This window comes from Desulfocurvus vexinensis DSM 17965 (assembly GCF_000519125.1).
Lineage (GTDB): Bacteria > Desulfobacterota > Desulfovibrionia > Desulfovibrionales > Desulfovibrionaceae > Desulfocurvus > Desulfocurvus vexinensis.
In genome coordinates this window covers 1-56,843 of sequence record NZ_JAEX01000015.1, presented here as the reverse complement: position 1 = coordinate 56,843, position 56,843 = coordinate 1, and the positions used below count along the sequence as shown (strand labels likewise).

General features: G+C 69.6%; 47 protein-coding genes, 2 tRNA genes and 2 pseudogenes (1 of these 51 running past the window's edge). 30 read left to right on the top strand and 21 right to left on the bottom strand.

Translation table 11 applies throughout. The annotated features are described in order from the left end of the window. The 3 genes in view from G495_RS0110940 to G495_RS18720 are tightly spaced (each overlapping or abutting the next) and all read right to left on the bottom strand, a layout consistent with a single transcriptional unit that may run on beyond the window. Positions 1-411, bottom strand: partial view of an ATP-binding cassette domain-containing protein gene (locus tag G495_RS0110940; protein WP_028587844.1) — the 5' end (the start) only. The gene continues 1,323 nt to the left of window position 1, outside the view; the window shows 411 of its 1,734 coding nt (coding positions 1-411); it begins with the start codon at positions 409-411; its stop codon lies off the left edge, out of view. After that, positions 408-1,406, bottom strand: coding sequence for a secretion protein HlyD (gene hlyD / locus G495_RS0110935; protein WP_028587843.1), 999 nt, complete (start codon positions 1,404-1,406; stop codon positions 408-410). Before hlyD ends, G495_RS0110940 begins: the two co-directional genes overlap by 4 nt. Then, positions 1,403-2,185, bottom strand: a complete 783-nt coding sequence (locus G495_RS18720) for a CerR family C-terminal domain-containing protein (protein WP_169734379.1) — start codon at positions 2,183-2,185, stop codon at positions 1,403-1,405. Before G495_RS18720 ends, hlyD begins: the two co-directional genes overlap by 4 nt. Positions 2,186-2,675: 490 nt before the next feature. Between G495_RS18720 and G495_RS0110925 the strand changes: the two genes are divergently transcribed. Further along, positions 2,676-3,263, top strand: a complete 588-nt coding sequence (locus G495_RS0110925; protein WP_028587842.1) for a hypothetical protein — start codon at positions 2,676-2,678, stop codon at positions 3,261-3,263. A gap of 695 nt (positions 3,264-3,958) precedes the next feature. Here G495_RS0110925 and G495_RS0110920 read toward each other — a convergent pair. Continuing rightward, positions 3,959-4,399 (bottom strand): flavodoxin, encoded by a 441-nt coding sequence (locus G495_RS0110920; protein WP_028587841.1) that lies wholly within the window; start codon positions 4,397-4,399, stop codon positions 3,959-3,961. 778 nt (positions 4,400-5,177) lie between these two features. On the opposite strand from G495_RS0110920, the gene rfbF reads away from it, so the two are divergent. The 10 genes from rfbF to G495_RS20420 all read left to right on the top strand — a co-directional run bounded on the left by rfbF (position 5,178) and on the right by G495_RS20420 (position 14,040). Further along, on the top strand, positions 5,178-5,993 hold the full coding sequence (gene rfbF / locus G495_RS0110915) for a glucose-1-phosphate cytidylyltransferase (RefSeq protein ID WP_028587840.1): 816 nt from the start codon (positions 5,178-5,180) through the stop codon (positions 5,991-5,993). Positions 5,994-6,000: 7 nt separating this feature from the next. Then, the gene (gene rfbG / locus G495_RS0110910; RefSeq protein ID WP_028587839.1) at positions 6,001-7,062 is read left to right on the top strand and encodes a CDP-glucose 4,6-dehydratase; all 1,062 of its coding nucleotides are present in this window, start codon (positions 6,001-6,003) and stop codon (positions 7,060-7,062) included. Beyond that, positions 7,059-7,610, top strand: a complete 552-nt coding sequence (locus G495_RS0110905; RefSeq protein ID WP_028587838.1) for a dTDP-4-dehydrorhamnose 3,5-epimerase family protein — start codon at positions 7,059-7,061, stop codon at positions 7,608-7,610. Before rfbG ends, G495_RS0110905 begins: the two co-directional genes overlap by 4 nt. Further along, entirely contained in the window at positions 7,607-8,836 is a 1,230-nt protein-coding gene (locus tag G495_RS0110900; RefSeq protein ID WP_028587837.1) for a class I SAM-dependent methyltransferase, read from the top strand. The genes G495_RS0110905 and G495_RS0110900 overlap by 4 nt, the downstream gene beginning before the upstream one ends. 55 nt (positions 8,837-8,891) lie before the next feature. After that, positions 8,892-9,131, top strand: a complete 240-nt coding sequence (locus G495_RS21765; RefSeq protein WP_156939680.1) for a hypothetical protein — start codon at positions 8,892-8,894, stop codon at positions 9,129-9,131. Positions 9,132-9,226: 95 nt separating this feature from the next. Next, complete coding sequence (locus G495_RS21135; RefSeq protein ID WP_084458149.1) at positions 9,227-10,075, top strand: NAD-dependent epimerase/dehydratase family protein; 849 nt, start codon at positions 9,227-9,229, stop codon at positions 10,073-10,075. A 185-nt stretch (positions 10,076-10,260) separates the two neighbouring features. Beyond that, the gene (locus G495_RS21130) at positions 10,261-11,166 is read left to right on the top strand and encodes a class I SAM-dependent methyltransferase (RefSeq protein ID WP_169734378.1); all 906 of its coding nucleotides are present in this window, start codon (positions 10,261-10,263) and stop codon (positions 11,164-11,166) included. Then, complete coding sequence (locus G495_RS21125) at positions 11,163-11,906, top strand: cephalosporin hydroxylase family protein (protein ID WP_084458145.1); 744 nt, start codon at positions 11,163-11,165, stop codon at positions 11,904-11,906. The genes G495_RS21130 and G495_RS21125 overlap by 4 nt, the downstream gene beginning before the upstream one ends. Positions 11,907-12,290: 384 nt before the next feature. Further along, entirely contained in the window at positions 12,291-13,073 is a 783-nt protein-coding gene (locus G495_RS22035) for a TylF/MycF/NovP-related O-methyltransferase (RefSeq protein WP_084458143.1), read from the top strand. Between the two features lie 61 nt (positions 13,074-13,134). After that, on the top strand, positions 13,135-14,040 hold the full coding sequence (locus G495_RS20420) for a glycosyltransferase family 2 protein (protein ID WP_169734376.1): 906 nt from the start codon (positions 13,135-13,137) through the stop codon (positions 14,038-14,040). Between the two features lie 169 nt (positions 14,041-14,209). Here G495_RS20420 and G495_RS0110885 read toward each other — a convergent pair. After that, a tRNA-Ala gene (locus tag G495_RS0110885) sits at positions 14,210-14,285 on the bottom strand. Positions 14,286-14,612: 327 nt separating this feature from the next. On the opposite strand from G495_RS0110885, the gene G495_RS0110880 reads away from it, so the two are divergent. Then, complete coding sequence (locus G495_RS0110880) at positions 14,613-15,116, top strand: hypothetical protein (protein ID WP_028587835.1); 504 nt, start codon at positions 14,613-14,615, stop codon at positions 15,114-15,116. Between the two features lie 184 nt (positions 15,117-15,300). Here G495_RS0110880 and G495_RS0110875 read toward each other — a convergent pair whose 3' ends face one another. From G495_RS0110875 to G495_RS0110860, 4 genes are all read right to left on the bottom strand, one after another. Then, positions 15,301-15,726: a hypothetical protein gene (locus G495_RS0110875; RefSeq protein WP_028587834.1), complete on the bottom strand. Its 426-nt coding sequence runs from the start codon at positions 15,724-15,726 to the stop codon at positions 15,301-15,303. A gap of 36 nt (positions 15,727-15,762) precedes the next feature. Continuing rightward, complete coding sequence (gene hemC, locus G495_RS0110870) at positions 15,763-16,692, bottom strand: hydroxymethylbilane synthase (protein WP_028587833.1); 930 nt, start codon at positions 16,690-16,692, stop codon at positions 15,763-15,765. Positions 16,693-16,762: 70 nt separating this feature from the next. Beyond that, positions 16,763-16,996, bottom strand: a complete 234-nt coding sequence (locus tag G495_RS0110865) for an FmdB family zinc ribbon protein (protein WP_028587832.1) — start codon at positions 16,994-16,996, stop codon at positions 16,763-16,765. Between the two features lie 16 nt (positions 16,997-17,012). After that, positions 17,013-17,630, bottom strand: a complete 618-nt coding sequence (locus G495_RS0110860) for a D-sedoheptulose 7-phosphate isomerase (protein ID WP_028587831.1) — start codon at positions 17,628-17,630, stop codon at positions 17,013-17,015. 365 nt (positions 17,631-17,995) lie between these two features. On the opposite strand from G495_RS0110860, the gene G495_RS0110855 reads away from it, so the two are divergent. The 5 genes from G495_RS0110855 (at position 17,996) to G495_RS0110835 (ending at position 22,824) form a co-directional block, all read left to right on the top strand. Next, positions 17,996-19,156 carry an ABC transporter substrate-binding protein gene (locus G495_RS0110855; RefSeq protein ID WP_028587830.1) on the top strand — a complete coding sequence of 387 codons (1,161 nt, stop codon included), beginning with the start codon at positions 17,996-17,998 and terminating at the stop codon, positions 19,154-19,156. Between the two features lie 129 nt (positions 19,157-19,285). Next, positions 19,286-20,212, top strand: coding sequence for a branched-chain amino acid ABC transporter permease (locus G495_RS0110850; protein WP_028587829.1), 927 nt, complete (start codon positions 19,286-19,288; stop codon positions 20,210-20,212). An 18-nt stretch (positions 20,213-20,230) separates the two neighbouring features. Then, positions 20,231-21,307 carry a branched-chain amino acid ABC transporter permease gene (locus G495_RS0110845; protein WP_028587828.1) on the top strand — a complete coding sequence of 359 codons (1,077 nt, stop codon included), beginning with the start codon at positions 20,231-20,233 and terminating at the stop codon, positions 21,305-21,307. A 24-nt stretch (positions 21,308-21,331) separates the two neighbouring features. Beyond that, entirely contained in the window at positions 21,332-22,099 is a 768-nt protein-coding gene (locus G495_RS0110840; RefSeq protein WP_028587827.1) for an ABC transporter ATP-binding protein, read from the top strand. Then, positions 22,099-22,824: an ABC transporter ATP-binding protein gene (locus G495_RS0110835; RefSeq protein WP_028587826.1), complete on the top strand. Its 726-nt coding sequence runs from the start codon at positions 22,099-22,101 to the stop codon at positions 22,822-22,824. The genes G495_RS0110840 and G495_RS0110835 overlap by 1 nt, the downstream gene beginning before the upstream one ends. 384 nt (positions 22,825-23,208) lie before the next feature. Here the strand turns inward: G495_RS0110835 and G495_RS0110830 are convergent, their stop codons facing one another. The 4 genes from G495_RS0110830 to G495_RS0110815 form a co-directional block, all read right to left on the bottom strand. Then, positions 23,209-24,432 (bottom strand): preATP grasp domain-containing protein, encoded by a 1,224-nt coding sequence (locus G495_RS0110830; RefSeq protein ID WP_028587825.1) that lies wholly within the window; start codon positions 24,430-24,432, stop codon positions 23,209-23,211. Positions 24,433-24,464: 32 nt separating this feature from the next. Then, complete coding sequence (locus G495_RS0110825) at positions 24,465-25,625, bottom strand: ABC transporter substrate-binding protein (RefSeq protein ID WP_035251799.1); 1,161 nt, start codon at positions 25,623-25,625, stop codon at positions 24,465-24,467. A gap of 62 nt (positions 25,626-25,687) precedes the next feature. Next, positions 25,688-26,308 (bottom strand): class I SAM-dependent methyltransferase, encoded by a 621-nt coding sequence (locus G495_RS0110820; protein ID WP_028587823.1) that lies wholly within the window; start codon positions 26,306-26,308, stop codon positions 25,688-25,690. An 8-nt stretch (positions 26,309-26,316) separates the two neighbouring features. Continuing rightward, entirely contained in the window at positions 26,317-28,338 is a 2,022-nt protein-coding gene (locus G495_RS0110815; RefSeq protein ID WP_028587822.1) for a SpoIIE family protein phosphatase, read from the bottom strand. A 234-nt stretch (positions 28,339-28,572) separates the two neighbouring features. Here G495_RS0110815 and G495_RS0110810 point away from each other — a divergent pair, with 234 nt between their 5' ends. The 7 genes from G495_RS0110810 to G495_RS0110780 all read left to right on the top strand — a co-directional run bounded on the left by G495_RS0110810 (position 28,573) and on the right by G495_RS0110780 (position 37,310). Further along, positions 28,573-28,986 carry an Hsp20/alpha crystallin family protein gene (locus tag G495_RS0110810; protein ID WP_169734375.1) on the top strand — a complete coding sequence of 138 codons (414 nt, stop codon included), beginning with the start codon at positions 28,573-28,575 and terminating at the stop codon, positions 28,984-28,986. A 17-nt stretch (positions 28,987-29,003) separates the two neighbouring features. Continuing rightward, positions 29,004-31,526 (top strand): Lon protease family protein, encoded by a 2,523-nt coding sequence (locus G495_RS18710; protein ID WP_051445283.1) that lies wholly within the window; start codon positions 29,004-29,006, stop codon positions 31,524-31,526. Between the two features lie 263 nt (positions 31,527-31,789). Further along, a complete protein-coding gene (locus G495_RS0110800; protein ID WP_035251796.1) occupies positions 31,790-32,104 on the top strand; it encodes a YbjQ family protein in 315 nt (104 codons plus the stop codon). Between the two features lie 7 nt (positions 32,105-32,111). Further along, positions 32,112-32,564, top strand: a complete 453-nt coding sequence (locus G495_RS0110795) for a YbjQ family protein (RefSeq protein WP_028587820.1) — start codon at positions 32,112-32,114, stop codon at positions 32,562-32,564. Between the two features lies 1 nt (position 32,565). Further along, entirely contained in the window at positions 32,566-33,378 is an 813-nt protein-coding gene (locus G495_RS20415; protein WP_051445282.1) for a M48 family metallopeptidase, read from the top strand. Positions 33,379-33,456: 78 nt separating this feature from the next. Further along, positions 33,457-36,396 carry a CHASE domain-containing protein gene (locus tag G495_RS20410; protein WP_156939679.1) on the top strand — a complete coding sequence of 980 codons (2,940 nt, stop codon included), beginning with the start codon at positions 33,457-33,459 and terminating at the stop codon, positions 36,394-36,396. Next, positions 36,393-37,310, top strand: coding sequence for a diguanylate cyclase domain-containing protein (locus tag G495_RS0110780; protein ID WP_028587819.1), 918 nt, complete (start codon positions 36,393-36,395; stop codon positions 37,308-37,310). Before G495_RS20410 ends, G495_RS0110780 begins: the two co-directional genes overlap by 4 nt. Positions 37,311-37,415: 105 nt before the next feature. Here the strand turns inward: G495_RS0110780 and G495_RS18695 are convergent, their stop codons facing one another. The 3 genes from G495_RS18695 to G495_RS0110765 all read right to left on the bottom strand — a co-directional run bounded on the left by G495_RS18695 (position 37,416) and on the right by G495_RS0110765 (position 40,936). Next, positions 37,416-38,075 (bottom strand): GntR family transcriptional regulator, encoded by a 660-nt coding sequence (locus G495_RS18695; protein ID WP_051445280.1) that lies wholly within the window; start codon positions 38,073-38,075, stop codon positions 37,416-37,418. Positions 38,076-38,343: 268 nt separating this feature from the next. After that, positions 38,344-39,207: a radical SAM protein gene (locus tag G495_RS0110770; protein ID WP_028587818.1), complete on the bottom strand. Its 864-nt coding sequence runs from the start codon at positions 39,205-39,207 to the stop codon at positions 38,344-38,346. A gap of 1 nt (position 39,208) precedes the next feature. Further along, complete coding sequence (locus G495_RS0110765; RefSeq protein ID WP_028587817.1) at positions 39,209-40,936, bottom strand: FAD-dependent oxidoreductase; 1,728 nt, start codon at positions 40,934-40,936, stop codon at positions 39,209-39,211. Between the two features lie 112 nt (positions 40,937-41,048). On the opposite strand from G495_RS0110765, the gene G495_RS22845 reads away from it, so the two are divergent. Beyond that, entirely contained in the window at positions 41,049-42,755 is a 1,707-nt protein-coding gene (locus G495_RS22845) for a tetratricopeptide repeat protein (RefSeq protein ID WP_035251794.1), read from the top strand. A gap of 224 nt (positions 42,756-42,979) precedes the next feature. Here the strand turns inward: G495_RS22845 and G495_RS0110755 are convergent, their stop codons facing one another. Beyond that, positions 42,980-44,044 carry a hypothetical protein gene (locus G495_RS0110755; RefSeq protein WP_156939677.1) on the bottom strand — a complete coding sequence of 355 codons (1,065 nt, stop codon included), beginning with the start codon at positions 44,042-44,044 and terminating at the stop codon, positions 42,980-42,982. 179 nt (positions 44,045-44,223) lie between these two features. Here G495_RS0110755 and G495_RS0110750 point away from each other — a divergent pair, with 179 nt between their 5' ends. From G495_RS0110750 to G495_RS18680, 3 genes are all read left to right on the top strand, one after another. Next, a complete protein-coding gene (locus G495_RS0110750; RefSeq protein WP_028587815.1) occupies positions 44,224-45,462 on the top strand; it encodes an ABC transporter substrate-binding protein in 1,239 nt (412 codons plus the stop codon). Continuing rightward, positions 45,459-48,410, top strand: a complete 2,952-nt coding sequence (locus G495_RS18685; protein ID WP_035251792.1) for an EAL domain-containing protein — start codon at positions 45,459-45,461, stop codon at positions 48,408-48,410. Before G495_RS0110750 ends, G495_RS18685 begins: the two co-directional genes overlap by 4 nt. Positions 48,411-48,999: 589 nt before the next feature. Next, a complete protein-coding gene (locus G495_RS18680; RefSeq protein WP_051445279.1) occupies positions 49,000-50,010 on the top strand; it encodes a glycosyltransferase in 1,011 nt (336 codons plus the stop codon). 198 nt (positions 50,011-50,208) lie between these two features. Here the strand turns inward: G495_RS18680 and G495_RS0110735 are convergent, their stop codons facing one another. The 4 genes from G495_RS0110735 to G495_RS18670 form a co-directional block, all read right to left on the bottom strand. After that, positions 50,209-50,664 carry a NanQ anomerase/TabA/YiaL family protein gene (locus tag G495_RS0110735; RefSeq protein WP_028587814.1) on the bottom strand — a complete coding sequence of 152 codons (456 nt, stop codon included), beginning with the start codon at positions 50,662-50,664 and terminating at the stop codon, positions 50,209-50,211. A gap of 155 nt (positions 50,665-50,819) precedes the next feature. Beyond that, positions 50,820-53,153 carry a GGDEF domain-containing protein gene (locus G495_RS18675; RefSeq protein WP_051445278.1) on the bottom strand — a complete coding sequence of 778 codons (2,334 nt, stop codon included), beginning with the start codon at positions 53,151-53,153 and terminating at the stop codon, positions 50,820-50,822. Positions 53,154-53,343: 190 nt separating this feature from the next. Continuing rightward, positions 53,344-53,419, bottom strand: a tRNA-Thr gene (locus G495_RS0110725). A 54-nt stretch (positions 53,420-53,473) separates the two neighbouring features. Beyond that, entirely contained in the window at positions 53,474-55,255 is a 1,782-nt protein-coding gene (locus tag G495_RS18670) for a histone deacetylase family protein (RefSeq protein ID WP_051445277.1), read from the bottom strand. A 23-nt stretch (positions 55,256-55,278) separates the two neighbouring features. Here G495_RS18670 and G495_RS23045 point away from each other — a divergent pair. Together G495_RS23045 and G495_RS23040 are read left to right on the top strand one after the other, a co-directional pair. Then, positions 55,279-56,181 (top strand): annotated as a pseudogene (locus tag G495_RS23045) (MCP four helix bundle domain-containing protein); the annotation flags it as partial. A gap of 375 nt (positions 56,182-56,556) precedes the next feature. Then, positions 56,557-56,843, top strand: a pseudogene (locus G495_RS23040) (methyl-accepting chemotaxis protein); the annotation flags it as partial.

The window sequence follows — 56,843 nt, the reverse complement described above, 5'->3', positions numbered from 1 at the left end:
CCCGGCCAGGCGCGCGGTGAACGGCGCAAGGCCCGTGAAGGCCAGCAGCCGGGCGAACACGGCGGGGCGCTCGGCCCCGGGCAGGCCGCGCACCTCGGCGTACAGCCGCAGATTCTCGGCCACGGTGAGGTCCTCGTAGAGCCCGAACTTCTGGGGCATGTAGCCCAGGTGTGCGTGGATGGCCTCGGCCTCGCGCCCGGGGTCGCGGCCCAGCACGGCCACCTGCCCGCCGCTGCGCCCCAGCAGCCCGGCCAGGATGCGCAGCAGCGTGGTCTTGCCCGCGCCGTCGGGGCCCACCAGCCCGGTGATCATGCCCGGCTCCACCCGGGCGCTCACGCCGTCCAGGGCCAGGGCCGCGCCCGGGCCGAAGGCCTTGGTCAGCCCGGCGACCTCCACCAGCGCGGCGCTCATGGCCGGGCGGCGTCCGGGTCGCGCGGGGTGACGGTGACGGGCATGCCCTGGCGCAGGCCCTGGTCGGCCTCGTCCACGACGATGCGCAGGCGGTAGACCAGGTCCGTACGCAGGGCCTCGGTCTCCACGCTCTTGGGCGTGAACTCGGCCACCGGGGAGATGAAGCCCACCCGGCCCGTGTAGGGCTGGTCCGGGCGGCTGTCGGTGGTCACGTTCATGGCCATGCCGGGCTGGATGAGCCCCAGTTGCGGCTCGGGCACATAGGCCCGCACCCAGACGGGGCGGTCCAGGGAGAGCACCAGCACCACGGCCCCGGCCCCGACCATGGCCCCGGGCTCGCGCACCCGCGAAAGCACCGTGCCCCGGGCCGGGGCCACCAGCGCCGTGTCGGCCAGGTCGGTCCGCGCGGCGGCCACGGCGGCCTCGGCGGCGCGCAGGGTGGCCTCGGCGGCCTGCACGTCCTCGGTGCGGAAGCCCGCCACCTGGAGGCGCAGGGCCTTGCGCGCCGCGTCCAGCTCGGCGGCCAGGGCGTCGCGCGCGGCCAGGGCGTCCTCGCGGTCCTGGGCGGAAATGACCCCGCCCTGGAACAGCTCCTGGCGGCGGCGGGCCACGCGCTCGGCGTTGTCGGCCTGGGCCTGCACCTGGGCCACCCGGGCCCGGGCCTGGGCCACCTCCTCGCTGCGGTATCCGGCGTGCAGCTTGTCCAGGGCCGCCCGGGCGGCGTCGCGCTCGGCCTCGGCCCGGGCCAGGGCGTTGCGGTAGGGCTCGGCGTCCAGCACGGCCAGCACGGCCCCGGCGTCCACGGCGTCGCCCTCCTCCACGCGGACCTCGGCCAGCAGCCCCGGCACGCGCGGGGCGAGCTGCACCTCGCGGATGTCCACGTTGCCATACAGACGCAGGCCTGCGCCCGGGCCCGCACCGCGCCCGGCCAGGAACCACCACAGGCTCGCGCTGGCCGCCAGCACCAGCAGCGCCACAACAACCCGCTTTTTCATGACTTGTCCTCCGTGCAGACAGGGGCACAGGTGTCGGCCAGGGCTTCCACCTGGTCGCAGACGATGCGCGCGATGCACTCCAGGTGCCCGGCGCCGAGCTTGTCGCAGTCCAGGCGGCGCAGGGCCGAGGCCATGGCCATGCGGAAGATAACCAGCTGGCCCATGGTGGCAAAGGCGCGCAGGGCCAGCTCCGTGGAATCCGGCGCGAGCCCGGTGAGCCGGGCCAGCAGCACGCACCACACGGAGTGGACGCGCATCAGGAAGCCTTCGTAGAAGATGGGAAAGGCCGAGGTGGGCGCAATCTGCTCCTGGAGCACGATCTGGCTGAAGCAGCGCGCCTCGCTGGTGCCCAGCATGACGCGCGCCATGTCGCGGACCATGGCCCGCAGGGCCGCCAGCACCACCTCGCGCCCGGCGCCGGGGTCGTGACACACGGCCAGCACCCGGGCCGCGCCCGGGCCGACCTGCCCGAGCATCACGTCCACAATGTGCCGGGCCACGGCGTGGTACAGGCCTTCCTTGCCGCCGAAATGGTAGGGGATGGCCCCCAGATTGACCCCGGCCTCGGCAGCCAGGGCCCGGGTGCTGGTGGCCTCGAAGCCGTGCAGGCCGAACAGCCGCACCCCGGCCTCGATGAGCCGCTGGCGCGTGCCTGCCTCGGGGGCGGCCTGGGCGGCGGCCTTCGGGGAAGCCTTGGGCGCAGCCTGGGAGGCAGCCCTTCGAGGGGCCTGGACGGCGGCCCCGGGGCTGGCCGGGACGGTGGTTTCGGGCTTTGTCATTTTCTTGTCCATATTCTTATGATCCATGCAGGAGCCTTGCCAGCCGGAATCCCAGGGCCGCCCGGGAGGGCACAAGCCACGAAACCCGGCCCACCGCCCGGGCGCCGGGCCCGAGGGACCGGAAGCCGGGGCGCCGCTACGTCCGCTGGCGCCGCAGCGCCATGCGCCACATCCACCACCCCACCCGAGCGTCACGACAGCACACCCGCCGCGCCCGCCAGAGGCGCATTCCGCTCCGGGGCCGGGGACCGGGGACCGGGGACCGGGGGCCTGGACTCGGTCGGGCCACGGTCTCGGCATGTCTTATATTCATACGAATGAATGAATCCTGGCAGGATGTCAAGCCCGCCCTCCCCCGGCTCACGATCCGGCGAGGTGGGCTGCGCAACAACCTGGAATTGCGGGACTTGCGCCCGGAGCCTGCCTCTGCTACCCCCCGCACACCAGCCGCGTCCGTCCCGGGCGGGGCGCAAAGCCGCAGGAGGAACCCATGGACGACATCCTCGCCTGGGCCGAGGCCGACCAGGCCCAGGCCCGCGCGGTGCTGCACAAGACAGGCGTGGTCGCCGCCTGGGAGGGCGTGGGCGCCACGGTGAACCTGGTGGGCTCGCTGCGCACCGGGCTGCTGCTGGGCCACCTGGACATCGACCTGCACATCTACTCCCACCCGCTGCGCATCGGGGACAGCTTCGCGGCCATGGCGCGCATCGCCGCCGCGCCCGGGGTGCTGCGCATGCAGTTCGCCAACCTGCTGCACGCCGAGGACCACTGCCTGGAATGGCACGCCTGGGTCCGCGACGAGGCAGGCCGCGAGTGGCAGCTCGACATGATCCACATGGCCAAGGGCTCGCCGTGGGACGGGTATTTCGAGCGCGTGGCCGAGCGCATCGCCGCGCTGCTGACCCCCGAAACGCGCCGGGCGATCCTGGACATCAAGGCCGCCGTGCCCCCGGGCGAAAAGGTCATGGGCATCGAGATCTACCAGGCCGTGCTGCGCGACGGGGTGCGCGGGTGGGCGCATTTCGCGCGCTGGCGCGAGGCCAACCCGGCCCGGGGCATCGTGGACTGGATGCCCTGAGCACCCGCGCGAGGCCCCAGCCGCGCACTCCGGGGCCCGCACCCGTCGCGCAGGCGGCGGCACCCTCCGGGAAGCCGGGGTCGATTACCCGCACGGACGGCGGCAGCACAGGCAAGAGGAGCGCCTCTGAAGGAAGCCGCCCCGGCGCCGGGGCCCGCGCACACGGAAAAGGGGCCCGGCGCGAGGCCGGGCCCCCAGGGCGGCGGTGGACAGGAGCTGCGGCACGGCCGCAAGCCTGGAAAAGAGCCGGTACAGCGGCCACCGTGGAGGTCGGACGGTGGCGCTGCGGGTGGCTCCCGCCCCTGCCCCGCGCATCGGGCGGGCCAGCGGCGCGTCCGTCGCCGCAGACGCGCCAGGCCCGTGCCCCGGCGGTTCTGGCGGAGCGTGGTCGCCCCGGCCAGGACCGCCTGCTGGAATGCGGGCCGACCCATGCGGTCGGCCAGTGTTCCCGGCCCCGGGCGGCGGGCAAGCCCGGCGGAACCCGCCCGGGGCCGGGTCGCCGCCCCCCGTGGGGGAGGGGCGGCGCCTGGGGCGCGCGGGCCGCATTGCACGGCCCGTGCGCCGACCGGTGCGCCTGCCGCCGCGCGGCTCCCGGGGGAGGGACCTGCGGCGGCCCGGCCCGCCCACCCCCCGGGCACGGCGGGAGGTCCGAACGGGTGGGCGGGGCCGGAGCGGCGGACCGGAACAGTTGGCGGCTAGACCTGCCCGGCGACCCGCTCGGCCCAGGCCGTGATGTCGTCGCGGTCGGGGTCGCCGTCGATCTTCAGGGAATCCACCACGACCTTGGCGCCCATGGCCCGCAGCTTCTCCTCGATGGCGTCCACGGCGCCGCAGAAATGGGTGTAGGACGAATCGCCGCATCCGAAGACGGCGGTCTTTTTCCCGCCCAGACCGGATTTCTCCAGGGCATCATAGAGCGGGATGAAATCGTCCTGAAGCTCGATATCGTCGTCGCCCCAGGTGGACGAGCCCAGCAGGACGATATCGTAGGCGCCGCCCAGAGCCTCGGCGCTGGTGTTGGCGGCGTTGACCACTTCGGCGTCGAAGCCCTTGGCGGCCAGGGTTTTGGCGATATACTCCGCCGTGATCTCGGTGTTTCCGGTGGTGGACCCATAGACAACAAGCGCGCTTGGCATGATGACTTTCCTCGTGTTTCCGGTTGCGGGCGCCGCTGGTGCCCCCGTGCGTCATGTGCTGGCAATCTTGATATTGAATTTCATTTTCAAATGCAAGCCCTCTTTTTCATTTCCGCCACCCCCGCCCCCGGAAAGCCCCGCAGGCCCCGGCGAACATGCCCAGTTTGCGCGGGTTCCGGCCGCACCCGGCGCCCCCTCCCCGGGTCCCCGGCGGACACCCCGGCGGCAGGGGCGACGCATGCTCCACCCTGATTCGGCCTCTACAGCGTGCGATGCCGCCCCAAAGCGACCGGCCAGGCCTGCGTGAAGGCGCCGCGCCCGATCCGCAGGGCGTGAGGCCCCGCCCCGCCACGGGGCCCCGCGCGTCGCCTCGGATCCGGCCCGGGTCAAACAGGGCACCCGAATTTTCCGCTTGCCTAAAACCCCACGCCGGGGCCGCCCCGGGGACCCTCTCTTCCGCCATAAAAACCTTGATGCATCTTTGAGTTTCCTTTCATTCCTTATTAGAATCGTCTAGACGGGCGGCACGGGACACAGTATACGGGCCCCAGCCTCGTCGCGGCCCGCAATCGTGCTGCCTGGGCGGCCAGCCCGGCGGAACGGTACGGGCGTGGCGTGGCGCAGCACCGCGCGCGCCGCAACAATCTCCCGGCCAAACCGGCAGCGGCCCCTTTTCCCGGACACGGCAGCGCAACGCAGCCGCATGACGGCATACGGACCAGGACATCACCCGGTCGGAAGACCGGGCGCCAATACGCGCAACGGCAGGAGTCAGTGCATGGAAGTCGTCATCTGGTGCGGCGGGCTGGGCACCCGTCTGCGCGAGGAAACGGAATTCAGGCCCAAGCCCATGGTCTGCATCGGCGACCGGCCCATCCTGTGGCACATCATGAAGACCTACGCCGCCCACGGGCATACGGACTTCGTGCTGGCCCTGGGCTACAAGGGCGAGTTCATCAAGGACTATTTCCTCAACTACGAGGTCATGAGCTGCGACGTGACCCTGAGCCTGGGCGCCAGGGACAAGCTGTGCCTGCACAACGCCCACAACGAGGCCGGCTGGCGGATCACCCTGGCGGACACGGGGCTGCAAAGCCTCAAGGGCAGCCGCCTCAAGCGCCTGGAGCGCTACATCTCCGGGGACACCTTCATGGCCACCTACGGCGACGGCCTGGCGAACGTGGACATCGACGCCCTGCTCAAGTTCCACCACAGCCACGGCAAGATCGCCACCCTCACCGGGGTCAACCCGGCGGCCCGCTTCGGGGAGCTCAAGCTCGAAGGCAACGAGGTCCGCTCCTTCACCGAAAAGCCGCTCAAAAGCACCGTGGGGCTCATCAACGGCGGCTACTTCGTCTTCAACCGCAAGATCTTCGACTACCTGAGCGAGGACGAGTCCTGCGACTTCGAGTACGGCCCGCTGGAAGACATCGCCCGGGCCGGAGAGCTCATGGTCTACAAGCATCCGGGCTTCTGGGCCTGCATGGACACCATCCGCGACGTGGAATACCTGAACCGCCTGTGGGCCGAGGACAACGCGCTGTGGAAGATCTGGGACGACACCCCGGTCAAGAAAACCTGCCCCAAGGGCTGACGCGGCCATGACCCTGGACACGACCTACGCCGGGCGCCGGGTGCTGGTGACCGGACACACGGGATTCAAGGGCTCGTGGCTGTGCCTGTGGCTCGCGCGCATGGGCGCGCAGGTCACCGGCTATTCCCTGGAGCCGCCCACCGAGCCCAGCCATTTCGCCCTGGTCCGGCCCGAGATGCGCAGCGTCATCGCCGACGTGCGCGACCGCGAGCGCCTGGCCGCCGTCGTGGTCGAGGCCCGGCCCGAGATCGCCTTCCACCTGGCGGCCCAGCCCCTGGTCCGGCGCTCCTACCGCGAGGCGGTGCAGACCCTGGAGACCAACGTCCTGGGCACGGCCAACTTCCTGGACGCCTGCCGCGCCGCCGAAGGCGTGCGGGCCGCCGTGGTCGTCACCAGCGACAAGTGCTACGAGAACCGCGAGTGGGTCCACGGCTACCGCGAGACCGACCGCCTGGGCGGCTTCGACCCCTACAGCTGCTCCAAGGCCTGCGCCGAGCTGGTCACCGCCAGCTTCCGCAACTCCTTTTTCGCCGACGGGAGCACCCTGGTGGCCAGCGTGCGCGCGGGCAACGTGCTGGGCGGGGGCGACTGGTCCGAAGACCGGCTGGTGCCCGACATGATGCGCGCGGCGGCTGCGGGCGGCACGACCCTCATCCGCAACCCGGGCGCGGTGCGCCCCTGGCAGCATGTGCTCGACGTGCTGGCGGGCTATCTGCTGCTGGGCCGCCGCCTGCTGGAGGGCCAGCGCGACTTCGCCGGGCCCTGGAACTTCGGCCCCGGGCCGGAAAGCTTCCTCACCGCCGGGGAGGTGGCCCGGGCCGTGGCCGCGCGCTGGGGCGCCGTGTCTGTCGATCTGGCCGCGGCCCCGACCGCCGGGCCCCACGAGGCCGGGCTGCTGGCCCTGGACTCGGGCAAGGCCAGGCGCGTCCTGGGCTGGCGCCCCCTGCTGGGCATCGAACAGGCCCTGGACCTCACCGTGCAGTGGTACCGCGAGCACCACGAGCTGGGCCATATCGCCACCCTTGAACAGCTCGACGACTACGCGCGCCGCGCGCAGGCCGGGGCATGAGGCAGCTGCCCACGCCCCTGCCCGGGGTCTTCCTGCTTGCGCCCGAGCCCCGCGAGGACAGCCGGGGCCTGTTCGCCCGGGTCTTCTGCACGGGCGAGCTGGCCGGGCTGCTGGCCGGGCGCCATGTGGTGCAGATCAACCACTCGCGCACCCGCCTGCGCGGCGCCCTGCGCGGGATGCACTTCCAGCACCCGCCCGCCGCCGAGATGAAATTCGTGCGCTGTGTGCGCGGGGCGGCCTACGATGTGGTGGTGGACCTGCGCGCCGGGTCGCCCACCTTCCTGGGCTGGTTCGGCGCGACCCTGAGCCCCGAAACCATGCAGACCATGGTGGTGCCCGAGGGCTGCGCCCACGGCTTCCAGACCCTGGAGCCCGACACCGAGCTGGTCTACCTGCACACCGCGCCCTACACCCCGGCCCTTGACGGCGGCGTGCGCCATGACGACCCCCGCCTGGGCATCGCCTGGCCGCTGCCGGTGGCCGAGACCTCGCCGCGCGACGCGGCCTTCCCCCTGCTCGACGCGAACTACCCCGGAATCACGCCATGAAGTGCAGACACTGCAACACGCCCCTCGAACACGTCTTCGTGGACCTGGGCACCGCGCCGCCGTCCAACGCGTTCCTGACCGCAGAGCAGCTCGGCGACCCCGAGGTGTACTACCCGCTCAAGCTCCTGGCCTGCCACCAGTGCCACCTGGTGCAGGTGGACGAGCACGCCAGCTGCAAGGACATCTTCTGCGCGGACTACGTCTACTTCTCGTCCTTCTCCAGCACCTGGCTGGACCATGCCCGGCGCTATGTGGACATGGCCCAGGCCCGCTTCGGGCTGAACGCGCGCTCCCTGGTGGTGGAGATCGCCTCCAACGACGGCTACCTGCTGCAATATGTGCAGGCCAAGGGCATCCCCTGCCTGGGGGTGGAGCCCACGCTGCGCACCGCCGAGGCCGCCCGGGCCAAGGGCATCGAGGTGGAGACGGAGTTCTTCGGGCGCGACTACGCCTGCGGCCTGGTCCGCCGCCGGGGGCGCGCCGCGCTGGTGGTGGGCAATAACGTCCTGGCCCATGTGCCCGATCTCAACGACTTCGTGGCCGGGCTGGCCGAGCTGGCCGCCCCGGGGGGCACTGTGACCATGGAGTTCCCCCACCTACTGCGCCTGGTGGAGGGCAACCAGTTCGACACTATCTACCACGAGCATTTCTCCTATTTCTCCCTGCACACCGTGCGCCGGGTGTTCGCCGCCCAGGGCCTGGAGATCTACGACGTGCAGGATCTGCCCACCCACGGCGGGTCGCTGCGCATCTTCGCCGGGCACGCGGCGAGCCTGCCAGAACCCGTGGGCCCGGCGGTCGGCGCGCTGCTGGCGCGCGAACAGGCGGCGGGGATGCTGGAGATGGCCTTCTACCAGGGCTTCCAGGCCAAGGCCGAGCGGGTCAAGAACGAGCTCTTGGAATTCCTGCTGGACGCCCGGCGCCGGGGCAGGCAGGTCGCGGCATACGGCGCGGCAGCCAAGGGCAACACCCTGCTCAACTACTGCGGCGTGCGGCCCGACCTGGTCCGCTTCGTGGTGGATCGCTCGCCCCACAAGCAGGGCCGCTTCCTGCCCGGCAGCCGCATCCCCGTGGTCCATCCCGACGAAATCGCCCGGGCCAGGCCGGACTACGTGCTGATCCTGCCCTGGAACATCCGCGAGGAGATCATGGCCGACCTGCACTGCATCAAGGAATGGGGCGGCGCGTTCGTCTGCGCCATACCCGGGATCACTGTTTTGGAGTAGACAGAGCACGCCGCCCCGGAGAGAGAAAAGGCGACCAGGCGGTGGACAGACCCGGATGGACGGCAGCGCAACCGGGCCGGAGCATAACGACAAAAACGGCACCAGCGGCTCTTCCTGCTGTGCCGGCAAGCATCATACACATCGCTTCCCCGAAACACACGCGGGCGAAGTGCAAACTTCAATGGGAAGTACTGCGATGGACACCATTCCGGTCTACAAACCGCTTATCGACCAAAACGCCTTCCAGGCCGCGCACGACGCCTTGGGGAAAGTACTTGAGAAACCAGGGCGATAAACCTCACCAAACAACATAAAACGCAAGACTATCGACCCCACTGCGATCATAAAGGCAGCCAACAATCAACGGATATAACCTGCAAGATCAACCACATGAAAGTGCTTGTAACCGGTGCAACAGGGTTTTTAGGCAAACATGTTGTTGCGACGCTTGTCCAGCAGGGCATATCAACTGTTGCTACCGGACGTGATGCAAAGAAACTGCTCGCCTCTTCATGGTCCAGCAAAGTGGAGTGCATTCCCATGGACTTGGCGACACCGCCTGGAAATCTTTTTGAAGCACTCGGCAGCCCTACGCACTGCATCCATCTTGCATGGCCGGGCCTGCCCAACTATAAATCGGACTGCCATTTGCTGGAAGGCCTACCCCAAAGCCGAAAAGTCCTTTCAAAACTAATTGACGGCGGCCTGGAGCATCTCCTAGTAACCGGTACATGCTTGGAATATGGCATGCAGGAAGGAGAACTGTCAGAAGAGACAAATCCAGAGCCAAGTACACCATACGCCGTGGCGAAGGACAGGCTGCGGTATATATTGGAACAAAGCACACTCAATACAAATGTCCATATGCAATGGGCAAGACTTTTCTATATGTACGGCCCCGGGCAGCCTTCTCACTCACTTTTTGCCCAACTACAGCAGGCGATTGCCACTAGGCAGAAAGAATTTCCCATGTCCGGTGGAGAACAAATTCGCGACTACCTTCCTGTAAAGACAGTGGCGGAAATCCTGGTAGCTCTGGCGCACCACCCATCATTTACAGGCATCATCAACGTTTGCTCCGGGAAAAGCATCCGCTTGCGAGATTTGGTTCAAGGATACGTGGACAAAACACACGCTTCTATCAAACTGAAACTTGGTGTATATCCCTATCCCGAATGGGAACCCTTCCGCTTCTGGGGCAGCACAGCCAAACTCGCCCAGCTTGGAGTAACCCGGTGACCATATGCCCTCTTTGCACACACCGGTCTGCGGTCCTTATCTACAGAAACAAAAATGTTCCTGCATTCCAAAATAAAACATTTCAAAATATCATTGAAGCGAAGTCAACCCCCTGCTATCCAGTTGAACTAGTCCAGTGCCGCCAATGCGGCTTTGTCTGGAACCACCTCTTTCATTCAGAAGCAATGGGGTATGACGACACATATCAAAACGAACAAGGGCATTCTCCTGTATTTCAACACCATCTTGAAGAGGCTTTAGATATCATTCGATCCATTGCGGACCCTGGCGGGAGAATCGTGGAAATCGGGTGCGGCAAAGGGGTCTTTCTTTCCATGCTCAGAGCGGCAGGATTCGACGTGACGGGGTACGATCCCGCCCATGAAGCAGGCGATCCCGATGTGATCAAAGAATATTTCGACGACAACTTGGCCGTTGTCCCCGGAGATATAATCGTACTAAGACATACCTTGGAACACGTTCCCAACCCACTGTCATTTCTAAATTTAATAAAAAAAGCCAACGCTGGGCAGGGAAAGATCCTTATTGAGGTCCCGGGGCTGGAATGGATCGTGGATAAAAAGGCATTCTGGGACATTTTCCATGAACATTGCAACTACTTCAGCGCGCAGACACTGAAGGCTATTTTCTCCAGAGCAACGGTCCATCGGTGTTTTGGCGGCCAGTATATCTGGCTAGTGGCTGAGCTAGCCGATCTGCAAGACATAGCTCGCCCGTCAACGGAGCCAGTTGACATGATCGATGAAACTCTTTTCCAAAAAGAAATCGACCGCCTCAGAGAACTTGTCACCTGCCGCCCTGATTGTCTCATTTGGGGCGCTGGGGCCAAAGGTGTGGCCTTTGCAAACTTAGTGGATCCGGACGCACGAATCATTCGCGGGATAATTGACATAAACCCCAAGAAGCAATGGAGATATATCGCTAAGAGTGGTCATTCCATTTATCCGCCAAATGAGCTACACAACCTTGGCGCAGGCGATATTATCGTCATGAACGAAAACTACCGAGACGAGATCGCCACACTCTGCGAGGGATACCCCAACACCATACTAACCATAGGAAAAATATGAGCAACCCCGTAGTTGACTTTAGAAATGCCCGTAAAGATCGCATCCATGCACAGGGGAATAACAGCGATTTAAAGCGATCTGCGGATGCCTTCATGCACCAGTCGATCCTAGCTGGCTATTCCTACAATTTCGAATGGCTCGGTCGCCCCATAATTCAGTACCCGCAGGATATTCTGGCCATGCAGGAACTCATATGGACCGTTCAGCCAGACATTATCATCGAAACCGGTATCGCGCATGGCGGCACAGTACTTTTCCACGCTTCCATGTTGCAACTCTTAGGCGGTGACAGGGAAACCGTAAGCATCGATATCGACATCCGCAAGCACAACCGAAAGGAGATCGAGGCTCATCCAGCCTTCAAAAACGTGACCCTCTTAGAAGGCTCTTCCGTATCCCAGGAGATCGCAGATACGGTTTTTTCAATCGCCAAAGGGCGTAACAACCCGATGGTCATTTTAGATTCGAATCACACCCATGACCATGTATTACAGGAAATGACACTATATGCACCACTAGTAAAAAAAGGCTCATATCTGGTAGTTTTCGACACAATCATTGAACGCCTTCCCAAAGAAGCCTCAGCGGATAGGCCTTGGGGGCCGGGCAACAGCCCCATGACCGCTGTTGATGCGTTCCTCGGAATCAACAATCGATTCGTTCCGGATGTGGATATCGACAACAAGCTACTGTTCTCAGTCGCCCCACGAGGTTACCTGAAGTGCGTTAGGGATGCATAAAGCACACAACGTAAGCAGCATTATTTTTAAAGAACTAGACATTCTTCAGTTCTGAGAGGGGCAGCGGGCCAAACAGAGCAACAAACCATTCACCAAGCGACCCAACACACTTTAATCATGCTTAGCATGGCATACAATATTCACCCTGCTACCAGGGTGCAAGAGGTGGTGCTTAAAAAACCTTCGTAATCCACAAAAAAGCAGCGGCGCCACGTATGCATTGCATGATAGGAACGGGATGATGGCACCATTTCCGCGAATTAGAAAATTAAAGACTCTTTTTCAGAAACAGTTTTTGATACCCCAAGCGCAAATCCTATCAGCCACACCGCGCTGGTAGCATATCCAGCTTCCTGCTCGAGGAACAAAAATCGCGAGGTTTTCATGAGCGCCATACGAATTGTCAAGGACAATCTAAAAAGGATCCCTGGGCTGCTGCATGTATACAAAAGGATACAGAAGCTGCAGCATTGCAAGGTACTGTGCCAGCCATTCACCTATACGCACAACGGCCTGTACACTGTACATAATTCCAGTTTTATGGATGACCATACTTTTCAGCAGGCGTTCAGGGAAGCCAAAGCCGCTACTAACTGGTCGCATCCCGCGCCCTGGCGCTGCTATGTAAATGTATGGGCGGCGACCCACTCAAAAAATTTGAAAGGCGACCTTGTGGAATGCGGTGTTTACAAGGGCTTCACTTCTCACCTGCTATGCCGCATGCTTGACATCGACAACACAGACAAGCAGTTTCACCTGGTGGACTCCTATGAAGGCCTGGATTACGACAACCTGACGGATTCCGAGCGGCAAAGCGGCTTGAACACCAAGAACGTGAACTACCACGACCTCCTGCCGGGCGTGCAGAAGGCCTTCGCAAAATTCAAGCAGGCCAGGGTCGTCAAGGGCTACGTGCCGCAGATTCTGCCCGAGGTGAAGGCCGAAACCGTGTCCTATCTGCACATCGACATGAACTACATGCACCCCGAGATCGCCGCCGCCGAATACTTCTGGGAGCGGATGGTCCCGGGTGCGGTGATGGTCCTGGACGACTACGGCTTCCGCAAGCACATTGAGCAAAAGCTGGCGTTCGACGAATTCGCCACGCGCCGCGACACGCTGGTGCTCCCCCTGCCTACCGGCCAAGGGCTCATCTTCAAGTACTAGGCGTCCGGCAGCCCGTCACGACCACGGAGGCACCATGCACGCAGGCCAGGACACACCGCTCGTGAGCGTCGGTATGCCCGTCTACAACGGGGGCCAGCAGTTTGTCCGGGCCCTGGACGCCGTCCTGGCCCAGACCTGGACCAACCTGGAGATACTCATCTCGGACAACGCCTCCACCGACGACACGGAAGCCGTCTGCCGGGCTTACGCAGCCAGGGACCCGCGCATCGTCTACACCAGGAACGCAACCGACCAGGGCGCCCTGGAAAACTTCCGCAAGGTCTGCCTGACTTCCCGGGGCCGGTACTTCTTCTGGGCGGCTCACGACGACTGGTGGGACCCGCGTTTCGTGAAACGAATGGTGGCGGCCTTCAGCGCCGAGCCAGAGGGGGGCGTGGCCCTTTCCGCCGTCCGCAGACAGTACGAGGACGGGGAACACCGCGATATCCTGCGTTTTGCCGACGCCCCGGGCATCCGCTCCCGGGCGTGGCGCATCCTGCTGCTGATGTTTCCCGCAAAGCGCGTCCGCGACCGCAAGTACAACGTCTACATGTGCGGCCTGTTCCTGGGCGAGCCCATCCGCCGCGTGATGCGCGAGTACTCCTTCATCCCCGGCGAGCGCCCGGTGGTGGCCGCCGTAGTGGCCGACCGCAGGTTTCTCTACGTCGATGACGTCCTGATGGCCAAGACCGTACATCGCAAAACCTTTTCCTTGCGCTACACCAGCGACAACTACCGCAAGGACAAGAGGGCGCTGGGGCGCTGGGGGTATGCCTGGGCCAGCTTCCGGTTCCTTTTCGCCACCTCCGCCGTCTCCGGGCGGGCCAAGCTCACGGCCCTGCCCCTGGCCGCCGGGGCGGTGCTGGCCTACCTGTGCTGCTTCCAGGCCAAGGAATGGGCCCGGCGGTGCATCCCCGAAGCCCTGTGGGCCCGGCTGCGCGGGCTCAAGCAGCGCCTGCTGGGCTGAGGCGGCCCGCCCCGCCGCGCAAGAACCCGGGCACCCCAGGCCCTGCGGAGCACGCGCAGGCGTCAGCGCCTGCGGCGACCGCCGCAGGCGTGCCCCCCCCCGCCCCCTTGGAGCACGCCCCACCATGAAAAAGCGGCCAGGCTTTCGAGCCTGACCGCTTGGTCTTGCGTGGTGGAGCTGGACAGAATTGAACTGACGGCCTCTTGAATGCCATTCAAGCGCTCTCCCAACTGAGCTACAGCCCCACGCTTTGGGAACGACAAACTGCCCCGGGCGCGGCGAAATGTCAACGGAAAAATCCGGGAGCGAAGAAATCCGCGCGGGCGGGATCGCGGCGGCGCGGCCCTGGCGGACGGGCGTGCGGGAAATTCCGCGCGGGCGGCGGGCACCGCGCGCGGGCACAGGCGCGTACTGCCAACCGTTCCACCGGGCGCCAGCCCCTCGGAAATCCGCTCGGGCGGCGGGCACGGGTGGCGGCGGGACCACCAGGCCGCCCTGCTCCCGGAAAATCCGTGCGCGCGGATCAAGTTTTCCGGGGAATCGGCCGATAGGAAGCCGGGAGGATCACGGCCATGAGCACGGGAATCGCGGGCATCTTCGCCGGGAGGGCCCAGGGCTTCGGGCTGGGCATCACGCAGGTGGAAACGGCCCCGGAAACCGCCACCCAGGCCGAGGGCCAGGACCAGGGCGGCTCCGGGGGCACGGCGGATTTCATCTTGGAATTGTCCGAAACGGCCAAGCGCCTGAGCCGCCAGGAGAACCCCTTCGCCAGGGCCCTGGGCGCGGTGTCCGGCGCCGGGGCCGCCGCATCCGGCGAGGACGAGGACGACGCCTCCGGCCTCACCCGCCAGAGCCGCGAGGTCAAGAAGCGCATCGAGGCCCTGCGCAAGGAGATCGAGGAAATCCGCCAGGGCGAGGGCAGCGAGGAGGAAAAGCGCTCCAAGGCCGCCGCCAAGGAGGCCGAGCTCGCCGCCTTGCAGGCCCAGCTCATGGAACTCATGAAGCAGCAGGGCGGGCAGACCATGTCCGGAGCCTCCGGCGGCGCGGCCTTCTACAACACCGGCTCCCTGACCTGAGGGCCCGCTCCGGCGGCCCGAAAGCAACGGCCCCGGACCACGCGCGTGGTCCGGGGCCGTCGCTTTCCGAAGGGCAGGCGCAAGGGTCGAAGCCCTGGGCCCCGCCAGCCCCGGCGCCGCCCGGAACCGCGCGCCCGGCCCAGCCCGCCGCCCGGGGCGGCCTGGAGGCCCGGGTGGCCGCCCGCTACTCGTAGCGCGCCAGGAAGCGGAACTCCGCCAGGGGCCGCTGGCGCACCGTGAATTCGCCGCTCAGGTCGCAGGCGTAGTCCAGGCGCTCCAGGGCCAGGGCGCCGGTGCCCTTCCAGGGGTCGAAGGCCGCCGCCAGGGCCCCGCGCGCCACGATCGGCCCGTCCTCGAAGGTGAATTCCAGGCCCGGGTGCTCGGGGTCCAGGGCCGCCTGGGCCACCGGCTTGCCGAACACGCGCACCGCCACGTCCAGGCGCGGCCCGTCGCCGGGCGCCGCCCAGTCCACCACCACGCACTGCACCAGGCTCTGCCCGGCCTGGGGCTCGGGCTGCCCGGGCACGGGCTGCGCCGCGCGCACCGCCCCGGCCCACAGGGCCGCCAGCAGCCCCACGCACCACAGCGCCATCCAGCCCCGCCGCCTCATGCGCGCACCCTCCTGCCCCCGTCGCGCGGGGCCGGGTCAGATCGTGTCGTACACGCGGGCCAGGATCTCGCGCCCGCCCTCGTCCAGCACGTCATCGGCCAGGGCCAGCCCCAGCTCGAAGGCGTCCTCGGCGTCACCCTCCGCCTCGCGGCGGATGGCCCCCGAGCCGTCCACATCGGCCAGAAATCCGTGCAGGCGCACGCGCTCGCCGTCCTCGTACAGCTCGGCCCAGGCCGCAATGGGCACCTGGCAGCCGCCGTCCAGCCCGGTGAGGAACCCGCGCTCGGCGCTGACGGTGATGGCCGACTCCTCGTGGTCCAAAAACTCCAGGAACTCGCCCATGGGCCCGTCCTCGTGGAACTCGATGCCCAGGGCGCCCTGGGCCACGGCGGGCAGGAACAGCGGCGGGGCCAGGGCCGCCATTTCCGGCGCGGCCAGCCCCAGGCGCCGCAGCCCGGCGGTGGCCATGACGATGGCGTCGAACTGGCCCTCTTCCAGCTTGCGCAGCCGGGTGTCCACGTTGCCGCGCAGGTCGCGGATCTCCAGGTCGGGCCGCAGGGCGCGCAGCTGCGCGGCGCGGCGCAGGCTGCTGGTGCCGACCACGGCGCCCCGGGGCAGGGCGTCCAGCCCGCCGAAGCGCATGGACAGCAAGGTGTCCGTATTGTCCTCGCGCTCGGGGATCACGCCGATGACCAGCCCCTGGGGCAGCTCCACGGGCACGTCCTTCATGCTGTGCACGGCCAGGTCGGCCCGGCCGTCCAGCAGGGCCTCCTCGATCTCCTTGACGAAGAGCCCCTTGCCGCCGACCTTGGCCAGGGGCACGTCCAGGATCTTGTCACCCGTGGTCTTGATCTGCAACAGCTCGACCACGGTGCCCGGATGGTGGGCCTCGATGCGGTCCTTGATGTGGTTCGCCTGCCACAGGGCGAGCTTGCTGCCCCGGGTGGCGATGGTTACCTTGTGCATCCGGTCCTTGTCCTTGGGAAAGTGATGAACGCGGCCCCGCCGGGGGGCAGGGCCGCGACGAAAAACCGCCCTAGTGGCAGGTGGAGCAGTTGCCGCCCGAGCAGCCCGAGCAGCCGCCGCCCGAGGCCGGGGCCGAGGCCTGGCCCAGGCCCGCGCCGCCGGCGGACTTGTGGCGGCAGCAGGACATGAGCCGCCCCGTGCGGTCCGAACCGCAGGCCGGGCACTTCACGACCTCGTCGGTCCCGAAGACCAGCTCCTCGAACTCCTTGCCGCACTTGTCGCACCTGTATTCGTAGATCGGCATTGCGCCCTCCGCGTGATCAGTCGCCTTCGAGGTAGGGGGTCAGCTCCATGACCGCCTCGAAGAGATAGTAGTCCACCAGCCTGCACAGCATGTGCCCCGCCGCGATCTGCACTTCCTGCACCAGCGGGGTGTGGCGGCCGGGAACCATGAGCAGATGGTCGCAGTACGGGGCCATTTCGCCCCCGCCCTGCCCGGTCATGCCCACCGTGACCACGCCCTTCTCGCGCGCGGCGCGCAGGGCGCGCACGAGGTTGGCGCTGTTGCCCGAGGTGGAGATGGCGCACAGCACGTCGCCGCGCGCCCCCAGGGCCAGGACCTGCTTCTCGAACACCTGCTCGAAGCCGTAGTCGTTGCCGATTGCAGTAAGTATGGACGTGTCCGTGGTCAAGGCCACGGCGGGCAGGGGGGGCCGCTCCAAAAGGAAGCGGTTGACGAACTCCGCCGCCAGGTGCTGGGCGTCCGCCGCCGAGCCGCCGTTGCCCGCGAACAGCAGCTTGCCGCCGCGCGCCAGGCACACGGCCATGACCCGGGCCACCTCCACGACCTTGTCCACCTCGTCGCGGAAAAATCTCTCGCGCAGCTCGCACCCGGCGGCGGAGTGCTCCAGCACGATCCTGCGGGTCTCTTCGGACATGGCGATCCTCCCTGGTTCCTGGGCCTGCGCCCTTGCGGGCGGGCCTTATGAGCTACCGCAAAACCCCGGCGAGCACAACCGCGCCCCGGGGCCCTGCGGGCCCGGCTCCGCCCGGCGTCCGCCTGCGTCCGCCCGGGGGCCGGTTTCGCAAACTGAAAAAAATGTGCTTCACAATTTTGTAAGTCGAAAACCCGCGCCACTTCTGGACCGGAATTCCAAAAACAGGACCCATCCGTTCCGAAAAGCCGCACAGGGCCCGTGTTTTGGCATTTTTGTCCACGCTTGAATCTTCCTATTTGCATGGACTTCATGTATCTGAATCCATCGTCAGTTGTGAACCCGTTTTCCACGAGAGGAGGATCTTCATGCGTAAAGCGCTGTTCCTGGCCCTGGCCTCTGTTTTCCTGATGTCCTCGGTGGCCCTGGCCGCCCAGACCATCAAGATCGGCTTCAACCTGGAGCTGACCGGTGACATCCCCAAGGTCGGCGAGTCGTCCAAGCGCGCCGCCGAAATGCTCAAGGAGGACATCAACTCCGCGGGCGGCCTGGAAGTCGGCGGCCAGAAGTACATGCTCGAGTTCGTCTACGAGGACAACGAGTCCAAGGCCGACTCCGCCGTCAACGTGGCCCTGAAGCTCATCGAACGCGACCAGGTCATGGCCATCATCGGCCCCAACTCGTCCAAGCAGGCCGTGCCCGCCGGCGGCACCTGCGACGACAACCAGACCCCGATGATCTCCCCCTGGTCCACCAACCCCGACGCCACCCTGGACCGTCCCTGGGTCTTCCGCGCCGCGTTCCTGGACCCCTTCCAGGGCCCCGTGGCCGTTGACTTCGCCACCAAGACCTTCAGCGCCAAGACCGCTGCGGTGCTCTTCGACATCTCCAACGACTACTCCAAGGGCCTGGCCGAGATCTTCAAGATGGACTTCGAGAAGAAGCACGGCGCCGGCACGGTACTGGCTTTCGAGTCCCACGGCACCAAGGACCAGGACTTCTCCGCCCAGCTGACCAAGATCATCGCCGCCAAGCCCGACTTCATCTTCCTGCCCGACAACTACAACCAGGTGGCCCTGATCCTCAAGCAGGCTCACGACCTGGGCTGGACCGGCCCCGTCATGGGCGCCGACGCCTGGGGCTCCGCCGAGCTGATGACCCTGTGCGGCGACGACTGCAAGGGCCAGTACTTCTCGACCCACTACGCCGCCGCTGGCGCCACCGGCGCCACCAAGGTCTTCATCGACCGCTACGCCGCCAAGTACGGCGAGACTCCGGACGACGTGGCCGCCCTGACCTGGGACGCCACCAACATCATGCTTGAGGCCGTGAAGAACGCTGGCTCCGTGAATTCCGACATCCGCAAGCAGCGCGCCGCCATCCGCGAAGCGCTGGCCGCCATCCCCTCCTTCGAGGGCATCACCGGCTCCATGAAGTTCGACGAGCAGGGCGACCCCATCAAGTGCGCCGTGGTCGTCAAGATCAACGACGCGGGCGAGTTCGTGTTCACCGAGCAGGTCTGCCCGTAGGCACAGCCTGACGCAAAGGACGCAACGGCGGCGGAGGCCACACGGTCTCCGCCGCCTCGTTCATCCGACCCCCCCTGCTGCGGGCCCGCCGCCGCGCGGCCCCAGGCAGCCAAGGAGGAGCTTTTCGCCGTGGAAATCCTGATCCAGAACATCATCAACGCGCTCCAGTTCGGCAGCTTCTACGCACTGATCGCGGTGGGCTACACGCTGGTCTACGGCGTGCTTTTGCTCATCAACTTCGCCCATGGCGACATCTTCATGGTCGGCGCGTATATCGCCTTCTTCGTGGCGACATTTTTCCTGGGCGAATACGGGCTCATCAGCCCGGGCGCCATGTCCGGCATGGCGGTGCTCATGCTCTCCATCCCGCTGACCATGGTGCTGACCTCGTGCGTGGGAGTGACCCTGGAGCGCATCGCCTACCGCCCCCTGCGCAACAAGGGCGCGCACAGGCTCTACGTGGTCATCACCGCGCTGATGTGCGGGCTGATCCTGGAGAACGGCAACCTGGCGCTGCTGGGCGCAAGCCGCAAGAAGTTCCCCGAGCTCATCGACAAGGCCGTGTGGACCTTCGGCAACATCTCGGTGACCAACTTGAAGGTCGCGGTCATCTTCACCGCCATCGCCGTCTTCCTTTTCCTGCATTTCGTCGTCACCAGGACCAAGATCGGCATGGCCATGCGCGGCATCTCCTACGACAAGTTCGCCATCCCGCTCATGGGCATCCCCGTGAACACCATCATCGTGTTCACCTTCATCCTGGGCTCGGGCTTCGCGGGGCTGGCGGGCTTCATGTTCGCCATGTCCTATCCGATCCTTGAGCCCTACATGGGCGCGCTCATCGGCTGGAAGGCGTTCATCGCCGCCGTGGTCGGCGGCATCGGCGACATCCGCGGCGCGTTTCTGGGCGGATTCCTGCTCGGCTTCATCGAGATCGGCGTGGTGGCCGTCTTCCCCTCCACCCTGCGCGACATGATGGCGTTTTCCGTGCTGCTGCTCATCCTGTGGTGGAAGCCCACGGGCCTGTTCGGCGTCGCCAAGACCACGAAGATCTAACCCAAGAGACGCTCCACGATGCAGAAATACACCTTCAACGCCTTTTTGGCCGCCGGCGCAATGGCCATTGTGCTCTTCGCACACGCCGGGCACATGGACCTCTACATCCAAAGCGTGCTCATGCTCATGGGCATGAACATCATCCTGGCCACCAGCCTGAACCTGGTCAACGGCTACATGGGTGAGTTCTCCTGCGGGCACGCGGGGTTCATGTGCGTGGGCGCCTACGTCTCGTCCCTGATCACGGTCATCTTCTTCACCAAGGACCGCGTGTTCGGCCCGGCCCTGCTCGACCCCTCCCTGGCCATGTGGTTCTTCCCCGTGGCCGTGCTGGTCGGCGGGGTGGTCGCCGCCCTGGTGGGCCTCGTCGTGGCCCTGCCCTCGTTCAAGACGCGCGGCGACTACCTGGCCATCATCACCCTGGCCGTGAACTACATGGTCATCTCCGGCATCGAGAACATCGACGCCATCGGCGGCCCGCGCGGCTTCTCGGGCATGAAGCGCGTCATCAACTCCATGCACGACACCCTGGACATCCCCTGGATGCTCATCTGGGTGCTGGCCGGCACCGTCTTTTCGGTCTGGCTGCTGCGGCGCTTCGTGGCCTCCACCTACGGCAAGGGCATCATCTCCATCTGCCAGGACGAGGTGGCCGCCGAGATCATGAGCGTGAACACCAACAAGATGAAGCTCATCGCCTTCATGCTCTCCTCGGGCGTGGCGGGCATCGCGGGCGGGCTGTACGCCCACGCCTACGGCTACGTGAACCCGCAAAGCTTCAACATCCTCAAGTCCACCGAATGCATGGTCATGGTCTACCTGGGCGGCATGGGTTCCATGTCCGGCGCGGTGCTGGCCGCCATCCTGTTCACCCTGCTCGTCGAGGCCCTGCGCTTCGGCATCCCCGCCCTGGACGGCGTCATGCACACCGTCGGCCTGCTACCCGACGGCTACGAGATCTCCCAGGTCTGGAAGTGGGTCATCATCCCGCTGATCCTCATCCTGCTCATGCAGTTCCGGCCCGAAGGCATCCTGGGCAACAAGGAGCTTTCCGACGTGTTCCCGCGCCTGCGAAAGTTCTATACCTTCAAGTAACCGCGACCACCGGAGACCGGACCCATGGCTCTGCTGGAAATACAAGGATTGACCCAGAAGTTCGGCGGCCTCCAGGCCGTGTCCGACTTCAACATCGCCATCGAGAAAGGTTCGCTGGTGGGCCTCATCGGCCCCAACGGCGCGGGCAAGACCACCATCTTCAACCTGACCTCCGGGTTCTACCAGCCCACCGAGGGGACCATCACCTTCGACGGCGTGAACACCAAGGGCCTCAAGCCCCACAAGGTCACGGCCCTGGGCGTGGCGCGCACCTTCCAGAACATCCGCCTGTGGCACGACATGTCCGTGCTGGACAACATCCGCATCGCCCAGCACTACCGCATGGGCTACAGCCTGTGGGACTGCTTCGCGCGCACCCGCAACTACCTGTCGCGCGAGCGCGAGATCGACAAGATCGCCTACTCGCTGCTCGAAGCCATGGACCTGCGCGCCTACGCCGACGAGCGGCCCCGCAACCTGCCCTACGGCCTGCAGCGCCGTGTGGAAATCGCCCGGGCCATGTCCATCCAGCCCAAGCTGCTGCTGCTCGACGAGCCCGCCGCGGGGCTGAACTCCGCCGATGTCGAGGGTCTCATCAAGCTCGTGCAGTGGATCCACCGCGAGTTCGACATCACCATCTGGATGATCGAACACCAGATGAAGGTCGTCATGACCCTGTGCTCGGAGATCAAGGTCATCGACTTCGGCGCCACCATCGCCGAGGGCGGGCCCGAGGACATCCAGACCAACCCCAAGGTCATCAAGGCCTACCTGGGAGACGAGAACATCTGATGCTGCTCGAAATCAAGAACCTCTACGTCAAGTACGGCAACATCGAGGCCCTGCACGGCATCTCCTTCACCATGGACGAGGGCGAGATCGTGACCCTCATCGGCTCCAACGGCGCGGGCAAGTCCACCACCCTGCACTCCATCATGCGCCTGCCCCCGCCCGAGGCCCCCAAGGTCATCTCCGGCGACATCCTCTTCAAGGGCCAGTCCATCCTGAACACGCCGCCGCACAAGGTCGTGTCCGACCTGCACGTCGCCCTGACCCCCGAAGGCCGCCACATCTTCGGCAACCTCACGGTCATGGAAAACCTGACCCTGGCGACCTACGCCCGCAAGGACACCGACAACCTGCACCGCGACCTGGAGCGCATCTTCGACCTCTTCCCCCGGCTGGCCGAGCGCCGCAAGCAGCGCTCGGAGTCCCTGTCCGGCGGCGAGCAGCAGATGCTCGCCGTGGGCCGCGCCATCATGAGCGGCTGCAAGGTCCTGCTGCTGGACGAGCCCTCCATGGGCCTGGCGCCGCTGCTCATGTACGAGATGTTCCGCACCCTGAAGCAGCTCAACGAGGAGGGCCTGACCATCCTGCTCGTGGAGCAGAACGCCCGCCTGGCCCTCAAGTTCGCCCACCGGGGCTACGTCATCGACACCGGCGAGATCGTCGCCCACGGCCCCTCGGACACGCTCATGAACGACCCCGAGGTCAAGAAGGCCTACCTCGGCGGCTAGCTAGCGGGGCGCCGCGCCCCCAGTGCCGGGCGGGTGCGCCGGAAAGAACGCCGCACCCGCCCCATCAGAAACCAGCCGGGCCGGATTCCTCCAGGGGAATCCGGCCCGGCTGGCCTTGGCGCCCCGGCCAGGGCGGGCGCGCGGGCAGGGCGCGCACGGATGGTCGCAGGACTTTTCCTGGTCGCAGCGGCAGGGCACGCGCACGCGCGCGGCAGGAAATCCGGCTGCCCGAGGAGATGGCGCGCGGGCAGGCGGCAGGGCGCGCGGGCGGGGCGAAGCGCGAATGCCGTTGGGCGGCAGCCGCCCCCCTGGGGCCGGGCGAACGAGCCGGACAGCCGCCCGGCCCGGAAGCCGCAGGGCCGTGCGAACCCGCGCGCAGGCGCACTACGCGGCGTCCAACCGGGTGCGGGCGACGTCCAGCAGCGCGCGGGCCTGGGCGCGGGATTCGGCGCAGATGGCGGTCAGGTCGGCGCGGGCAAAGGGCGTGATGCCCGGGTTGGAGAGCACGAGAAAAGGCCCGGGGCCGGGGTCCAGCAGGCCACGCAGCCGCGCCAGGACCTGAGCCACGGCCAGGGGGCGGCGCAGGCGCAAGCCCTCGTGCCAGTAGTGGACGGGCTGGTCGCCCAGGCGGGCGGCGCGCAGGCGGCGCACCATGTCGCGCACATAGAGGCTGGCGCCCTTGCGGGGGTTGAAGTCGTTCCAGTGCAGGGTGCCGGAGGCGTCGGCGAGGATGTCGCAGCAGTAGAAGCCCAGGGCGCCGTGGCGGGCGAGGTGCGGGCCCAGGGTCTCCAGCACGGTGCTCCGGGCGGCCTCGGCCAGGGCGGGCTCGCGGCTGGCGGGGTGGGCGGTGCCCCGGTAGGAGTTGTCCACGCTGATGGAATCGAAGACGGACACGTCCGCCACCTGGCCGTCGGCGGTGATTTCCCAGTGCGCGGAAAGCTCGACGCGCAGGGGCTCGATGCGCGTTTCCAGGAACAGGGCCCCGTCGCGCCCGGCAAGGTCGCGCACGGCCAGGGCCAGGGCCTGGGGGTCGGCGGGGGTAGCCATGCCGCCGCAGCCCACGCCGCCCATGCCCGTTTCGGTCTTGACCAGCACCCGCTGGCCCCCGGCCATGAGCGCGGCGCCCTGGCGGACCAGCGCCCCGGGGTCGGGGTCGTGGAACCAGGGCGCGGTGGGCAGGCCGAGTTCGGCGCACAGGCCCTTGAAGGCCAGCTTGCTGGCGTAGGTGCGCGAGAGGTCGAAGTTGCAGTAGGCGGGCACGCCCAGGCCCCGGGCCAGGGCGCGCTCGGGCTCCTCGATGCAGAAGAACTCCAGGCGCACCGGGCCACTGCGGGCAACGGCGCGGATGGCCTCGCAGGCGGCGGGGCTGGCCAGCACCAGCTCGGAGAGGGTCCGCCCGGGGTCGAAGGGCCCCACGGCCATGAGCCGGGGCAGGGAAAAGCCCAGGCCCTGCCAGTAGTCCAGGAAATCCTGGTCCACAGGGTCGGTGGTCAGCACGAGGTGGCCTGCGCCCACCTGGCACAGGCCACCGCGCTGGTCGTAGCGCTGCTCCAGGGCCGAACCGCGCAGCAGCCCGTTGCTCTGGGAGTCGATGATGATCCGCTGCATCCCGGCGCGCGCTCCTCGGGAGTCGGCGCGGGCTAGCGCGCGGGCTCGATCTGCTCGAACACCTCGTCCGCCGCCAGGAGCATGTCCACGGGCGGGTCGAACTGGATGAGCTCCGCCGTCTTGAGGTTGATGGCGATCTTGGGCGGGTCCTCGAAGATCTGGCCCAGGGCGCGGGGCTTGGTGCCGCCCAGGATCTGGCCCACGGTGCGGGCGTAGAACTGGCCGACATACTTGTACCCGGCCAGGGAGATGCTCATCAGCAGGCCCTGGCGGACCTCGTCGGAACCGTTCTGCGAGAAGGTCGGGATGCGCGCGTCCAGGGCGATCTTGACCACCTCGGGCAGGCTGCGCTCGCTGACGCCGCCCTGCACGGTGACGTAGATGGCGTCGGCCTTGGTGGCCAGCTCGCGGAAGCAGGCGATGGCGCTGGCCTCGGCCTCGGCCTTGTCGGCGATGTCGCTCTTGGTGTGGCAGGTGACGATCTGGTAGCCCAGCTCGGGGGCCAGGGCCTCCAGGGCGTCCAGAGCGGCGTAGGTGCGCCCGGCGGGGGTGTCCTCGTAGGCCACGCCGATCTTCTTGAAGCCGACCACGTCGTGGAACACGCGCACCTGTTGCAGGAAGCGCTCGGGGGCGATGCGGGCATGGATGTTGTCGCGCCCGGAGTCGTCGGCGCTCTTGATGATCCCGGCGGTCTGCGGGTTTGCGGTGGCCATGACCACGCAGGGCACGCTGTGCCCGTCCACGGCCAGGTCCTGCCCGGCCCAGGTGCCCAGGGCGAGCATCAGGTCGATGTCGCGCCGCCCGGAGAGGCGCTCCAGGAGCGCGGCGCGGGTGGCCTCGCGGGTGGCGTCGTCCCAGTTGGCGCTGTAGCAGGCGTCGGGCACGAATTCCAGGAAGTCGCTCTTGACGGTGCCCAGCCACTTCCACAGCTCCTGCACGCCCTCGCCCTGCTGGGGCGGCACCTCGGCGAAGTCGAGCCAGCCCAGGTCGCGCAGGCCGTGCAGCAGGGAGATGAAATTCTTCTGGTAGTCGATGTACTCCCCGCCCTCGTAATAGCCGATGCGCCATTTCTGGCCGTTGTTCTTGACGGGTGCGCCGGACGGGTCGGCGGCCAGACAGGCGGGCGCGGCCAGGACCGCGGCCAGGGCCGCCATGGCGATGGCGGCAAGGATGCCCCGGAAGGTTGTACGCATTGGCAGGACTCCGATTGCGATGGCGTTCGGTTGGGCCGGAAGGCTCCGGCAGGGGTTATGGATCATAGTTCTTTTCGGGCCACAAAGAAAGTCCACGGATCGGCGGTGGGCTCGACGCAGACCCGGGCCGCCCCGCGCGCCAGGAAGAAGTCGAGCACGTCGGTGGCGTGGCAGGAATTGCGGTCGCCGCCGGGGTCGCGCCGGGCGTCGAGCACGTCGAGGACCATGCCGGTGCGGCACAGGCCCCAGCAGTGCTCGACCATGCGCTCCAGGCAGGGCGTGGTGCCGCTGGTGCCGATGAGCAGCACCCAGTCGCTGGGGGCGGTCCATTCCATGATGTTGGCCACATGGAAGGCGCGCCCGGGGAAGCGCTCGCGGGCGTGGGCCACGAACTCGGGCACGAGGTCCAGCCCCGTGTAGTCGCACGGGGGCAGCAGCTCCAGCAGGTTGCCGTCGCCGCAGCCCACGTCGAGCACCGTGTTCCCGGGCGCGAGCAGCGGGGCCAGCACCTGCCCGGCGCGCTCCAGGCGGCGGCGGTAGAGGCCCTGGTCGGTGTAGAAGAAGGCGCGGTGGTCGGTGCCGTAGCGGTCCACGCGCTGGCGGTAGGCCTCGCACATGGCGTCCCAGTCGCCCACGTCGCGGCCATCGAGGATGACCCTGTCGCCGTCCCTGACGATGCCCATGCGTCCTCCTAGCCCCGGGGGCCCTTGTAGCGCAGGCAGAGCATGGTGATGTCGTCCGAGGGCGGCTCGTCGCGCACATGGTCGCGCACCGAGGCGCGCACGGCTTCCACCAGGGCGGCGGGCGCGGCATCCTCCGTGGCGGCCACGGTCTCCAGCAGGCGCTCGTCGGTGTACAGCTCGCGCGCGGCGTTCATGGCCTCGGTGACGCCGTCGGTGTAGACGAAGAAGCGGTCCCCGGGCGCCAGGTGCAGGGTCAGCGGCCGGAAGGGCATGTCCTCCATGGCGCCAACCATGGGCCCGCTGATGTCCTTGAGGTAGCGCACGCCGGAGGCGTCCACCAGGATGGGCGGGTTGTGCCCGCCGTTGGCGTAGGCCAGCTCGCCGGTGCGCACGTCGAGCACGCCCAGGAACAGGGTCACGAACATGGAGCGCGGGTTGTCGCGGGAAATAACGTCGTTGACGGCGGCCATGATCTGCTCCGGGTCCCTGCTCTTCTTGGCCTCGGAGCGGATCAGCGTCATGGTGATGGTCATGAACAGCGCGGCGGGCACGCCCTTGTCGGACACGTCGCCCAGGGTCAGGCAGAGGTGGTCCTCATCGATGAAGAAGAAGTCGTAGAGGTCGCCGCCCACCTCCTTGGCCGGTTCGAGCACGGCATAGAGGTCGAACTCCTCGCGCGAGGGGTAGGGCGGGAAGATCTTGGGCAGCAGGCCCATCTGGATCTCATGGGCCACGTTGAGCTCGCTCTCGATGCGCTCGCGGGCGGCGGTGGCATCCATCAGCTCGCGGATGCGCTGGCGCAGGGACTGCTCCATGAACTCGAAGGCCCCGGCCAGACGGCCCACCTCGTCGCCCCGGGCCTTGGCCAGCCCGGCCAGGGGCGAGGCCTCGCGCTCTTCGGCCAGGAAGTCCTGGCGGTGCAGGTCCAGGGCGTAGCCCGCCAGACGCTCCAGGGGCCGGGCGATGCGCGCGGTGACGAGCAGCCCGGCGGCCAGCCCGAGGAAAAGCGCCACGCCGAGCACCCCGGCCAGTTGCGAGAGCAGATGCCGGGCCGGAGCCTCCAGCTCGGCCACGTAGGCCGTGGTCACGATGTACCAGTCCAGGGCCTTGTTGTAGCGCACGAAGGATTCGCGCCTGCCGCTCTGGGCCTCGCCCTCGGGCAGGGAGTACAACGGCCCGTCGATGCCGCTGGCGGCCTGGGCCACGATGTCGTCGAACAGCCGCTTGCCGGTCAGCCCATTGACGGCCAGGGCGAACTCCGGCTCCACGGCCTCGGGGCGGATCAGGGCCTTGCCGTCGCCGGAAAGCACGGCCACGAAACCGCTGTGGGCGATGGTCACCTTGTCCAGGCTTTCGGCCAGGATGCGCACGATCTGGTCGAGCTTGTGCTGCTCGGCGCGCTCGATGTCCTCGATGTCCACGGCGGCGCCGAGCATCCAGTCCCAGGCCGGGTAGTAGGTGAACAAGCCGAAGTTGCGGACCTGCTCGGCCCCGCCGATGCGCTTCCAGTAGTAGGTGGTGCTGGCCGTGCCCTGGCGCCGGGCCTCCTCGCGCATGGAGGCCGTGACCTTGCGGCCCTTGACGTCGGTGAACACCGACAGGTCGGCCCCGACCATCTCCTTTTCGGGGTAGGCCAGGGCGCGGCCCTTGGCGTCGTAGACGAACAGGTATTCGCCCTGGCCCGGGGCCAGGGTGGCGACCCAGTCCAGGGCCTGGGCGCGGGCCTGCTTTTCGGAAATACGCCCGGCGCGGGCCAGCTCGCGGAAGCGGTCCACCCCCGACAGCACCACGGCGTTCAGGCTGGCGAGCTGGGTCTTGAGGGCGCGGACGGTGGCCAGGCGCTCCATGAGCATGCTCTTGTGGCGGCCCTGCACGTCCAGGTCCACCAGGTGCAGGACGTTGCGCGCCGAACGCTGCTCGGCGACGAGCACGGCCCGCTCCACATCGCGCTTGGAAAAGAAACCCACCGCCCCGGCCACTGCGGCCAGGATGACGAGGATCATCAGGGCGATCTTGATCTTGATGGACATCGGGGCCTGCGCCCTCCCTTGGCTTTGGGGCCGCAAAAACCGGCCGGGTGCTGCGAATCGACAGGAATGTACACACATTGGCTCCTGTTGGGAAGCGCGCAAACCTCCGCGCGCCGCAGGGCCCGCAAGCCGCGCCGGGGGCTTGAAATGCATTCATAAATCCTTACAGTATAGGCAAGACCCTCCCTGCGCCCGGGGCGCGGGAGGCACGCCCACCCAAGGAGGCGGATGCGCATGCCCGACCTGAGAATCTGGGGCGAAACCCAGATATCGAAAATGAAGCGCGACATGGACCGGCGGTTCGAAGCCCTGTGCACGGACTTCGGGCTGCCCCCGGCCCGGCCCTTCGGCGAGGCCGGGCTCTCGGTGGAGCAGGACGGCGACGAGCTGGTGGTACGCGTGGCGGCCCCGGGGCTCGACCCGCAGGACATCGGCGTGAGCGTCGCCGGGCGCCGGGTGGCCATCGCCGCCCGCCGCGTGATGCGCACCGGAGCAGGCGTGCGCGCCGAGTCCTTCCGCAAGGAGCTGTACCTGCCCTGCGCCGTGGCCGCCCGCGAGGTCGCGGCCATCTACAGCGACGGCGTCATCGAGATCCGCATCCCCCGGCGCGCCGCAGACGGCTGCGCCCTGCCCCGACCCAGGCCCTGAAGCTCCAGGAGGACCCCATGGCCCGCACCAGAAAGAAGACCCTCGAAGTGCCTGCGGACGCGCTCCGCTGGCGCCTGGACCCTACGGCCCTGCCCTTTGCCAGTACCGACGACCTGGAGCCCCTGGACGAGATCATCGGCCAGGAGCGCGGGGTGGAGGCCTTCCGCTTCGGCATGGGCATGGCCAAGAAGGGTTACAATATCTTCGTCACCGGGCAGCCCGGCAGCGGGCGGCTGGCCACGGTGCGCCGGCTGCTGGCCGAGCTGGCGGCCACGGACGGCGTGCCCGACGACCTGTGCTACGTGAACAACTTCCGCCACCCCGAGCAGCCGGTGCTGCTGCGCTTTGCCGCCGGGCAGGGCGCGCAGTTCAAGGAGGGCATGCGCAAGTTCCTGGACGACGTGCGCCGCGAGGCGCCCCAGCTCTTCGAGAGCGAGGAGTACATCGCGCGCAAGAACGCCATCGCCGAGGCCCACGAACGCCAGGTGCGCGAGTTCTACAAGTCCATCGAGGACAAGGTGAAGGACACCGGGCTCGTGGTGGTGCGCATGCAGATGGGGCCCATCCAGCGGCCCGACCTGGTGCCCCTGGTGGACGGCGAGCCCAGGCGCATGGTGGACCTGGAGGAGATGGTCGAGGCCGGACGCTTCCCCCGCGAGGAATTCGAACGCCTGCGCGACCGGCGCCTGGAGCTCAAGGAGGAGCTCGACGCCATCGTCCAGAAGGTCCGCGAGCTGCACAAGGCCGTGGCCGCCAAGCACGAGGAGGTGGACCGCCTGATGTTCACCACCCTGGCCCGCGAGCACCTGGAGCCGCTTTTCGAACGCTACCCGGACCCCAAGGTCCGGGCCTACCTGGACGCCGTGCTGGAGCACATGGGCAAGAACCTCGACGACATCAAGATGCTCGGCGGCAGCGGCCCGGCGCCCCAGGGCATGCCCTTCATGGCCATGGCGCCCAGCCCCGAGGCCATCCTGCACCCCTATGCCGTGAACCTGCTGGTGGACAACTCCGAGCGCACGGGCCCGCCGGTGGTCGTGGAGTCCTACCCGACCTACCGCAACCTCTTCGGCAGCATCGAGCGCCTGGCCGACCGCATGGGCACCTGGCGCACGGATTTCACCAAGATCAAGGCCGGGTCCTTCGTCAAGGCCAACGGCGGCTATCTGGTCATCAACCTGCTGGACGCCATCATGGAGCCCGGGGTCTGGCAGACCCTCAAGCGCTCCCTGAAGACCGAGACCATCGAGATCGAAACCTACGACCCGTACTATTTCATCTCGTCCACGGGCCTCAAGCCCGAGCCCATCGCCATGGACGTGAAGGTCGTGGTCCTTGGCGACGCGCGCATCTACGCCCTGTTGCGCCACTACGACCCCGACGTGCCCAAGATCTTCAAGGTCCGCGCGGACTACGAGTCCTCCATGGACCGCACGGACCAGACCCTGGACAAGCTGGCCCGCTTCGTGCGCGCCGAGGTGGACAAGCAGGGGCTCTTGCCGTTCGCGGCCTCGGGCGTGGGCGCCGTGGCCGAAGAGGCCGTGCGCATGGCCGGGCGCCAGGAAAAGCTGACCACGGCCTTCCCGGCCCTGGCCGACCTGCTGGCCGAGGCCGACTTCCAGGCCCGAAGCGCCAAGGCCGCGCAGGTGGACGCCGGGCACGTGCTGGCCGCCGTGACCGCGCGCGTGCACCGCTCCAACCAGATGGAGGAGCGCCTCCAGGAGATGATCGACCGCGGCAGCCTGTTCGTGGACGTGGACGGGGCCAAGGTCGGGCAGGTCAACGGGCTGGCCGTCTACTCCCTGGGCGACTACGCCTTCGGCAAGCCCGCGCGCATCACCGCCGCCACGGCCCTGGGCAAGGAGGGCATCATCAACATCGAGCGCGAGGCCGACATGTCCGGCCCCACGCACAACAAGGGCGTGCTCATCCTGGCGGGCTACCTGCGCGAACGCTTCGCCCAGGACAAGCCCCTGACCCTGGCGGCCAGCATCGCCTTCGAGCAGTCCTACGGCGGCATCGACGGCGACTCGGCCTCGTCCACCGAGCTGTACGCCCTGCTCTCCAGCCTCGCGGACCTGCCCCTGCGCCAGGACATCGCCGTCACCGGCTCGGTGAACCAGAAGGGCGAAATCCAGCCCATCGGCGGGGTCAACGAGAAGATCGAGGGCTTCTACCAGTGCTGCCAGCGCGCCGGGCTCACGGGCCGCCAGGGCGTGATGATCCCCAAGGCCAACGTCAAGGACCTCATGCTGCGCCCCGAGGTGGTCCGGGCCGTGGAGCAGGGCCGCTTCCACGTCTACGCCGTGCAGACGGTGGAAGAGGGCGTCGAGCTGCTCACGGGCACCCCGGCGGGCACGCGCACCAAGGCCGGCGGCTGGACCAAGGGTTCGGTGTTCGCCCTGGCCGACGCCCGGCTGCGCGAACTGGGCGACACCCTGCGCCGCTGGGGCAAGACCGGGGACGACAACGGCCCGGCCCCCAAGGGCACCAAGGCGCGCCAGAAGCCCAAGGCCCCCAAGGGCGCGCCCGAAGCCTAGCAGGCCGCCCCGCAACGGCAACCGGCCGCCGTGCGAGGAAAAATCCACACCCCCGCGCCTGCCGCACGGCGCGGGGGCCGTGGATTTTTCTTGCGCCGCCCGCCCGGGCGTGGTGCGCGCCCCGCGCAAAGCCTTCTGCGCCAGCCGCCCGGGCGGGGCGCACCGCCCCGGCCCCCCGCGCCCAGGGCCCCGCGCGCCGGATTTGCGCTTGCCCTGCCCCGCGCCCGGGCCGTATCCTGCCCCGGTGCACCAGGAGGGCACCCATGATCGTCACCAATATCGAGACCGTGCCGGGCCGGACCATCGTCGAGCACTACGGGCTGGTCACCGGCAGCACCATCCGCGCGCGCAACGTGTTCATCGACATCCTGTGCTACCTGAAAAACCTCGTGGGCGGCGAGCTCAAGGGCTATTCGGCCCTGCTGCGCGACTCCCAGCGCCAGGCCGTGGAGCGCATGGTGGCCCAGGCCGCGGAAATGGGCGCCAACGCCGTGGTCAACGTGCGCTTCTCCACCTCGTCGGTGACCAGCGGGGCCGCCGAGATCTACGCCTACGGCTCCGCCGTGCGCGTGGAATAGCCCGGCCATGGAGAACCTGATCCTCGTCGCGGCGGGCCTGTTGCTGGGGCTGGTGGCCGGGTCGTTCAACGAGCGCCGCCACTACCGCTCCATCGTCCGGCGCGAGCGCGCCCTCATGCACATCCCGGCCCTGACGGTGCGCACCCTGCCCGTGCCCGGAGCGCGCGTGGAGGCCGTGGCCTTCGTCTGCGGCTCCATGGTCGTGTCCGTTGACTATTTCAAGCGCTTCACGGCCTGGCTGCGCACGCTGCTGGGCGGCCCGGTGCGCTCCTACGAGCCGCTGCTGGACCGCGCCCGGCGCGAAGCCCTGCTGCGCATGAAGGAGCTGGCCCCCGACGCCGACATGTTCCTGGGCGTGCGCATCGAAACCTCCAGCGTCAGCGACTCGTCGGGCAGCAGGCGCATCGGCTCGGCGGAGGCCATCGCCTACGCCACGGCCATCCGCCTGCGCAGGAGCTAGGGTGCGCCTGATCCCCCGCCTGCCCCAGGGCAACGTCAACGTCTCGCAGGCCTCCCTGTTGCGCGACTTCGCCCTGCCCCTGGCCGGGGTGGCCGCCGTGGCCGCCCTGCTCTACGTGCTGCTGGGCCTGGCCGTGGACGTGCTGGCCCCGCGCATCCCGCCCGACCTGGAGCGGCGCATGGCCCGCCATCTGGTGGACGGCCACCCCCTGCTGCGCGAGGCCCGCCCCGCCCCGCCCGCCCTGGCCGAACTGGCCGAGCGCACGCGCCAGGCCCTGGGCACCGTGCCCCACGCCGTGGACCTGCGCGTGCTGGCCTCGGGCGAGGTCAACGCCTTCGCCCTGCCCGGGGGCCGCGTGGTGCTGACCACGGGGCTGCTCCAGGCCCTGGAATACGAAAACGAGCTGGTCTTCACCCTGGGCCACGAAATGGGCCACCTGGCGGCCCGCGACCACCTGCGCGGGCTGGGGCGCGGGCTGGTGCTGGCGGCCCTGGCCACGCTGCTCTCGGGCGACGGCGACGGCCTGGGCGGCCTGCTGGAAGGCATGCTCGACCTGGGCGGGCGCCGCTTCTCGCGGGCCCAGGAGCTGGCCGCCGACCAGGCCGGGCTGGACGCCGTGGCGGCCCTTTACGGCCATGCGGGCGGGCTGGAGAAGTTCTTCGACCGCCTGGGCGACGAGGGCAGCGGCGGCCTGGCCGCCCTGGGCCGCACCCACCCCGAGGCCCCCCGGCGCCTGGCGGCCCTGGAGGCGGCCATCCGCCGCCGGGCCCTGCCCGTGGCCGCCCCCCTGCCCCTGCGCCTGCCCCGCTTGTAAACCCCCCGGGCGGCGCCGGGTTCTTCCCGCAGGCCATTTCCATTGCCGCGACCCCGCAGCCGGTGATAGTATTGCCAAATGTCCGCTCCGTCCGCTCCGTCCGGCCCGGGCCCCGGCGCCCGCCCGTCCGGCCCCCGCGCCCCGCTGCGCGCCAGCTCCCTGCCCGTGGCCCTGGCGGCGGTCATCGGGGTCGCCCTGTCCGTGGCGGCCTTCGTCAGTATCGAGCTACGCGAGCGTCATGTCGTACGCCAGGAATTCGCCAGCGCGGCCCAGGGCATGTTCACCAACGTGCGCAAGAGCACCGACCAGGCCCTGCTGCTCACCGAGGCCCTGCACAGCTTCTTCAACGTCAGCGAAAATATTTCACGCAATGATTTCGCTGGCTTCGTCCTTGGCACTGGGGACTACCTGACGGGCATCCAGGCCCTGCAGTGGCTGCCCAGGATCGCCCGCGCCGAGCGCCCGGCCTACGAGGCCCGGGTCCGGGCCGAGGGCCTGGAGGGCTACCGCATCACCGAGCAGGACGCCCAGGGCAACCTCGTGCCCGCAGGCGAACGCGACGAGTACTTCCCCATCCACTACGTCCAGCCCCGGGCCGGAAACGAGGCCGTGCGCGGCTTCGACGCCCAGTCCAAGCCCACCCCGGGCGAACCGCGCCTGGCCGCCCGCGACAGCGGCGAGCTGCGCGCCTCGGGCCGCTTCACCCTCATCCAGGAGACGGGCCGCCAGTTCGGGCTGATCCTGGTGCGCGCCGTCTACGAGCGCCACGCCCCCACAGCCACGCTGCAGGACCGCCGGCGCAACCTGCGCGGCTACATCCAGCTCGTGCTGCGCGGGGGCGACTTCCTCGAATCGTCCATGACCTCGGCCAAGGCCCGGGGTCTGGCCCTGTCCATGCACGACATGAGCGCCCCCGAAAATGAGCGCTTCCTGCACGCCTTCCAGGCCGAAGACATCGACCTCGACCACCCCCCCCAGGGGCTGGTGGCCGTCCGCGACATGGACATCGGCGGGCGCATCTGGCGCGTGACCTGCCTGGCCCGCCCGGAGTTCCTGGCCCTGTTCAGCACCCGCTACTCCTACCTCGCCGGCGGGGGCGGGCTGCTGCTCACCGCCGCCCTGTGCGCCTACCTGCTGGCCATCCTGGACCAGAACCGCAGGACCAACGCCCTGGTGGCCCTGCGCACGGCGGAGCTCCACCAGGCCAAGGAGCAGGCCGACAAGGCCAGCCAGGCCAAGAGCGACTTCCTGGCCAACATGAGCCACGAGATCCGCACGCCCCTGAACGGTATCATCGGCCTGACCGAACTGGCCCTGCGCACCGGGCTTTCCCCGCGCCAGCAGGACTACCTGCGCAAGATCGACCAGTCCTCGCGGCTGCTGCTGGGCATCATCAACGACATCCTGGACTTCTCGCGCATCGAGGCAGGCCGCCTGGCCACCGAGCGCATCGCCTTCCGCCTGGACGAACTGACCGAGCGGGTGCATGCCCAGTTCAGCGAACGCATGGCGGCCAAGGGCCTGCTCTTCTCCGTGGAGCTGGCCCCCGGGCTCCCGGCCCTGGCCAGCGGCGACCCCCTGCGCCTGGAGCAGGTGCTGGTGAACCTGGTGGGCAACGCTCTCAAGTTCACGGCCCACGGTTCCGTGACCCTGCGTGTGGACCCCGCCCCCTCCGGCGCCCCGCCCGGCGGGGTCCGCTTCTGCATTGAGGACACGGGCATCGGCATCGCCCATGGAGACCTGGCCGGGATATTCGAGTCCTTCACCCAGGCCGACCCGTCCATCACCCGCCAGTACGGCGGCTCGGGCCTGGGGCTGGCCATCAGCCGCGGGCTCGTGGAGATGATGGGCGGCACCATCACGGTGCAAAGCGCCCCGGGCCGGGGCAGCACGTTCTGCGTCATCGTGCCTCTGCCCGGCGCCGAGGGCGGCGAGGGCCGCTCCGGGCCCCGGCCAGCCGCCGCGCCGCCCGCGCCGGACGCCGCCGCCCGCGCCGGGCTGTCCGGCCGCGTCCTGCTGGTGGAGGACAACCCCATCAACCAGCAGGTGGCCACGGAGCTGCTCGCCGCCGAAGGGCTCGTCGTGGATGTGGCCGAAAACGGCGCCCGGGCCCTGGAGATGCTCGCCCGAAGCCCTGGCTACGGCGCGGTGTTCATGGACGTGCAGATGCCGGTGATGGACGGCTACGCCGCCACCCGGGCCATCCGCGCCACCCCGGGCCTGGAAGGCCTGCCCATTGTGGCCATGACCGCCCACGCCATGGCCGACGACCGCCAGCGCTGCCTGGACGCGGGCATGGACGACTACCTGGCCAAGCCGCTGGACGTGGGCGAGGTCCGCCGCGTGCTGCGCCGCTGGGCCGCAGGGGAAGAGCGCGCCCCGGCCATCCCGGGCGCGGCGCCGCCGCCCGCCGCCCCGGGCCTCGACCTGCCCGCCGCCCTGGAACGCCTGGGCGGCAACGCCGCCCTGCTGCACAAGCTGCTGGACGATTTCTTCACGGCCCACGGCGACGCGTCCGGGGCCATCGCCCGCAGCCTGGGCGCTGGCGACAGGGAAGCCGCCCTGCGCGAGGCGCATACCGTCAAGGGCGTGGCGGCCAACCTCGGGCTCATGGCCGTGGCCGAATCCGCCGCCGCCCTGGAGGCCGACCTCAAAGCGCCCCGGGCCCGCGAGGCTGGCCTCGACGCTCTGGCCGACGCCCTGCGGCTGGCCCGCGACAGGACCCGGGAACTGGCCCCTGCGCCTGCCAGCCCGCCGCCCGCCGGGGCCCCGGGCCCGCAGGAGACCCCCGGCGACCCCGGCGCGCTGCTGGAAGCCGTGGCCGGGCTGGTGGCCAGCCACGATTTCACGGCAGCCCGGGCCGCCGCCGGGCTGCGGCCCGCCCTGCGCGCCGCCGGGCTGGACGCCCAGGCCCAGAGCCTGGAGGACGCCCTGGCCCGCTACGACTACCACGCGGCGGCGGCGGCCATCGAGGCCCTGCGCGCCCGCATCCTCCCGCCCCAGGAGAACGGACAATGACCGACCAACGCCGCAAGGTGCTCCTCGTGGACGACTCCCCGCTGAACATCACCATCCTCGGGGAAGCCCTGGCCAAGGACTACGAAATCGCCGTGGCCACCAACGGCGCCGACGCCCTGGTCATGGCCGCCGGGCCGCGCCCGCCGGACCTGATCCTGCTGGACATCATCATGCCGGGCATGGACGGCATGGAGGTCTGCGCGGCCCTGAAGGCCGACCCGCTGACCAGCGACGTCCCGGTGATCTTCATCACCGCCATGACCACCGAGGAGGACGAGACCAGGGGCCTGGCCGCCGGGGCCGTGGACTACATCACCAAGCCCTTCAGCATCCCCATCGTCAAGGCCCGGGTGCGCACCCATGTGGAGCTCAAGGCCCAGCGCGACCTGCTGCGCGAGTTGTCCACCATCGACGGACTGACCGGCATCGCCAACCGCCGCCGCCTGGACGAGTTCTGCGCCCGGGAGTGGAAGCGCGCCCAGCGCGCGGGGGCGCCCCTGTCGGTGGTCATGGCCGACATCGACCACTTCAAGGCCTACAACGACACCTACGGCCACGCCGCGGGCGATGACTGCCTGCGGGCCGTGGCCCAGGCCCTGGGGCGGGCCGTCCAGCGCCCCACCGACCTCGTGGCCCGCTACGGCGGCGAGGAGTTCGCCGCCGTGCTGCCGGACACCGACGCCCAGGGCGCCCGGCACATCGCCGAGGCCATGCGCCAGGCCGTGGCCGATCTGGCCCTGGAGCACACGGCCTCCAGCGTGGCCGCCCATGTGACCATCAGCGCAGGCACGGCCACGGCAGTGGCCGCCTCCGGGGCGACCCTGGAAGGGCTGTTCGCCGCTGCCGACGAACGGCTCTACGCAGCCAAGCAGCAGGGCCGCAACCGGGTCGAGGCCGGCCCCGGCGCAGACTGACCATCGCCCCGCCCCCGGACCCCAGGCGCAGCAGGGGCCGCCCTCCTGGCGGAGGGCGGCCCCTGGCGGCCTCTGCGGCGTTCTGGGCCCGCGGCGCGCGCGGGCCTATTGGCCGAAGAGCTTGCGGATGTCGGCGAAGTGCTCCTCGATGGCCCCGCCCACGGCGGCCATGTCCTGGCCTTCGAGCACGGCCAGCAGGTCGTCGTGCAGCGAGGCCTGGCGGGCGGGATGGATGCCTTTGGCACCGTAGTGGATGCCCAGGCAGGCCCAGTAGTAGTTGCCCAGGGACTCCCAGGCCCGCAGCAGGAAGGCGTTGCCCGAGGCGCGCACCAGGGCCTTGTGGAAGTCGATGTCCAGCTTGCGCAGGTTCTTGGTGTCGCCGGAGGCGGCGCACTGGTGCATCTTGGCGGCGATGGCCCGCAGCTCGGTCAGGTCCAACTCGCCCGAGGCCTGGCGCTCGCGGGCCCACTGCACGGCCCGCTTCTCCAGGGCGATGCGCACGGCGTAGTAGTCGCCCAGCTCCTCGGGGGAGAACTCGCGCACCCGGGTGCCCTTGTAGGGCTCGGTTTCCAGGAAACCCTGGGCGATGAGGTCGCGGATGGCCTCGCGCACGGCGCCCTGGCTGACCTGGAGCTCCTTGGAGATGCGCGTTTCCACGATCTTCTCGCCCGGGCGGAACGCGCCGCTCAGGATGGCATCGACAAGATAATCGGCCACTTCGTCGCGCAGCACGCGGCGGTGGATAACGGTATTGCCTTCGGTCATGGACTTCCTCCTGGCCGGGCCTGCCGCCGGGCCCGGGCCCGGATGGCCCCGGCGGGATTGTTGCACGCTGATCATCCGCTCATACATCATATATTGCGCCCCGGCAATGGGCCGGATTGCGAAAATCGAAAAAATCGTCCTTGCCATGCTTCAATTTTGAAAGCAACGGCCAAGACAACCTTCAATTCGCAAAGCGCGAGCGGGAAAGGGCGGTCGCCCGCGCTGGCGGCGTGGCCTTGGGTTCGCAAAAACACGGGGGGAAAAGCGGCTACAGCCCGCGCCGCTGGCGCAGGGGCACCCGCCCGGCCAGGGCGGCGTCGATGCGCTCCAGGGCTTCGGCCCTGCCCCCGGGCAGGCGCACCCGCAGGGCCAGGTGGTTGGAGGCATGATCGGTCAGGAACTGCCCGCGCTCCAGGCGGGTGTGCTCCAGCAGGGTGCGCAGCTCGGCCAGCATGGCCATGGGCCCGGGCAGGGCGAACGCCCCGCGCGCGGCGTCGGCAAACAGCGCCGTCCCGGGCACGAGCATCAGGGTCAGCGCGCCCACGTGGTCGGGCTGCATGGCCGTGAGCGCGGCGCCCGTGGCCCGGGCGTGGGCCTGGGCGCCCTCTTCCCCGGCCAGGCCCAGCAGCACGGTGACATTCAGGCGCAGCCCGGCGGCACGCGCCCGCTGCCCCTGGGCCACGATGGCCGCGCTGTCCGCGCCCTTGCGCACCCGGGCCAGCACGGCGTCATCGCCCGACTCCAGGCCCATGTACACCGTGGCCAGCCCGGCCTGGCGCAGGGCGCGCAGCTCGCCGTCCGTGCGGGCGGCCAGGGAGCGCGCGCTGGCGTAGGCCCCGACCCGGGTGACCCACGGCAGCCGCGCGCGCACCAGGGCCAGCACCTCCAAAAGCCGCGCGGCGGGCAGGGCCAGGGCGTCGCCCCCGCACAGGAAAACCCGGCGCTGGTCCTGGCAGTGGCGCGCGGCGTGGTCCACGTCGTCCGCCACGGTGACCATGTCCTTGGGCCGGTAGGGGTGGCCGTGGTAGGCCCCGCAGAAGGTGCAGGCCCCGTGCGGGCAGCCCACGGCCACCTGGAGCAGGATGCTGCCCGCCTCGTTGGGCGGGCGGATGATGGTGCCCTGATGGTCCACGCTAGCCCCTGGCCTCTTCCTCGGGCCGCAGCCAGTAGGGGTTGGTGATGTCCTCGAACACGGCCAGGGCCGCCGTGGCGCCCTCGCCCACGGCGGTGGCGATCTGCTGCACCCCGCCGATGACATCGCCGCAGGCGTACACGCGCGGGATGTTGGTGCGCATGCCGCGGTCCACCGTGATGCAGCCGTATTCGTCCAGGCGCACCCCAAGCTGCTGGGCAATGCCCGTGTTCGGGTTCCAGCCGATGGCCAGAAACGCGCCGTCCACCTTCAGCTCGCGCTCGCTGCCGTCGGCCACATTGCGCAGGCGCACGGCGGCCAACCCGTCCGCCCCGGCCACGAACTCCTCGACCACGGTGTTCCAGAGCACGGGGATGCCCGCCTTCTCCACGCCGTTCTGCAGGTGGCGCTCGGCGCGGAAGGCGGCCCGGCGGTGGACGATGGTCACGCCCACGCCCATGTTCTTCAGGTGCAGGGCCTCGGTCAGGGCGGTGTTGCCGCCGCCGACCATGATCACCTCGCGGCCCTTGTAGGCCCAGCCGTCGCACGAGGCGCACACGCTGACCCCCCGGCCAAAGAGGCGCTGCTCGCCGGGCACCCCCAGCAGCTTGGCGCTGGAGCCCGTGGCCAGGACCAGGGCCTTGGCCAGGTAGCGCCCGCGCGGGGTGACCACCTCCACCATGCGCCCGAGCTTGACCTCCTCCACGGGCTCGCCCTCGTGGATGGTGCAATAGCCCCGGGCCTGCTCGGCGATCATCTCCATGAGCTTCAGCCCGCCCACGTGCTTGAAGCCGGGGTAGTTCTCCACCTCGGGGGTCAGCAGCACCTGCCCGCCGATGGCGCCCTTTTCCAGCACCAGGGTCTTCAGGCCGCTGCGCTCGGTGTAGATGGCGGCGGTCAGCCCGGCGGGCCCGGCCCCGGCCACCACCACATCGTAGACCTCGGCGCCCCCGTCGGCCCCGGGCCCGGCCTCGGCGCCGCGCGCCTGGCGCAGGATATCGCCCACCACGCCCTGCACGCCCCCGGCGTCCAGGGCCTCGAACAGCTCTTCCACGGTCTTCAGCGCCGCCAGCTCAATGGCGAAGCGCTCCTCGGGCAGGAGCCCCTTCTGGCGGAAGGTCTCGTTGATGACCGTCAGCGGCAGGGCCGAGGCCTCGTAGCGCGCGGCCAGGTCCTGGTTCTCGCCGGTCTCGATGCATTCGGCGCTGACCAGCCCCGGGCGTTCCAGGGCCGCGCGGAAGGCGTTGGACACCTGCCCCGGGCAGTAGGGGCAGGTGGGGCTGATGAAGACCCGGACCTCGCGCGGCTCCTCCAGCTCGGCCAGCACCTGGCGCGAAATCTCCGACAGCCCGCTGCGCCCCGCCGCGGCCAGCAGCACCGTCTCGATGAGCACCCGGGCCTCCTCGCCCAGGGGCGCCCCGGTGTAGCGGATGGCGACGCGGTCCGGCGCCACCAGCAGGGTCGGCGCGCGGGTCACCTTGCGCCGGGCGGCCTGCTCGGAGTCCGCGTCGTGGAAGCTGACGTGGATCTTCTCGCCCAGGCGCGCCATGTCGCGCAGCAGCAGGGTCATGGCCTCGGCGTAGGGCTCGTTCTCCCCGGCCCGGGTGTAGGCCTCCAGGGCCACCTCGTCCTGCATGCCCGCGAACACTTCGCGCAGGTGGGCGCGGCTGTCCTCGGGCAGGTACCAGTCCTTTTCCTCGGCGGCCTTGTTCGGGCTCGTCTCGCTCATGGGGGGTCTCCGGGCGCCGCCGCCCGGAGGCGGGGCGCGTTGCTTGCGTTTTTACGATCCAGCGGACAAACTACCACCCCTGCGCCACCCTGTTCAACCCCGGATGCATGCCATGCCCCTGCCCCGCCCGCTGTGCGCCGCCCTGGCCCTTGCCGCCCTGCTGCTGGCCCTGGCCGGACCGGCCCCCGCCCAGCCTTCCGCCCAGGTCCAGGACACCGCCCGGAACACCACCCAGGACACCCCCGGGCCCGTGCAGGCCGCGCGCCGCGCCCAGCAGGCTCTGGAGGCGGGAGACGCCCGCGCAGCCCTGGAACTGGCCGACCAGGCCCTGCAAGGCGGGCTGAGCGGCGACGAGAACCGCGCCGTGACCCTGAAAATCCGGGGCGCCGCGCGCCAGCTGCTGGGCGACCTGCCCGGGGCCCTGGCCGACTATTCCCAGGCCGTGACCGTGGCCCCGCACTACCCCGAGGCCTTCAACAACCGGGGCGCGGCCTTCCTGGAGCTGGGCGACGCCCAGGCCGCCCGGGCCGACTTCGACCGCGCCCTGGACCTGCGCCCGGACTACGCCCTGGCCCGCTTCAACTTGGCCCGCGCCGCCCTGGAACTGGGCGAGGCGCCCCTGGCCGCGCGCGAGCTGACCATCCTGCTGGCCCACGCGGGCCCGGACCCGGCGGCCTTCTTCCTGCGCGGGCGCGCCCGGCAGGCCATGGGCCTGGCCGGCCCGGCCATGGAGGACTACGCCGCCGCCCTGGAGCTGGACCCCGGCGCCCCGGAACCGCGTCTGGCCCGGGGGGGGCTGCGCCTGGCTGCGGGCGACCCGGCGGGCGCCCTGGAGGATTTCGACCACGCCGCCAACGGCGTGCCGGACCGGGCCGTGCTGCACTTCAACCGCGCCGTGGCCCTGGAGCGCCTGGGCCGGGCCGCCGAGGCCGAGGCCGCCTACTCCGAGGCCCTGCGCATCGACCCCGACCTGCCCGACGCGCGCAACAACCGGGGCGCCCTGCGCAGCCTGGCCGGGCGCCACGCCCAGGCCCTGGAGGACCTGGACCACGCCCTGCGTCTGGTCCCGGCCTTCGTCCCGGCCCTGGTCAACCGCGCTGCGGCTCACGAGGCCCTGGGCAACCCCGCCGCCGCCATGGCCGACCTGGACCGCGCCCGGGCCCTGGCGCCCGGGCTGCCCGGCCTGGACGCCAACCGCGCCCGGCTGGCCCTGACGCACAACGATTTTTCCGCCGCCGCCCAGGCCTTTGCCGCCGTGCTGGAACGCGACCCCGCCGACGCGGCGGCCCTGCTGGGCCGGGCCCGGGCCCGGCTGCTCGCGGGCGACGCCCAGGGCGCCGCAGCCGACTGCGCGGCCCTGCTGGACGCCGCCCCCGGCGCGGGCCCGCGCGCCGAGGCCCTGCTGCTGCGCGGCCAGGCCCGCTTCCTGGCCGGGGATTTCGCCGGGGCCGACGCCGACCTGGACGCGCATCTGGCGGCCCGGCCCGGCGCCCTGCGCCCGGCCCTGTGGCGGCACTTCGCGCGGCTGCGCGCCGGGCTTCAGGCTGCGCCCCCCGAGGCCCGCTGCGCGGGCAACGACTGGCCCTGCCCCCTGCTGCTGCTGGCGCGCGGCGAATTGGCCGCCCAGGAGCTGGAACGCCGCGCCGGGGCGGACCCGGCCCGACAGTGCGAGGCCCGCTTCTTCGCCGGGCAGGCACAGCTGGTGCGCGGCGACGCGGTACAGGCCGTGCGCCTGTTCCAGGCCGCGCAGCAGACCCGGCGCCCGGACCTGCCCGAGTACCACGGCGCCCAGGCCGAGCTGCGCCGCCTGGGCTTCTAGCTGGCTGGCGGGAAATTCCTTTCCGGGCCGTGCAACACCGGCGCGAAGGCGGCGCAAAAAAAATCCAGGCCCGCGCGTCCCAGGACGGACGCGCGGGCCTGATTTTTTGAGCAGCGCGGCGGGGCGCCATTGCGGGACGGCCAGCCAGGGCACCCCCATGGACAGCGCACCTGGCTGATTGACGGAAAATTCCTCTGGGCGACGGGCCGCCTGCGGATCCGGGCTCAGGGGGCGAGGGGCGGACCCAGAGCGCCCACGGTCCGCAGGGCGGCGTCGTGGGCGGCGCGGACCCGCGCGGCCAGCGCGTCCTGCCCGGCGCGATCGTCGGCCACGGCCCCGGCCAGGGCGCGCAGCCGCTGGAGCAGCGCCGGGGGCAGCGGCGTCACGGCGTGCCCGGCCCCGGCCAGGGCCTCCAGGGCCCGGGCGTTGGCCGTGGCCACGGCCACGCTCAATTCATGGTCGGCCTGGACCACCATGGCGTCGAAGATCTTGCGCACCACGGCGGGCAGAGCCTCGTAGGACTCGCGGCGCACCACCAGCAGCATCCGCCGCCCCGGGGCCTGCCAGCCCGGGCCCAGGCCGTGGGGCGCGGCAGCGGGCAGCCCGGCGGCGGCCTCGTGGTGCGCGCCGTGCCAGGCAGCGGCGTCCAGCTCGCCGCGCGCCAGGGCCTGGGCCAGGGCGGCCCCGCCCCCCACCGGCTCGGGGCGCACTGCCGCGCCCGCCCGGGCCAGCACTTCGGCGGCCAGGCCCCGGGCGGGCAGCACCAGCCCTTCCAGCCCCTGCGGCCCGGCCAGGGGCCGCCGCGACCAGGCGAAGACCCCCGGCCCGGCATCGCCCATGGGCCGCCCGTAGAGCCCCAGGGGCAGCAGGACTTCCTTGAGCAGCTCCTGCCCGCCCAGCTGGTACAGCCAGGCGTCCAGCCCCCGGGGGCCCAGGCCGAAAGGCACTCCGCCGAACCACTCCAGGGCCGGAACCCGGTCCGCCAGGGCCCAGGCGTCCAGGTGGGCGCAGTCGGCCTGCCCGGCCAGGACCATGGCCGCCACCTCGGCCTGCGAGACCCCCGCCGGGGCCACGCGCACGTCCAAGGCCAGGCGGCTCTCGGTGAGCAGCGACACCTGGCGGGCAAAGCGGAAGACCCCGGCGGTGTAAAGCTCCAGCTCGGCGGGCCAGGCCAGGACCATGCGCCAGCGCGCCCGGCCCGGGGGCGGGGTCAGGGCCCGGGCCGCCGGGGCCAGCAGGGTGCCCGCTCCGGCCAGGGCCAGGGCCCGCAGAAAATCGCGCCTGTGCATGCTCGCCACCGCCTCGCCTTGGGGGGCGGAAACCGTTCCCGCCCCCGGGCGCACCTACCACAATCCGGCCCGAAAGGCGAGACGGCCCGCCGGGCCGGAGATGGAACCCGCGCATATCGTTTGTGAAGATCACATGACTTTGCTATAAAAGACGCACACCTTACTGCACCGGAGCGTGCATGACCGTCCTGCGCCAGTTTTTCGCCGCCGCCCTGCTGCTGCTCGCCCTGGCCCCGCCCCTGCCGGCCCGGGCGGGAGGGGAGATCGTGCTGGGCATGTCGGCGGCCTTCAGCGGGCCCACCCGGGGCCTGGGCATCGAACTGTACCGGGGGGCGCAGGCCTGCTTCGCCGGGGTCAACGCCGCAGGCGGCGTGCATGGCCGGACCATCGCCATCCGCGCCCTGGACGACCGCTACGCTCCGGACCCGGCCATCGAGAACGCCATCACCTTCGCCGAGCAGGGCGACGTGTTCGCGCTGTTCGGGCAGGTGGGCACGCCCACGGCCACCCGCGTGCTGCCCCTGCTGCGCCGCTACCAGGGCCGGGGCCTGTACCTGCTCTTCCCCCTCACCGGGGCCGAGCCCCTGCGCCAGCCGCCCTACGACCGCTGGGTGTTCAACCTGCGCGCCTCCTACGCCCAGGAGGCCCGGGGACTGGTGGACAATTTCGTGCGCCAGGGCCGCACGCGCATCGCCGTGCTGCACCAGGCCGACGCCTACGGCCGCGCGGGCTGGGACGGGGTGCGCAAGGCCCTGGCGCGCTTCGACCTGGCCATCGCCGCCGAGGCCAGCCACGCCCGGAGCGCGGGTCCCGACGCGGACATGGGCCCCCAGGTGGACATCATCGCCCAGGGGCACCCCGACGCAGTGGTCGCGGTGGGGTCCTCCGAGGCTTGCGCGGCCTTCGTGCGCCATGCGCGCGACAAGGGCCTGGACGTGCCCGTGGCCGTGCTCTCCTTCGCCGGAGCCGAACACCTGACGGCGCTGCTGTTGCGTGCGGGCAAGGCCGCCGGGCGCGACTACACCGCCGACCTCGTGCTCTCCCAGGCCGTGCCCAGCCACGCCGACCCCGCGCTGCCCGCCGGGGCCGCCTACCACCAAGCCATGGAGCGCTTCGCGCCGCCGCCCCCGGCCACGCTGGTGGGCGACGACTACGAGCCCCTGCCCTACAGCCTGGCGTCCTTCGAGGGCTACCTGGCGGCACGGTTGTTCGTGGAGGCCCTGCGGCGCATGGGGCCGGACCCGCACCCGCGCATGCTGCCCGAGGCCATGCGCGGGCTGGCCGGATTCGACCTGGGGGTGGGCGAACCCGTGGGCTTCGGCCCGGCCAGCAACCAGGCCCTGTCACGGGTCCACTTCGTCGCCGTGGAGCAGGGCCGTCTGGTCCCGGTCAAGGACTTCGCACGGTGGCGCAAATGATCTTCTCCGGGCTGTTCAAACGCACCCTGGTGTTCATGATCCTGGCCTTCGGCGTCATCGCCTCGGCCACCTCGCTGTATTCGTCCTACAGCCTGCGCGAGCGCATGACCCGCGAGTTCGAGAGCAAGGGCCTGGCCATCGCCGGGTCCATCGCCAGCTCCAGCGTGGACCTGCTGCTCTCCGACGACGCAGCGGCCATCCAGTCGGGCATCGACCAGTACCTGGGCATCGAGGGCGTGAGCTACGTACTGGTGGCCTCGCGCCAGGGCGACATCCTGGCCCACACCTTCGTGCCCGAGGTGCCCCAGGCCATCGTCTCGGCCCTGTGGGACCTGCGGGTGCGCACCGGGGGCCGCCTGCGCGCGCCCGATATCCAGACCTTCGACATCGAGGGCCCCGGCCCGGTGATCCATGTCAGCTACCCCGTGCTGGCGGGTGAGGCTGGCACCGTGCACATCGGCATGGACCGGCGCATCATCGCCGGGGTCATCCGCGCCTCGATCGTCAACCTGCAGATCCTGACCCTGTGCGTCTTCGTGGTCTGCGTGGCGGCGGCCTACTCGTATACCAACAACATCTCCCGGCCGCTGACGGCCCTGGCCGCCTACGCCCGCCGCGTGCGCGGGCACGATTTCTCCGACCCGCCGGACATCCCGGCCCTGGGCGACGAGGTGGCCGAGGTGGCCGACGCCTTCCGCACCACCGCCCAGGAGCTGGCGGCCTTCATCACCGACCTGGAAAAGCGCATGGGCGACGCCACGGCGGAGAGCCGTGACGCCCTGGCCACGGTCTCGGCCGTGCTGCGCAACATGGCCGACGGCCTGTTCCTGGCCGGGCCGGACGGCCGCGTGGTCCAGGCCAACCCGGCCCTGGCGGCCATGCTGGGCCGCGCCCCCAGGGCCCTGCCCGGAGCGCTGGCGGCCGAGCTGCTGGGCACCGACCCGGCGCGGATGCTCCTGCCCGGCACCGCCGGACGCGAGCGGACCACCGCCGAGATCATCGTGCCCCGCGTGGGGAGCGCGCCCTTCCCCGCCGAAATATCCCTGGCCACCCTGAGCCTGGGCGGCGCGGAACATGTGGTGGGCATCCTGCGCGACATCACCGCCCGCAAGCGGGCCGAGCAGGAACTGCGCGACGCCCACGACGCCCTGGAAGGCCGCGTGCGCAGCCGCACCGAGGAGTTGTGGCGCGCCAACGAAAAACTCAGCGGCGAGATCGCCGAGCGGCGCCAGGCCGAGGCCGCCCTGCGGCGCGCCGAGGCCAAGTTCCGGGGCATCTTCGAGAACGCCATCGAGGGCATCTTCCAGCTCGACCCCGAGGGCCGCTACGTGGAAGCCAACCCGGCCCTGGCGCGCATCTTCGGCTATCCGGACCCGGCGAGCTTCCTGGAGGCCATGGCCGCCGACCCGCAGGCCGCCGAGGTCGCCGCCGGGCGCGAGGCCGATTTCCTGACCCGGCTGCGCGCCGGGGGCGACGTGCACGGCTTCGAGTCCCAGGCCCGGCGCCGCGATGGCCGCGTGATCTGGATCTCGCGCCACGCCCGCCCCGTGCGCGACGACCAGGGCGCCACCCTGGGCTACGAGGGCTTCCTGCAGGACATCACCGAGCGCAAGGAAACCGAGTCGCGCCTGATGCACCAGGCCTTCCACGACCCGCTGACCGGACTGCCCAACCGGACCCTGTTCCTGGACCACCTGCGCCTGGCCATGGAGCGCGCCCGCCGCAACCCGGGCTACCTGTTCTGCGTGCTCTACATGGACCTGGACCGCTTCAAGATCATCAACGACAGCCTGGGCCACTCCATCGGCGACGAACTGCTCAAGCACGTGGCCCGGCAGCTGGAAGCCGCCGTGCGCGCCATGGACACCGTGGCCCGCTTCGGCGGCGACGAGTTCGCCGTGCTGCTGGAAGACTTCCACCACCCCCGCGAGGTGGTGACCATCGCCAAGCGCATCCTGGCCGCCGTGCGCACCCCGGCCAGCCTGGGCGGCTACGATGTGCACACCTCGGCCAGCATCGGCATCGTGCTGCTCACCGAGCACTACACCCAGGCCGACCTCATCCTGCGCGACGCCGACACGGCCATGTACCACGCCAAGGCCGCTGGGAAATCGCGCTTCAAGGTCTTCAACCGCCGCATGCACGAGCAGGCCGTGCGCCAGCTGCGCCTGGAAACGGACCTGGCCCGCTCGGTGCGCAACAACGACTTCACCCTGCTCTTCCAGCCCATGCGCAACGTCCGCACCGGGGCGCTGGAAGGCTTCGAGGCATTGGTGCGCTGGGCGCACCCCGAGCGCGGGCTGCTGGCCCCGGCGGAGTTCATCCACGTGGCCGAGGACACCGGGCTGATCTTCCCCCTGGGCGACTGGGTGCTGGACCAGGTGGGCGCCACGGTGCGCGCCTGGGAGGCCCTGTTCGGGCCCGAGGCGCCCGTGGGCATCTCCGTCAACCTCTCGGCCAAGCAGTTCATGCAGCCCGGCCTGAGCGCGCGGGTGGAGGCCGTGCTGCGCCGCACGGGCATCCGCCCGGCCAACCTGCGCCTGGAAACCACCGAGAGCGTACTCATGGACCACGCCAGCGCGGCCATCGACATGCTGCGCCAGCTCAAGGCCCACGGGGTGGTCCTGGCCATGGACGACTTCGGCACGGGCTATTCCTCCCTGTCCTACCTGCGCCAGTTCCCCATCGACATGCTCAAGATCGACCGCAGCTTCGTCTCGCGCTGCGACACCGACGGCGAGGCGCGGGTCATCGTCCACTCCATCCTGACCCTGGCCGGGAACCTGGGCATCGCCGCCGTGGCCGAGGGGGTGGACACCCCCGGGCAGCTGGACACCCTGCGCGAGCTGGGCTGCGCCTACGCCCAGGGCTACCTGTTCTCGCGGCCCCTGCCCCGCTCCGAGGCCGAGGCCCTGCTGCGGGCCGACCTGGAGGCGCGCGGGGCCTGACGGGCGGTTGAATCCTTCCCTTTCCCGGGCCGCCCAGGAAGATGAGGCGGCGGCGCGAAAAAAAATCCAAGCCCCCCCCGCGCGGCCCGGCGCGTGGCCCGACACACGGCCCGGCATGCGGCAAAACAGGCACGGGACTTTGGATTTTTTTGGGTGGCGCGGCAGGTCACCGCCTGGGGCGGCCTGTCGGCCCCGGCTCCGGGCAGGGCGACCGCCCGAAAACGGAAAAGGACTGCGCGCCGCCACCCGCCAGCCCGGGCCTCGCCCTGGCGTTTCGATGCCGCGCACTGCGCCGCTTTGCCGCTTTGTCCTCCTCCCCCCCCCCCCGCCGCCCCCCGGGCGGGCCGCCCCGGCGGCGCCGGTTTCCCGCTGGCACACGCGCCTTTCGGGCCACCGCCCGGTGCGGGCGGCCCGCAGGGCCCGATTTTGTTCTCCAAAAACATCGGCAGCGATTCTTGACGGTTGCACCCCAAGGGCAACTTTTTGCCGCCGCAGACCTTAAGTTTCCCCCATAATGCCCGATAAGACTGGCAACCAGAAGGACGACTCCGCCCTGCGGCGTCCGCCCCCTTTGTGAACGAGGCAGGCCATGGCGCAGATCATCGACATCACACCAAGATCCCGGGACATCCGGCCCGTGCTGATGCTGTTGACCTCGCACCGGATGGACTGCTTCCTGCTGTGCGTCAAGTGCCTGGAGCTGTACACCGACCTGTCGCGCTTCAAGAAGATCTACATCGTGGCCAACGCCGTGAGCGACGAGCACGCGGTGATCATCAAGTCGTTCCAGAAGCGCCACCAGGACGTCATCGACGTGCACACCACCCCGCGCGGGCTCATCCCCGCCGTGGTGTCCATGCAGAATTTCATCATGGCCCGCCACGCGCAGGACGTCATCATCCGCCTGTCGGAGGACGTGTTCGTGACGCCCAACTGGCTGGACCACCTGCTGGCGGCCTTCAAGCTGCACCGCGGCGACGGGGCCGTGCCCCTGGCCTCGTGCGTCACACCCGTGAGCCGCACGGGCAGGCAGGTCATGGACCGCGTCCTGCGCGCGCATTTCCCCGAGGAGCGCGCGCGCCTGCCGCACCTGCCCATGGAGACCAACGCGGTCTACCACCGCTTCGTGTGGGAAAAGATCCTGCACCACGGGCTGGTGGAGAAGTACCTGGACCTGGAGCGGCCCCGCTACCTCTATCTGGGGCACATCAGCGTGGACTGCGTGATGTTCGACGGGCGGCTGATGGACGCGGTGGTGCCCATCCCCCTGCGCGTGCCCGCCGGGGTCAGCCGGGTGGACGAATTCCACATCAACGGCCACCTGCGCACCACGGGCCGCCGGGCCGTGGTGGCCACCGACGCGGTGGTCCACCATTTCAGCCACTCCGGGCCCGAGGCCTTCCTGCGCCGCCACGTGAGCCTGGACGACATCTGGTGGTACATGACGTTCCTGCAGGACAGCCCCGCCTACCGCGTGCCCAAGGCCTTCGCGGCGCAGCGCGCCGCCGGGGCCGGGGCGCCCCGGCTGGCCGCGGGCGCAGCGCCCAGGCCGGAGATCCTGCGCCTGATGCGCGAGCGCGAGTTGCGGGTGCTCAAATAGTCTCGTGATAACCAGAGACGGCGGACCGGGCGGGGAGGGGAGTCTCTTCCTCCGGCCTGCCACCCGGAGCGATCCGGAACGGGTAAGCGCCGGGGCCGCGGACATCGGGTTCGCGGCCCTCCGCTTTTTGGTGCAGGGGCGCCGGGGCCGCGCAGGCGGCCCGGCAGCGGGCGCGGGCGGGAAGGCCCGCCCCGGGCCTCAGCCCTGGTCCAGGGCCACCTTGAGGATGACCTTGTGCACCGGCCCGGGGCAGACCAGGGGCATGTGCGCGTCGTGGGGGAACAGGATGGCGAACTGCCCGGCGCGAACGTCCAGCCAGGCGTCGGGCTCGTCGGCGAAAAAGCCCACGTCGCGCGCGGGGTCGAAGGGCTCCCGGGGCAGGACGCAGGCCCGCCGGGGCTTCCAGCCCATGTGGTCCACCCCCGCCAGGACGCATTGCACGTCGATATAGCGGTCATGGACTTCCAGGTGCGCCTGGGCCCGGCTGCGGCCCGCCCCGCGCGCCACCACGGCCCAGGAGCGCTGGCCGTCGATAGGGTGGCGCCCCTCGGGCAGCCCGGCCAGACCCGGCTGGTCCAGAAAGGCAAACGCCCGGGCCAGCCCCGGGTTCAGGGCCGCGTACAGCCCGGCCATGGCAAACTCGTCCTGGATCATCCGCCCTCCCCCCCGGCGGGCGCAACCAGCGCGCCGGGAAGCCCCATGTACGCCCCCCGGCCCGCCAAAGGCAAGCGTCAGCCCTCTCCGGGGCCGCCCCGCCCGCCCGGCCACCCGCAGGGCCAGGCCCGGGCGCGGACCGTCCGCGCCCGGGCTCAGTCCGCAGGCTGGGCGCCCAGGGGCGCGCGCCGGTCGCGGACCACGGAGTTGCCCGCCGTGGCCTTGGCGAACTTCTTGATCTCCGCCGCGCGGTGCGAAAGCTCCTCCTGGGACACGGGGAACTCGAAGGTGGCGTCGAGGATGCCCATGGACGCCGAGACCAGGGGGAAGCGCGCGGGCTGGCCGTCGCGGCCCTTGGCCTCGATGTAGCCGCAGCGGCGGTCCTGCTCGCTGTAGAACTCGGGGATGCGCTCCTCGAACTGGCGCGCGATGTCGTCGCACACGGCGCGGATGGTCGCCGGGTCGCCGATGAGCAGGAAGTCGTCGCCGCCGATGTGGCCGATGAAGTCCGAAGGCCGCCCGTGGGCGGCCACGGCGGAGCGGATGATCTGAGCCGTGGCCATGATGACCCGGTCGCCGCTCTTGAAGCCGTACACGTCGTTGTAGGCCTTGAAGTTGTCCAGGTCGAGATACATGATGCCCGAGGCGGTCTTCTGGCGGTTGCGCTTCTCGATCTCCTGCTCGATGGTCACGTTGCCGGGCAGGCCGGTGAGCGGGTTGGAGCCCTTGGCCAGCTCGATCTGCACACGCATCAGGGTGTCGAGCATCTTCTGCACCGAGATGGTGCCCAGCAGGCGGCGCCGGTCCACCACGATGATATCGTCGTAGATCTTGTCGTTGGCGCGCTGCATGGCCGCGCCCGCCACCTCCTCGATGGCCTGCTCGGCGTCCACGATGAGCGGCGCAGTGTCCATGAGCACGTCCACGGGCCGGTTGTAGTACAGCGAGATGCCGTACTTGGTGCCCAGGCGCCGGTCGAGGTTGTAGTTCATGAGCAGCCCCACGGGCCGATCGCCGCGCACGACCACGATGCTGCTCATGGGCGGCTTGCCCTCCAGGGCGGCCTTGACCTCGCTGATGGCCGTGCCTGCGGGCACGGAGATGGTCTGCTGGGCGATCTCGCGCGACTTCAGGCGGCAGTTCAGCTCGCCGCTTTCGATGCCGCGCACGTCGATCTTGCTGGGCACGTCCACCTGGACCGCCTCCAGGGCCGTGGCGGGCCGGGCGAACAGGTGGCCCTGGCCCGCGTAGACGCCCATGCTCACCAGGGAGCTGAACTCCGTCTCCGTCTCCACGCCCTCGGCCAGCAGCTTGCCGCCCACCTTCTGGGCCAAGAGGACCAGGGTCTCGATCATGGTCCGCTTGATGGGGTTGGACTCGATGCCCCGGATGAGCGAGCCGTCGGCCTTGATGAAGTCGGGCCGCACCTGGGAGAGGAAGTGCAGATTGGTGGTGCCCGCGCCCACGTCGTCCACGGCGATGAGCAGCCCGGCGGCGCGGCACAGCTCCAGCTTGCGTTGCAGGGCGTCCTGGTCGGCCACCAGGTTGCGCTCGGAAAATTCGAGCACCACGTCCGACGGCGCCACCCCGGCGCGTTCGGCCAGGTCGCGCACCTCGGCGAACAGCGCCTCGGCGTCGTGCAGCGACTGGGTGTGCACGTTGAGGAACAGCCGGCCCTTGAACCCGGTGGGCACGGCGGCCAGGGCGCGGGTCAGGCACAGCCGCTCCAGGGCCAGGCTTTCGCCCACCTCGGCGGCGAAGCCGAACAGCGTGCGCGCCTCGGCCATGAGCCCGCCGCCGCCGCCCCGGGCCAGGGCCTCCCAGCCCAGCACGCCCCCGCTGGCGAAGTCCACCACCGGCTGGAACAGGGTCTGGATGTCGCCCCGGGTGAGCATGTCCATGAACTCGCGGTGCATGGCGAAGCGCTCGGAGTCGGGCTTGCTTTCGGCCACGCGCCGGGCCTGGAGCAGGGCCCGGAACAGGGTCTTGTCCAGGTCCTCGCCGGGGCGCGGGTCCAGCAGGGCCATGCCGATGCGCAGCGTGAGCGGGTGCTCCAGGTACCGCGCGCTCTGGGCGCCGATGGCCTCCTGCACGCGGAAGCGGAAGCCCGCGTAGGCGTCGAACAGGTCGCAGCGCTCGGCGGGGTCGGTGCGAAAGAAGATGGCGTAGCCGCCGATGCCCGTCTTCTCCACCCCCGTGACCCGGCAGCAGGGGAAGAACTCCGCGAAGCCGGCCATGGCCTTGTCCAGCAGCACCCCGAGCAGCATGAGCCCCAGGTCCTCGCCGAACCCAGCGGCCAGGGCCTCGAAGTCCACGCAGTCCAGGGTCACCAGGCCCACGGTGCCGTCCTGCACGTCGCGCGACAGGCTGCGGAAGTTTTCCAGGGACATGAATCCACAGGCCGACGGCGCGCGCCGGGCCCGCAGCTCCGGATTCACATGCAGCATCCCCGACATGATCAGCGAACTGGTCCGGTCCACAGGCTTCATCGTCTCCCCCCTGCGGCGAGCGCCGCCGCCCGGGGCGCGGCACGGGCCGACACCCCACGGGGGGAAATAGCAAAAGGCCCATGGCCTTGTCGTTACGGCGCAGGTGACATTCTCGTGACGATGGGGAAAACCGCGCGGGGCTGCGCGGGCGCAAAAAAGCCCCGGACCGGGGGTCCGGGGCGTGCTGGCCTGGAGCCCACGAGCAGAATTGAACTGCTGACCTCGTCCTTACCAAGGACGCGCTCTACCTACTGAGCTACGTGGGCGCGGGCCCCGTCGTGCGGGGCACCCGGGTTCTTAATCCCGCCCCCCGGAGCCGGTCAAGGGGAAAAGCGCGCCGGGCCGGGCGCCGGGCCGGGGGCGGAGGCAGGGGCCAGCCCGTGGGCCCCGGCGCGCAGGCCCAGGAAGAACCGCCGCGCGTTCTGGCCCAGGGTGCGGATGCGGTAGCCGCCCTCCTGGACCACCAGCACCGGCAGGCCCAGGGCCCCGATGGCCCGGCCGTTGGCCTCGAAATCCCCGGGGGTCAGGCTCCAGGTGCCCGTGGGGTCGCCCTTGGCCGTGTCCAGCCCCAGGCTGACCACCAGCACCCCGGGGGCGAAGCGGCGGATGCGCTCCAGGGCCTTGCCCAGGGCCCGGGCAAAGGCCGCGCCGTCGGTGTTCTCAGGCAGGGGCAGGTTCAGGTTGCAGCCCCGGCCCCGGCCCTCGCCCGTCTCGCTGGCGAAGCCGCTGAAATAGGGATAGGCGAAGGACGGATGCCCGTGGATGGACACGGTGAGCACGTCGTCGCGGGCGTAGAAGATGTCCTGGGTGCCGTTGCCGTGGTGGTAGTCGATGTCCAGCACGGCAACGCGCCCGTGGGCCGAAAGGTGGTGGGCGGCCACGGCGGCGGAGTTGAAATAGCAGAACCCGCCGAAGGCCCGGCGCTCGGCGTGGTGCCCCGGAGGGCGTACCAGGGCGTAGGCCAGGCGCTGGCCGTCGAGCACGGCGTCGGCGGCGGTCAGCGCGCAGTCCACCGCGCCCCGGGCCGCGCGGTAGGCGTTGGCATTGAGGGGCGTGAAGGTGTCGATGCAGTAGTAGCCCGCGCGCACGGGCAGCTCCCGGGGCGGGCGGGCCTGGTTGCGGATGGGAAACACGTAGGGATAGATGGACTTGCCCGGCGGCAGCTTGGCCGTGGCGGCCTTGAAATAGCGGACCATGCCCGCGTCGTGCACGGCCAGGATGGCCCGCTCGGGATGCCTGCGCGCCGCCACGGGCAGGAACAGCCCCGTGGGCCCCAGGGTTTTCATCAGCGTGCGCACCCGCGCCGGGGATTCCACATAACCCCGCTCATGGACGTGGTGGATGTCGTGGTCGCGGTTCACCGTGAGCAGGATGCACGGCGAGGCGCCGGGCACGGGGCCCGTGGCCTCGGCCCCGGCGTAGCGCGGCGCGCGCAGGCGCACGGGATTGTCGCGAAACGAGCGCACCACGGCGTCGATGTAGCCCGGGGGGCAACGCTCGGCGTACTTGCGCTCCAGGATGGCCCGCACGATGTCGCGCGTGGCGCCCCGGGGCGGCGCGGCGAGGCGCCCCAGCCCGTCGAACACCAGCACCGGCGGGCTGTCGTCGGTGGGCGACAGGGGCGTCTCGTAGGCCGTGTTCACGATGGGCCGCGCGCCGAAGCTCTCGTAGAAGCGCAGGCGCGCCGCGTTCTGGCGCAGCAGCGACGCGTCGCGGCAGATGGCCGGGTCGTCGCTGGGGCACTCGAAAAAGATGCCCCGGTCGCCCAAGAGCGCCGCCTCCTCGCGCACCCGGGCGTAGAGCGAGCCGCCGATGCCCCGGCTGGTCCGCCCGGGCAGGGCCCCGATGTAGTCCAGGTAGCAGAAGCAGAGGTCCGGGGCGTGCAGCACCAGGGCGAAGCCGCGCACCTCGTACTTCTGCTCGGCCACGAAAAGGATGGTCTTGAAGCGGTAGCCCAGCGGGTCGCGCAGCTTGGCCGGGATGTCCTCGTACTCCCCGGGCGCGGCGTCGCGGAACTGGGCGCGCAGGATCTCCTGCACCTGGGCCACGGCCTGGCGGTCGCGCGCCAGGGTGGCGTCGAAGATGCGCCGGATGCGGAACATGATTCCCCCTTTGCGGGCCGGGCATGGCCCACGGTCTTCGCCCTGCGCCGCCCAGGGCCCCGGAATGGTCCGTCCGGGGCCCCGGATTGCAGAGCAACCCTCTTTTTTGCGCGCTCCGTTGTCAATATCCAACGACTGGGCTATTATTCATCCCTCAAACGCCAATGCCGGGCACACCGCAGACGAGGGAGGAAACCATGTCCATGCTGGGGAACATCCGGATCGGCAACAAACTGCTGATCATCCTGACCGTGAACATCCTGTTGCTGGTGGTCATAGGCTCCGTGGCGGCCATCAGCGCCAGAAGCATCAACGACCGCCTGCGCCAGATCTACAACCGCGACCTGCAAGGCGTGGTCTTCCTGCTGGAGGCCGACCGCGACCTGCACCAGGCGCTCATCGCCGAGCGGTCGATGCTCTTCGCCGAGCCCGGCACCCCGGCCTTCGAAACCCAGCTCAAGGACTACCACGAGAACAAGCAACAAGCCAACGACCGGGTGGGCAAGTTCGCCGCCCTGGCTGCGGACCCCGCCCAGAAGGCCCTGGTGGACGACTACCGCGCCGATGGCGCCACATGGGACGAGGTGTCCCAGGCCATCGTCCGCGAGAAGCAGGGCGGCGGCGACGTGCAGGACCTGGCCGCCAGGTCCCTGGGCCCGGCCAAGGAGCGCTTCGACGCCATGCGCGAGAGCATCAACTCCCTGACCGAAATCCTCGAGAAGCAGGCCGAGGCAGCCCAGGCCGACGCCATGAGCGCCTACAGCACCCTGCTCATGCTCATCGTCGGCCTGACGGTGGGCAGCGCCCTGGCCGGGGCGGGCTTCACCCTGGTGGTCACGCGCAACATCACCGTGCCCATGGCCCGGCTGGTGGACTTCACCGGGCGGCTGGCGGCGGGCGACTTCACCTCGCGCCTGGGCCTGGGCCGCAAGGACGAGGTCGGCGCCCTGGGCGCCGCCTTCGACGACATGAGCGTCACCCTGCAACGCAACATGGACGAGATCGCCACCAAGTCGCGCGAGGCCCAGGAGAAGGCCGAGGCCGCCGAGGCCGCCACGCGCGAGGCCGAACAGGCCCGCGCCGCGGCGGAAAACGCCAAGCGTGAAGGCATGCTCCAGGCCGCCCACGAGCTGGAGCAGATCGTGGCCCAGGTGGCCTCGGCCTCGGAGCAGCTCAACGTCCAGATCCAGGAATCGCGCCGCGGCTCCGAAACCCAGCGCGAACGCACCGCCGAGGCGGCCACGGCCATGGAGGAGATGAACGCCACGGTGCTCGAGGTGGCCACCAACGCGGGCAGCGCCGCCGAGAACGCCGACACCGCCAAACGCCGCGCCGAGGAGGGCGGGGCCGTGGTCACCCGCGTGGTGGGCTCCATCGACCAGCTGAACAAGGAAACCGAGAAGCTGCGCGGCGAAATGGCCGACCTGGGCAAGCAGGCCGAGGCCATCGGCCAGGTGATGACCGTCATCCGCGACATCGCCGACCAGACCAACCTTTTGGCGCTCAACGCGGCCATCGAGGCCGCGCGCGCGGGCGACGCGGGCCGGGGCTTCGCCGTGGTGGCCGACGAGGTGCGCAAGCTGGCCGA

What these genes read in the sequence shown, in the direction of transcription:
- G495_RS0110905 (WP_028587838.1), top strand. Translation starts at nt 7,059, where the DNA reads ATGAGGCAGCTGCCCACGCCCCTGCCCGGGGTCTTCCTGCTTGCGCCC.
- G495_RS0110840 (WP_028587827.1), top strand. Translation starts at nt 21,332, where the DNA reads ATGGCTCTGCTGGAAATACAAGGATTGACCCAGAAGTTCGGCGGCCTC.
- hlyD (WP_028587843.1), bottom strand. Translation starts at nt 1,406, where the DNA reads ATGAAAAAGCGGGTTGTTGTGGCGCTGCTGGTGCTGGCGGCCAGCGCG.
- G495_RS0110815 (WP_028587822.1), bottom strand. Translation starts at nt 28,338, where the DNA reads ATGTCCATCAAGATCAAGATCGCCCTGATGATCCTCGTCATCCTGGCC.
- G495_RS0110860 (WP_028587831.1), bottom strand. Translation starts at nt 17,630, where the DNA reads ATGTCCGAAGAGACCCGCAGGATCGTGCTGGAGCACTCCGCCGCCGGG.
- G495_RS21125 (WP_084458145.1), top strand. Translation starts at nt 11,163, where the DNA reads ATGAGCAACCCCGTAGTTGACTTTAGAAATGCCCGTAAAGATCGCATC.
- G495_RS21135 (WP_084458149.1), top strand. Translation starts at nt 9,227, where the DNA reads ATGAAAGTGCTTGTAACCGGTGCAACAGGGTTTTTAGGCAAACATGTT.
- G495_RS18685 (WP_035251792.1), top strand. Translation starts at nt 45,459, where the DNA reads ATGATCTTCTCCGGGCTGTTCAAACGCACCCTGGTGTTCATGATCCTG.
- G495_RS18670 (WP_051445277.1), bottom strand. Translation starts at nt 55,255, where the DNA reads ATGTTCCGCATCCGGCGCATCTTCGACGCCACCCTGGCGCGCGACCGC.
- G495_RS21765 (WP_156939680.1), top strand. Translation starts at nt 8,892, where the DNA reads ATGGACGGCAGCGCAACCGGGCCGGAGCATAACGACAAAAACGGCACC.
- G495_RS0110875 (WP_028587834.1), bottom strand. Translation starts at nt 15,726, where the DNA reads ATGAGGCGGCGGGGCTGGATGGCGCTGTGGTGCGTGGGGCTGCTGGCG.
- G495_RS0110920 (WP_028587841.1), bottom strand. Translation starts at nt 4,399, where the DNA reads ATGCCAAGCGCGCTTGTTGTCTATGGGTCCACCACCGGAAACACCGAG.
- G495_RS18710 (WP_051445283.1), top strand. Translation starts at nt 29,004, where the DNA reads ATGGCCCGCACCAGAAAGAAGACCCTCGAAGTGCCTGCGGACGCGCTC.
- hemC (WP_028587833.1), bottom strand. Translation starts at nt 16,692, where the DNA reads ATGCACAAGGTAACCATCGCCACCCGGGGCAGCAAGCTCGCCCTGTGG.
- G495_RS0110830 (WP_028587825.1), bottom strand. Translation starts at nt 24,432, where the DNA reads ATGCAGCGGATCATCATCGACTCCCAGAGCAACGGGCTGCTGCGCGGT.
- G495_RS0110845 (WP_028587828.1), top strand. Translation starts at nt 20,231, where the DNA reads ATGCAGAAATACACCTTCAACGCCTTTTTGGCCGCCGGCGCAATGGCC.
- G495_RS18720 (WP_169734379.1), bottom strand. Translation starts at nt 2,185, where the DNA reads ATGACAAAGCCCGAAACCACCGTCCCGGCCAGCCCCGGGGCCGCCGTC.
- G495_RS0110880 (WP_028587835.1), top strand. Translation starts at nt 14,613, where the DNA reads ATGAGCACGGGAATCGCGGGCATCTTCGCCGGGAGGGCCCAGGGCTTC.
- G495_RS20410 (WP_156939679.1), top strand. Translation starts at nt 33,457, where the DNA reads ATGTCCGCTCCGTCCGCTCCGTCCGGCCCGGGCCCCGGCGCCCGCCCG.
- G495_RS18680 (WP_051445279.1), top strand. Translation starts at nt 49,000, where the DNA reads ATGGCGCAGATCATCGACATCACACCAAGATCCCGGGACATCCGGCCC.
- G495_RS22035 (WP_084458143.1), top strand. Translation starts at nt 12,291, where the DNA reads ATGAGCGCCATACGAATTGTCAAGGACAATCTAAAAAGGATCCCTGGG.
- G495_RS21130 (WP_169734378.1), top strand. Translation starts at nt 10,261, where the DNA reads ATGGGGTATGACGACACATATCAAAACGAACAAGGGCATTCTCCTGTA.
- G495_RS0110755 (WP_156939677.1), bottom strand. Translation starts at nt 44,044, where the DNA reads ATGCACAGGCGCGATTTTCTGCGGGCCCTGGCCCTGGCCGGAGCGGGC.
- G495_RS0110800 (WP_035251796.1), top strand. Translation starts at nt 31,790, where the DNA reads ATGATCGTCACCAATATCGAGACCGTGCCGGGCCGGACCATCGTCGAG.
- G495_RS0110820 (WP_028587823.1), bottom strand. Translation starts at nt 26,308, where the DNA reads ATGGGCATCGTCAGGGACGGCGACAGGGTCATCCTCGATGGCCGCGAC.
- G495_RS0110925 (WP_028587842.1), top strand. Translation starts at nt 2,676, where the DNA reads ATGGACGACATCCTCGCCTGGGCCGAGGCCGACCAGGCCCAGGCCCGC.
- G495_RS0110855 (WP_028587830.1), top strand. Translation starts at nt 17,996, where the DNA reads ATGCGTAAAGCGCTGTTCCTGGCCCTGGCCTCTGTTTTCCTGATGTCC.
- G495_RS0110795 (WP_028587820.1), top strand. Translation starts at nt 32,112, where the DNA reads ATGGAGAACCTGATCCTCGTCGCGGCGGGCCTGTTGCTGGGGCTGGTG.
- G495_RS0110825 (WP_035251799.1), bottom strand. Translation starts at nt 25,625, where the DNA reads ATGCGTACAACCTTCCGGGGCATCCTTGCCGCCATCGCCATGGCGGCC.
- G495_RS18675 (WP_051445278.1), bottom strand. Translation starts at nt 53,153, where the DNA reads ATGAAGCCTGTGGACCGGACCAGTTCGCTGATCATGTCGGGGATGCTG.
- rfbG (WP_028587839.1), top strand. Translation starts at nt 6,001, where the DNA reads ATGACCCTGGACACGACCTACGCCGGGCGCCGGGTGCTGGTGACCGGA.
- G495_RS22845 (WP_035251794.1), top strand. Translation starts at nt 41,049, where the DNA reads ATGCCCCTGCCCCGCCCGCTGTGCGCCGCCCTGGCCCTTGCCGCCCTG.
- G495_RS0110765 (WP_028587817.1), bottom strand. Translation starts at nt 40,936, where the DNA reads ATGAGCGAGACGAGCCCGAACAAGGCCGCCGAGGAAAAGGACTGGTAC.
- G495_RS0110750 (WP_028587815.1), top strand. Translation starts at nt 44,224, where the DNA reads ATGACCGTCCTGCGCCAGTTTTTCGCCGCCGCCCTGCTGCTGCTCGCC.
- G495_RS18695 (WP_051445280.1), bottom strand. Translation starts at nt 38,075, where the DNA reads ATGACCGAAGGCAATACCGTTATCCACCGCCGCGTGCTGCGCGACGAA.
- rfbF (WP_028587840.1), top strand. Translation starts at nt 5,178, where the DNA reads ATGGAAGTCGTCATCTGGTGCGGCGGGCTGGGCACCCGTCTGCGCGAG.
- G495_RS0110900 (WP_028587837.1), top strand. Translation starts at nt 7,607, where the DNA reads ATGAAGTGCAGACACTGCAACACGCCCCTCGAACACGTCTTCGTGGAC.
- G495_RS0110810 (WP_169734375.1), top strand. Translation starts at nt 28,573, where the DNA reads ATGCCCGACCTGAGAATCTGGGGCGAAACCCAGATATCGAAAATGAAG.
- G495_RS0110735 (WP_028587814.1), bottom strand. Translation starts at nt 50,664, where the DNA reads ATGATCCAGGACGAGTTTGCCATGGCCGGGCTGTACGCGGCCCTGAAC.
- G495_RS0110780 (WP_028587819.1), top strand. Translation starts at nt 36,393, where the DNA reads ATGACCGACCAACGCCGCAAGGTGCTCCTCGTGGACGACTCCCCGCTG.
- G495_RS0110835 (WP_028587826.1), top strand. Translation starts at nt 22,099, where the DNA reads ATGCTGCTCGAAATCAAGAACCTCTACGTCAAGTACGGCAACATCGAG.
- G495_RS0110865 (WP_028587832.1), bottom strand. Translation starts at nt 16,996, where the DNA reads ATGCCGATCTACGAATACAGGTGCGACAAGTGCGGCAAGGAGTTCGAG.